Source organism: Streptomyces sp. NPDC015139 (assembly GCF_043079785.1).
Classification (GTDB): Bacteria; Actinomycetota; Actinomycetes; order Streptomycetales; family Streptomycetaceae; genus Streptomyces; species Streptomyces albidocamelliae.
This window is the reverse complement of the sequence record NZ_JBIBUW010000013.1, coordinates 1-57,671: the sequence shown is the minus strand read 5'-3', so window position 1 is coordinate 57,671 and position 57,671 is coordinate 1. Positions and strand designations below refer to the sequence as shown.

The window sequence follows — 57,671 nt, the reverse complement described above, 5'->3', positions numbered from 1 at the left end:
ATCTCCGGCGCGTCGCCGTGTTCCTCGGCCGCCGCCCGCAGGCGGCGGTGCACGAGGCGGACCTGCTCGGGGACGACGAACGGGAGCTCATCCTCGGCGCCTTCAACGACACCTCCCGGCCCTACCCCGACAGCGCCGGCATCCCGGCCCTCTTCGGCGAGCAGGCCCGCAGCAACCCGGACGCGACCGCCGTCACCGACAGCTCCGGCCGGCTGACCTACGGCGAGCTCGACGCGGCCGCCGACCGGCTGGCCCACGCCCTCCGAATGGCCGGCGCACGGCACGGCGAGCGGGTCGGCCTGCGCACCGGCCGCACCGCAGACCTCGTCGTCGGTGCGCTCGGCATCCTCAAGGCCGGCTGTGCCTACCTGCCGCTGGAGACCGGCCTCCCGGCCCGGCGCACCGAATGGCTGCTCGCCGACGCCTCGGTGCGTGTCCTGGTCGCCTCGCCCGAGGTGTCCGTGGACTTCGCGTTCGACGGGACGGTGCTCCACCCCACGGGCCACCCTTCCCCGCACCCCGCGGAACACCTCACCGCGCAGTCCGGGGAGGACCCGTCCGCGCAGCCCGCGGACCACCTCACAGGGCCTGCCTCGGCGGCCGACCTCGCGTACGTCTGCTACACCTCCGGAACCACCGGACAGCCCAAGGGCGTCGAGGTCACCCACCGCAACGTGGTGCGGCTGGTCAAGGGCACCGACTACGTACGGTTCAGGCGGCCCCTACGGGTCCTGCCCACCGGCTCCATCGCCTTCGACGCCAGTACCTTCGAGCTGTGGGGGCCGCTGCTGAACGGCGGCAGCGTGCACCTGGTGGACTCCGACGTCATCCTCGACGCACGCGCGCTCGGGCGTGAGCTGGCCGCTCACGACATCACCACCCTGTGGCTGACCTCACCGCTGTTCAACCAGCTCGTGGAACAGGACGCCACCGCGTTCCGCGGGCTGCGCGAACTCGTCGTCGGCGGCGACGCCCTGTCGTCCGTGCACGTCGCGAAGGCCATGACGGCGTGCCCCGGGGTCACCCTGGTCAACGGGTACGGCCCCACGGAGAACACCACCTTCTCGCTCACCCACCGCATCACCCGGGACGACCTCGGCCGGATACCGATCGGGCGCCCCATTGCGCAATCGACCGCCTACGTGCTGGACGACCGGGGGCGGCTGTGCCCCGTCGGCGTGCCCGGAGAGCTGTGCCTGGGCGGGGACGGTGTGGCGCGCGGCTATCTGGGCCGGCCAGAGCTGACCGCCGAACGCTTCGTGCCCGACGTGTTCTCCCCGGGCGGCGGACGCCTCTACCGCAGCGGCGACCTGGCGCGCTGGCGGCCCGACGGCATCGTGGAGTTCCTCGGCCGGCGCGACCACCAGGTCAAGGTGCGCGGGTTCCGAATCGAACCGGCCGAGGTGGAGAAGGCCATGCTCGGCCACCCGGACGTGGCGGAGGCCATCGTGGTCGCCCGCTCCCGCCCGGGCCCGGGGGAGAAGTACCTGTGCGGCTACTACGCCGGGCCGCGCCCGCCGGCGCCGGAGGTCCTGCGGGCCCACCTCGCGCAGGCGCTCGCGCCCCACATGGTCCCCGCCCACCTCGTCCCGCTCGAGGCGCTGCCGTTGAACCACACCGGCAAGGTCGACCGCGCCGCGCTGCCCGACCCCGGCGGCGCCGACCTGCCGCCCGGCACCACCGCCGTCCCTGCGTCGGACGACATCGAGCGGGCCCTGGTGGACCTGGCCGAACGGGCCCTGGGCATCAAGGGCCTCGGCGTCGCCCATGATCTGCGCGACCTCGGCGCCGACTCCCTCACCGCCACCCTGATCGCGGCGGGCGTCCGCGAGAGACTCGGGCGTGAGTGCCCCGTCAGCGCCGTGCTGCGATCGGGCACCCTGGGCGGGCTCGCCGCGTTACTTCGGGGGAGCGCCCCCGTCACCGAACCGGCGATCCGGCCCGCGCCGCCCCGCCCCTCGTATCCGGTCACCCCGCAGCAGCGCCGGCTGTACTTCGAGCAGCTCAAGGACGAACGGGCCGTGCACTACAACGTGCCGGTCACCCTCGAACTCCCCGCCGGCACCGATTCCTTGCGGTTGACCGACGCCCTGCGCCGGCTGACCCGGCGCCATGACGCGCTGCGCACCCGGTTCGCCGTCACCGACGACGGCCAGGTCGTGCAGCACATCGACGCAGACGTAGAACCGTCGATCCGGGTGCACGACGGCGAACCCGCGCCGCTCGCCGCATTCGTCCGGCCCTTCGACCTGTCCGAGGCACCCCTGTGGCGCGCGGAGGTGCACCGCACACCGGCCGCCGTCACCCTGCGCCTGGACCTGCACCACATCGTGGTCGACGGCTATTCGCTGACACCGCTGTTCGAGGATCTCGCCACCCTGTACGCGGGCGACGAACCGCCGCCCCCCACGCTCCGCTACCGCGACTACGCCGTGTGGCTGGCCGGACCCGACGGGTTGAGGCAGCGGAAATCCCAGGAGGCCTACTGGCGAGAGGAGTTCGCCTCCCCGATCGACCCCGGCGACCTGCCCACGGACCGGCCGCGGCCGCCCCTGCGCGAACTCGCCGGCGATGTCGTCACCTTCGACCTGGGCCCGGACCGCACGGCACGGCTCAGGGAACTGGCCAGGCAGCGGGACGTCACCCTGTTCGCGGTGCTCGCCTCGGCCCACGGCATCCTGCTCGGCCGGCTCAAGGGCACGGCCCACGTCACGTTCGGCACACCCGTCTCGGGCCGCACCGCCCCCGGACTGCACCGCACGGTCGGCATGTTCGCCCAGACGGTATGTCTGCGCGGCGACGCGGATCCCGCGCTGCCCTACGAGACCTACCTGCGGCGTACCGCCCGCACCGCCGAGGAGGCCTTCGCCCACCAGGACTTCCCGTTCGACGACGTCGTCGCCCTGGCCGCGCCCGTACGCGACTACAGCCGCACCCCGCTGTTCGACGCCCTCATCGCCCTGCACAGCGGCCGTTACACGGCGGTCGACTTCCAGGGCGCCCGGGTGCCGCTGCGCCTGGAACCCACCGGGCAGGCCGTCTTCGACCTCAACCTGCAGATCCACGAGGACGCCGGCACCCTGCGGGCCGCCTGGCAGTACGCGTCCGGACTGTTCCGCCGGGACACGGTGGAGGGCTGGCGCGACGACTTCGTGGCCCTGCTGGACGCCCTCAACGCCGACCCGACAGCGCCACTCGGCGCCCTGTGTCCGGACCGCCCCGAGCGCCCGACCCGGGCCGCCGCGGACGCCTTCACCGCCGAACTCGACTTCGACCTCTGATCCGCCGGGCGCCCGGCGCCCGAGCACCTGACACCGTCGCCCCCACCATTCGAGGGTGACGCACCGTGGCCGCTCGGCCACTCCGCGCACATGTCTGACCCCACGTCGCTTCAGCGCAGGAGACATCGCATGCAATCGCTCGACCACGAGGCAGCACTCTTTGCACCGCACGCGCGGGACGGTCACTGGCGATCCCAGCTGGCCGCGCTCGCGCAGCCCGCCGGCTTCCTCGCCGACTTCCGGCCGCGCGAGGGCCGACGCGAACCGGAGACCGGCACCCACGTCCGCCGCCTCGGTACGGCCCTCACCGAACGGCTCGACCGGATCAGTCGCGGCAAGCCCGACATGCTCCACATCGTCCTGGCCTCCGCGCTGGTCGCCCTGCTGGGCCGCCACACGGGCCAGGACGAGGTGACCGTCGCCCAGCCGACGCGCGGGGCCGCGCCCGAGTTCGCGGGCGGTCCGCTGCTGGTGCGCGCCCGGCCCGACGGCACCCTGCGCGAACTGCTCTCCCGGGTCTCGGCCGCCGTACGCGAGGCCGAACAGCACCAGGACTTCCCGCTGGCCGACCTCGCCGCCCAGCTGGGCCGCTCCGACGTCTTCGAGACCGCGCTGGAACTGACGGACTTCCACGACCCTGGCCCGCGCACCCCGGGCGGCACCCGCTTCGTCGTCGCCCGTGAGGACGACGAACTGGTGGTGAGTCTCCACTACGACCGTCACCGCTTCGCCGAGGACTCCATGCGGTACGCCGCCGCCCAGTACGCGTTGCTGCTGGAGCGCGCCACGGCCGAGCCGGACCTGCCGGTGCACCGGATCGACCTGCGCACCGCCGAGGACGACGCCGTCCTCGCGGCGAGCAACGACACCCGGCAGCCCTTCGACGAGGACGCCACCCTGCACGGCCTGTTCACCGCCCAGGCGGCCCGCACCCCCGACGCACCGGCCCTCCTGACGGACGACACCACCGTCAGCTTCGCCGAACTCGACGCCCGCTCCGACCGGTTGGCGTGCACCCTGCGCGAGCGCGGGATCGGCCCGGGTGCGATCGTCGCCCTGATCGCCGACCGTGCCCCGGAGCTGATCGCGGGCATCCTCGCCGTTCTGAAAGCGGGCGCGGCCTATCTGCCGGTCGACCCCGCCTACCCCCGCTCGCGCATCGACTACCTGCTCGACGACAGCTCCGCCCGCCTCGTCCTGCACCAGGCCCGCTTCGCCGGTGCCGCCGGCGCCACGCCCGGGATCGACCTGGACGACGAGGCGTCCTACGCGGAAGACGCCGGCCCCGTCGAACCGTCCGCCGCGGCCGGGGACGTCGCCTACGTCATCTACACCTCCGGTTCGACCGGGCGCCCCAAGGGTGTCCTGGTGGAACACCGCAGTGCCGTCAACCGGTTGACCTGGATGCAGCGCGCCTACCCGGTGGGCCCCGGTGACGTCCTGCTGCAGAAGACCTCCGTCTCCTTCGACGTCTCCGTCTGGGAGCTGTTCTGGTGGTCCTTCACCGGGGCCGCCCTCGCGCTGCCCGCCCCCGGTGCCGAGAAGGACCCCGCCGCGCTGCTCGCCGCGATCGAGAAGCACCGCGTCACCACCGTGCACTTCGTGCCCTCGATGCTCACCATGTTCCTCGGACATCTCGCCCGGTTCGGCGACGGCACCGAACTCGGCACGCTGCGCCAGGTCTTCACCAGCGGTGAGGCACTGAACCCCACCCAGAGCGAGAAGTTCGCCGAACTCGTCCCCGGCGCCCGGCTCGTCAACCTCTACGGACCCACCGAGGCGACGGTGGACGTCACCCATCAGCCGGTGGCCGGCCTCGGCCACCTCGCCCGGCTGCCCATCGGCCGGCCCATCGACAACATCCGGCTGTACGTACTCGACGCCGAAGGCCGCCGGAGCGCGGTGGGTGTTCCCGGCGAACTGCACATCGGGGGCGTCGGCGTGGCCCGCGGCTACCTCGGGCGGCCCGAGCTGACCGCGGAGAAGTTCGTCACCGGCGCGGCCGTACACGCCGCCACCGGCGAGGAGCGGCTGTACCGCACCGGGGACCGGGCCCGCCTGCTGCCCGACGGCACGCTCGACTACCTGGGCCGCGTCGACCTCCAGGTGAAGGTGCGCGGCTTCCGCGTCGAGCCGGGCGAGATCGAGGAGCGACTGCGCGCCCACGACCAGGTGCGCGACGCGGCGGTGGTCGCCGTCGACGACGGCTGGCAGACCTCGCTGCGCGGCTTCGTCGTCCTGGACGGCGAGGCGAGCGAGGCGGCGCTGAAGGAGCACATCCGCCAGGAGCTGCCGGAGTACATGATCCCCGGCCGCGTCCTGGAGCTGGAGCAGCTCCCGCTCACGCCCAACGGCAAACTGGACCGGGCGTACCTGCGCACTCCCGAAGCCCTGAGCAGGAAAGCACCCGCCCATGTGGCGCCGCGGGACGACCGGGAGGAGACCCTCGCCGGCATCTGGCGGGACGTCCTCGGTGTCGCACGGGTCGGCGTGCACGACAACTTCTTCGCCCTGGGCGGCAACTCGATCCATTTCGTGTCCGTGCTCGCCAAGTCCCGTGCGAAGGGCCTCGACTTCACCTTCCAGCAACTGTTCCGGCACCAGACCATCGCCCAACTCGTCGAGTCCATCGACGGTGACGCCACGGCCGGTGACGTGGTCGCGGACGTGGCGGCACGCGGCGCCTTCCAGCCGTTCGAGCTGATCTCCGAGGCCGATCGGGCCCTGCTGCCAGAGGACGCGGAGGACGCCTACCCGCTGTCCATGCTCCAGGCGGGCCTGATCTTCCAGACCGAGATCACCGGCGGCCTCGGCCAGTACCACGACGTGCTGAGCTACTCGATCACCGGCGCCTTCGACACCGAGGCGTTCACCGAGGCCGTCCGGCAACTGACCGGCCGGCACCCGATCCTGCGCACCACCTACCACCTCACCGGCTACAGCGAGTTCCTCCAGATCGTCCACCGCGACGTGCCGCCGCCCCTGACCGTCGACGACCTGCGCCACCTCGACGAGGCCGGACAGGAGGCCTGGCACGAGGCGTGGCTGGCCCGCGAGAAGTCCCGCGCGTTCGTGTGGGAGGCGGGCGGCCTGGTCACCCTCCATGTGCAGGTGCTCGGCGACGACCACTACCGCTACACGGTCAGCCAGCACAACTCGGCACTGGACGGCTGGTCCATCTCCCTGCTGCACACCCAGCTGTTCGAGCTGTACCACCAGATCCGTGAGGGCCGCGACACCTCCCGCCCCCCGGTCGACAACCACCTGCGCAACTTCGTCGGCCTGGAGCAACAAGCCCTGCGCTCTCCGGAGTCGAAGGACTTCTGGCGCTCGGTGCTGGCGGACCCGCGTCCCGCGAGCGTGCCGCCGCGGCCCGGCTGCGAGCACACCGACGACTTCACCGTCGTCCTGCGCGACGTCCCGCTGCCCGCGGGCCTCGCGCGGCGCGTCGAGGCCATCGCCGACGCCCTGTCCGTGCCGTTCAAGGACGTACTGCTCGCCGCCCACATGAAGGTCCTCGGCCTGGTCACGGGCCAGGACACGGTGATGACCGGTTACGAGCACAGCGGCCGGCCCGAGCTGCCCGGCGCGGAGACCACGCTCGGCCTGCACCTGAACACCGTCCCCTTCCAGGTGGACGTGGCGAGCGGCACCTGGGCGGACCTCGTCCGCCGCGTCTACCAGGCCGAGCTGGACCTGCTGCCCCACCGCCGCTACCCCATGGCCAGGATGAAGCAGGACCTCGCCACCCAGCGCACCCTGTTCGAGACCACCTTCAACTTCACGCACTTCTATCTGCTGAAGAACCTCAGGCGACTGCCCGAGTTCTCCCTGCTGGGCATGCGCGTGGACTCGGAGACGGAGTTCCCCTTCCGGACGGAGTTCTCCCGCAACTTCTTCACCGACGAGGTCGAACTCTGCTTGCATTACCACACCCATCTCTACGACGAGGGCCAGATCGACCGGATCGGCGGCTACTTCGTCCGCGTACTGGAGTCGATGACGAGTGAGCCGGACGCCCCGCACGAGGCGCGCCGGCTGCTCGCCGACGAGGACGCGGCACTGCTGGGCCTCGCCCCCGCCGAGCCACGCGCCGAGTCGGGCACGAGCGGTCCGGCCGACGGCACGGCCTCCGCGGCCACCCTCGCCCGCATCCGTACGGCCTGGGCCGGCGTCCTCGGCCTGCCGGAGCAGGAGATCGGCGCCGACGCCGACTTCTTCGCCCTGGGCGGCAACTCGCTCTCCGCGCTCCGCGTGGTCCTGGAGCTCGACGGGCTGGTCACGCTCTCCGACCTGACCCGCGTGCCCCGCCTGACCGGCCTCGCCGCCCTCGTCGACACCCGCGAACAGGACGACGAGGAGGAACTGCTGCACCTGCTGTCGTCCACCGCCGACGGAGCCCGGGCCGCGGTCGTCTGCGTGCCCTACCCCTGCGGCCACCCGGTCAACTTCAAACCGCTCGCCGACGCCATCGGCGAACTCACCGACGAACTGGTGGTGTACGGACTCGAACCGCCCGGGCACAACCCGAGCCGCCCGGGAGACTTCACCGACGTCACCGAGACGGTCGAGCGGACGGTGGCGCGGATCGAGGAGTCGGCCGACCTGCCCCTGATCCTGTGGGGCCACTGCGGCGGCGCCGCCGTCACCGTCGAGCTGGCCCGGGTGCTGGAGGAACGCGGATTCGACCTGCGGCACGTCTTCCTCGGCTCCAAGCTGCTGCCGCCCGCGTCGGAGATGCGGGAGTCCATCGAGATGATCGAGAGCTGGACCGACGACGAGATCATCCGTTACATGGTCGACGAGACCGGCTACAGCGAGCTGGACGGACTCGACACCCGGTACACCTCGTTCACCGGGAGTCTGTTCCGGCACGACGTGTGCGGCGGCTACCGCTACTTCATCGGCCTGACCGACGGCGGGCCCGACTGGCGGATCCAGGCGCCGGTCACGATCGTCGTCGCCGACGACGACAAGGGGCTGACCCACGCCGCCGACACGTTCCGCTGCTGGGAACGCGTGGCCGACCACGTCGACTTCCAGCGGCTGTCCTCGGGCGGCCACTACTTCGTGCGGGGCAACCCCGCCGAGACCGGCGAACTCATCCGACGGGCCTGGGCGTCCGCGGCCGAACTGGAGAACTGACATGCGGATTCCCGTCCTGTGCTTCCCCTTCGCGGGCGCCGGCGCCTCGGCGTTCCGCCGCTGCCAGGAGTACGGCAGCGACACCGTCCTCCTCACCCCCGTCCAACTGCCCGGCCGCGAGGAGCGGTTCGGCGAGGAGCCGTACACCGACGTGGTCGCGGCGGTGGACGACCTGCTGCCGGTCGTGCTGGACCAGGTCGCGGGCAGCCCGGCCGTGGCCCTTTTCGGACACAGTCTCGGCGCGGTCCTCGCCTACGAGATGGCACACCGCATCACCGCGCTCGGCCGGCCCGAGGTGGTCAAGCTGTTCGTCTCCGGTTCTCCCGGCCCCTGGACCCGGCGCGAGACCCGGGCCACCGGCCTGAGCGACGACGAATTCCTGCGGCAGGTCAGGGACTTCGCCGGCTACTCCCATCCCGCTCTCGAACACCCGGACCTGCGGGAACTGCTGCTGCCGCCGTTGCGCGCCGACGTCGAGATGCACGAGAACTACCTGGCGCCCTCCCAGAAGCCGCTGACGGTCCCGGTGGTCTCGGTGCGCGGGGAGACCGACGAACTGGTCTCCAGGGAGCAGGCAGCCGAGTGGGAGGCGTCCACCACGGCCGGCTGCCGCCAGGTCGAACTGCCCGGCGGACACATGTACCTGGTGGACTCTCCCGTCGGCCTGGTCCGGCTCCTGGACGCCGAACTCGCCGCGCCGGGGGTGCTCCGATGAGCCCGGTGCTCACCACCGGCGCCCTCGCCGGCAAGGCCGCGATCGTCACGGGCGCGGCCCGGGGCATCGGCCGGGCGTGCGCGCTGGCGTACGCCCGGGCCGGGGCCGACCTGCTGCTCACCGACATCGGCCACGACCTGGACGGAGTGCCCTACCCCCTGGGCACCCCCGGGCAGCTCGCCCACACCGCACGGCTCTGCCGTGAGCAGGGCCCCGGGATCACGGTGATCACCGCGGAGGCGGACGTCCGGGACCTGGACGCCGTGCGCACGGTGGCCGACACCGCGCTGGACCGGTTCGGCCGGATCGACGTCCTGCTGAACAACGCGGGTATCGCCGCCCCCTCGGGCAAGACGGTGCACGACATCGCGCCCGACGAGTGGGGCCTGATGCTCGACATCGACGTCTCGGGCGCCTGGCGCATGATCCGGTCCGTGGGCGCCGCCATGACCGGTCGCCGCTCCGGCAGCGTCATCAACGTCGCCTCCACCGCCGGCCTGGTCGGCTACCGCCACTTCGCCGGCTACGTCACGGCCAAGCACGCCCTCGTCGGTCTGACCAAGGCGGCCGCCCTGGACCTCGCGCCGTACGGGGTGCGGGTCAACGCCCTGTGCCCGGGTTCGGTGCGCGACGACGACGCGGCCGAGGGCCGCATGCTCACGGAGATCGCCCGGTCCCTGGAGGTGCCGGTCGAGGAACACGAGGAGACCTTCGTGGCGGCTCAGCCCATGAACCGGCTGATCGAGCCGGAGGACGTGGCGGGGGCGGCCGTATGGCTCGGCTCCGACGACGCACGCCAGGTGACGGGTACGACCGTGACGGTCGACGGCGGATTCACCAGCCGATGACGGGGGAGGGAACACGATGACCAACACCGACACGGACCGGCTGTGCCGGTCGATGGCACTGCGCGTGCACACCGGGGCCGACCCGCGCCGGCTCGGCCGCGCACTGGCACACGCCGTGAGCGGTGCCCGGCTGTGGGTGGAGGACGTACCGGGCGGCGCGGACAGCGAGGTCGCCGCCCTGCACCGGGAACGCGAACTGTCCCGCTCCGCCGACCCGCACACCGGACCCGGTCTGCGCGTGGTCCTGCTGCGGTACACGGACCAGGTGGCCGACCTGGTCGTGGTCGCCCACCGTGCGGTCCTGGCGGACCCGTACGACCTGGCCCGGGCGGTGCTCGGCGAAGCCGCCGCGCCGGACGACACGGACGACACGGACGCGGCGGAGCACGGCGAGCGGCTGCGGGCGGCACTGAACGCCCTCGACCGGACGGCGCCCCCCGAGTGGGGACTAGGCACGGCCGGCGACCCGGCCACCGGCGAGCACGCCTTCACGGTGCCCGCCGACGGCGCCCTGGCCGCCCAGCTCACCCTGCGGGCCGCACTCGGCCTGGTGCTGGCACGCTGCACCGGACGCGACGAGGTGGTGCTCGGCGTGGACCCGGAGCACGCCCTCACCCTCAGCACCGCAGGGGAACCCACGGTCGACCAGTACCTCGAACGTGTAAGGCGGGCCGTCCCGGCAGCCGGACCCGCCCCCGCCATCGGTCTGTTCACCACCGACGCCCCCGATCCGCTCACCGGTGAGGGCGTCAAGGCCGAGACCACCGTCGTCCGGCCCTTCCTCGCACCCCCGCACCACCTGTCACTGCACCTCGCCGACGACGGTTCCACGGTCCTCGCCGGAACCTGCCACTACCGCCGCTCCGCCTTCGGCGCCGAGACGGTGCGCTGGCTCACCGGCATGCTCGCCACCGCCCACCGGTCCCTCGTCGCGGCCGGCCCCGACACCCCTCTCGCGAGCCTCGACCTGCTCGACACGCCGCAGCGGCACGCCCTGGCCCGGCTCGGCGGCCTTCAGCCCCCGGCTCAGGTGCCCGACGAGCGAGTCGAGCGGATCGAGCAGACCGTGAGCGGCTGGGCACGGCGCACCCCCGACGAGCCCGCCGTCACCTTCGAGGACCGCACCCTGACCTACCGGCAGCTCGACCAGGAGGCGGCCAGAGGCGCCGCCGGACTGCGGCGGCTGGGCGTGCGCCCCGGCGACCGGGTCGGCGTCTGCCTCGACCGCTCCCTCGACCTCGTCGTGGTGCTGCTCGCCGTACTCAAGGCGGGTGCCGCCTACGTCCCGATGGACCCGGCCTATCCGGGCGAACGGCTCGCCTTCACCACCGAGGACGCAGCACTGCGCCTGGTGGTCACCGAATCCGAGGCGTTCCCCCGCACCGACGACGTACGGCTCGTACCGCCCGCCGCCCTCGCCGCCGACGCGGAACCGGACGAAGCCGCGGAGCCGCCGGTCGACGCGCCCGCCTACGTCATCTACACCTCGGGATCCACCGGCCGCCCCAAGGGCGTCGTCGTACCGCACCGCAACGTCGCCGCACTGCTCGCCGCCACCAAGGACGACTTCGGGCTCGGCACCGACGACGTGTGGACGCTCTTCCACTCCAGCGCGTTCGACTTCTCCGTGTGGGAGATCTGGGGCTGTCTGATGACCGGCGGCCGGCTGGTCGTCGTACCGTACTGGGCGTCCCGGGACCCGGCGCAGTTCGCCGCGCTGCTCGCCGCCGAGCGGGTCACCGTGCTCAGCCAGACCCCCAGTGCCTTCGCACAGCTGATGCAGGTGGACCGGGACGAGCAGATCTCCGGCTCCGTGCGCCTGGTCGTCTTCGGCGGCGAACCCCTGGACACCCGCCCCCTCAGGTTCTGGCAGGACCGTCATCCCGAGGAGGAGTGCCGGCTCGTCAACATGTTCGGCATCACCGAGACCACCGTGCACGTCACCGCACAGACCGTCACCCGACACGAGGCGATCACCGGCTCCCGTTCCGTGGGCCGCCCCCTGCCCGGCTGGCACGTCTACGTCCTCGATCCCGAGGGCCGCGAACTGCCGCCCGGCGTACCCGGCGAGATCTACGTCGGCGGCCGCGGCGTGGCAGGCCGGTACCTCAACCGCCCCGAACTGACCGAGCAGCGGTTCCTGCCCGACCCGCACGCGCCCGGACTCATGTACCGCAGCGGCGACCGCGGGCGGCTGCTGCCCGACGGCCGGCTGGAACACCTCGGCCGACTCGACAACCAGGTGAAGCTGCGCGGCTTCCGCATAGAACTGGACGAGATCCGCAGCCGGTTGCTGGACGCGCCGGCGGTCGACGCGGCGGCCGTCGTGCTGCGCGAGGGCACCGACGGCGACACGGCGGGGGCCCGGCTGGACGGCTACGTCGTCTTCCGCGCCGACGGCGCCCTCACCGGCGACCTCCAGGACGTACGGCGGCACGCGGCCCGCTTCCTGCCGGACCACATGGTGCCGTCCACCCTCACCGCGCTGTCGGCACTGCCGCTGACTCCCAACGGCAAGGTCGACACCGCCCGGCTGCCCCTGCCGCTCGCGGACCAGGACACCGCCGTGCCCGAGACAGCGGGCGACGACCTCGCCTCACGGCTGCGCGCGGTGTGGGAGAAGCTCTTCGGTTTCCGCGTCGGGCCCGACGACGACTTCTTCACCCTCGGCGGCAACTCCCTGCTCGGAGTACGGCTGTTGGCGGCGATGCGGGAACAGGGCCTGCCCACGTTCCCGTTGCCCCAGCTGTATCTGCACCGCACCGTGAGCGCCCTCACCGCGGTCCTCGAAGGGGCGGGAGCCCGCACATGACCCTGCTGCTGATCGGCGCCGGATCCCAGGCCTACCGCGCCTACCTGCTGCGCTCCGTGGCCGAGGAGTACGACATCCATCTGCTCGCCGACCGGGAGCCGACCTGGGAGACGCCGTACCTGAGCGGGCACACGGTGGTGGACACCACGGACGCCGCGGCGATGCGGGAAGCGGCCCGCGCGCTTCCCTGCGAAGGTGTGTTGACCTGGGACGACACCCGGGTCGTGCAGACAGCCCGGCTGGCCGCCGCCCTCGGCCTGCCGGGCACCCCGCCCGAGGCGGCCCTGCGCTGCCGCGACAAACGGGCCACCCGCGAGGCCCTGGACCGTGCCGGGGTGCCGCAGGCCGAGTCGATCCTGGTGACGTCGCTGCCGCAGGCGCGCGCCGCCGCGGCCCGGGTCGGCTATCCGCTGGTGCTCAAACCCCGTGCGCTGAACGCCAGTACCGGCGTGGTGAAGGTCGGGTCGGCCGACGCGCTGGCCCGCTCCTTCCGCCTCGCACGAGCGGCCACCGCCCCCGGGGCGGTGGAGGTGACCCCCGGAGACGTCCTGGTGGAGGAATACCTGGACGGACCCGAGATCAGCGTGGACGCGGCCTGGCAAGAGGGCCGTATGACACCGGCGTTCGTCGCCCGCAAGGAATGCGGATTCGCGCCCTACTTCGAGGAGACCGGCCACCTGGTCGACGGCTGGGACCCGTTGTTGTCGGACCCCCGCCTGCTGGAGGTGGTCCAGGCGGCGCACACCGCCGTGGGCTTCACCACCGGCTGGACCCACACCGAGCTGCGACTCACCTCGCGCGGCCCCAGGATCGTCGAGATCAACGCCCGCATCGGCGGCGACCGCATCCCCGACATCGGCCGGCTCGCACTCGGCGTCGACGCCGCACGGACCGCCGCCCAGGTGGCCTGCGGGCGGCCACCGGAGCTGACGGCGCGAGACCGCCGGGTCGCTGCCGTGCGGTTCCTGTACCCGGAGGCGGACTGCATCGCGCGCGAAGTGCGGGTCGAGCCGGGCGCGCTGCCCGGCTCGGTGGACTCGGCGGAGGCGATCGCTCTGCCGGGCCAGGAGCTCAGACTGCCCCCGAACGGGCATGTGTCCGGCCGCTACGCGCTGATCACCGTGGCAGGGGAGAGCGCACAGCAGTGCCGTGCCGATCTCGACAAGGCGGCCGAAGCCGTCGCCCTGGAGGTGCTGCGGACGTTGTGAGGTCCGGAGCGGGGAGCAGCGAGGTGATCTGAACCGGCTGGTCGGCGACGGGTCCGGGCACAGGGCCCGGCCCCGGGGCCGCTGGCCGTCGGGGGTTCACCGAGGGAGTCCGTGACAGGGCCGAGGATCGCATCGGACTCGCCACGTATGTGTCGCGGAGCCCCTGCCCGGCATCATCCGTTCGGCTGGGCAGTGGTCCAGAATGCCTGGGCGGTGCCGCCTTCGGTCTGCTCGGAGGTGGGGCTGTCGACGAAGCTGTACGGCGGCAGCGGGCCGTTGACCCGCAGGTCTAGGTGCGGATGCCGTTGGCGGAATTCCTCGATACCGGCCACGAACCGTTCCGCTGACCGGCGGTCCACCAGGAAGGAGAGATTGGCCAGCCAGCCGGTGCTCTGCGCTCCGGCGCTGACGTGCCCGGCCAGTGGTGCGAGTGCCTGGTGCAGCAGCTCGGCGTCGGTCACTTCGCGTTCTTGCACGGCAGCGGCGATCATCTGCCCGAGCCGCATCCTCTGCTCCTGCGTGCCACCGCCGGCCTTCCGGTTCGCGTCCGCCAGGGACCGGATGACCTCCCGCTGAGCCATGATCATGCGGAGGACGGCTTCCTCGTCATGGTTGGCCTTGACGTTGTACTCCGCCGTGCCGTCCAGCGCCCGCAGTCGCTCGAGGAAGTGTTCCGCCCGTTCGGCGAGGACCGCGGTCACCGTGTCGTCGTCCACGGAGACGCTGCCGAACCGCATCGGCAGTACCGTGCCCTGCGCTGCGGCTTCGTCCAGCACACGTAGGTGGGCGAGCAGATCCCGGCGCTTGGGCCGCAGCTCCTCGGGGGCGTCACTGACGATCGCGGCGAGCTCGCCCTGACGCATGACGCGTACCGGCCGCGCGGGCTCCCCGACGCCTTCAAGATCTTGGCGGAAGGGGGAGTGGGAAGCGCGGGCGATCCCGTAGACATAGGTGCCCACGTCTCATTCCCCTCTCCTGCGCGCGGCCCGCTCGCCCTGGCGCTCCCGGCCCTCGTCACGTGCCTGATTGAAGGCACCGGAGATCGTCTCGGCGGCGCCGGAGAGTGCTCCCTTGGTCTTGCCGCTGGCGCCGGACTCGGTGAGTTTTCCGGTGAGCTCGGTGAGGCCGGCCGGTTTGCGGGGCCCCGCTTCGAGGTCGAGGCGGTTGCACGCCTCGGCGAAGCGGAGGTAGGTGTCGACACTGGCGACCACGACCCTGACGTCGATCTTGAGTATCTCGATGCCGACGAGAGACACCCGGACGAACGCGTCGATCACCAGGCCACGGTCGAGAACGAGCTCCAGCACGTCGTAGAGGCCGCTGGAGCCGCCCCCGCCGCCCTGCTGCGTCACCATGGTCATCGCGACCAACCCCTTGTCATCTGCCTCTGCGGGGTCCCGCCGACGGACACCGTCGGCAGCAGCGCGTCGATCTCGCTGTCCCTCGCTGTGACGACGCTTACGCAGGCGAGTAGCCCCACCGCCTTTGATCAAACGCCGGTCCGAGATGGCCGAAGACGGTCAGGCACAACGCGTGCCGGGCCGCCTCGGGCCACGGTCCTTCCGGCGATCGATCACAGAGCGTGACCCATCCTTCCCGCGCCAGATCTGCCCGCTCGGGTCAGGGGGGAGACGGCATGCAGCACCTTGAGCCGGCCCTGGCGGCACGCTCGAAACGGCGTCTAAAGCCCCAGCACCTCGCCGTACTTGATGGCCCCGTGGGGCAGCGCGAAGCCGAACGGGGTCAGCGACTTGCCCAGCGGGTACGTCTCGTCGGTGCTGCTCGGCACGAACCAGACGCCACCCGACCTGGGCTCACCGGCGTTCTCCCCGGGCGCGCTCACCGCGGTGTCCCACAGACCGTCGCGGTTGTAATCGCCGACGGCCACCTGGGCGCCGAAGCGGTCGCCGGCCTCGGCCGTGCCGGGCATGTTCGGGGTGCTCTGGCTGCGGGCCAGACCGCCGTAGAGGCCGTGCTCCGTGCCGTTCAGGGTGACGTACCCGCCCGCGTCCTTGACGGTGCCCACGTCCTCGCCGGGCACGCCGACCACCAGTTCCGGACGGCCGTCGCCGTTCAGGTCGCCCGCGGCCAGCGCGGCGCCGAAGTCGTCGCCCTCCTCGGCGGCGCCGCCGACCTCGGGGTTCGACTGCGTGATGCATGCGCTCCCGGTGCCGAAGCCCGCGGTCTTCGAGCCTTTGAGCAGGAGCACCGCACCACCGAGTCGGTCCTCGCAATGCGTGGTGTCCGACTCGGGGTTGGGCTGTACGAGGCCGACCGCGAGGTCGTCCGTGCCGTCCCGGTCGAAGTCGGCGGCGGCGAGCGAGCTTCCCCGGTCGGCGTCGGCGAACCACTGAGCCGGCTTGGCCTGGTGGTCCCACCGCGTGATGAAGGTGCCGGAGTCCTCCATGCCCTGCCAGGTGGCGGCGAGGTCGTCCCGGCCGTCGCCGTCGAAGTCGCCGGTGACCAGGTCGCGAGTGGCGCCGCCCATGCTGTAGCGGCGCAGGGTGGTGGCGGTCACGCGGTCCGCGGTGAGCGGGCCCGGGCGGAACCGGAGCGAACCGCTCTCCTCGCCGTTCTCGCCGTACGCCAGGTCGGTGTCGCCATCGCCGTCGTAGTCGCCCGTGGCGATGGTGCGGCCGATGCTGCTGAACGCGCCCGCGCCCCTGGCCACGACGGTGCCCTTGACGTTCCACCCCGAGCCGTCCAGGACGGTGATGGTGCCCTCGTCCTTGCCCTGGTCGGAGGTGAGTGACTCGCCGCTCGCCCCGACGGCGAGTTCGAAGACGCCGTCGCCGTCCACGTCGACGGGTGCCACGGAGGACCCGAAGCGGTCGCCCGCCTCCGGCGTGCCGGGTATGCCGGCCTCAGCCTGGCTGATGACACCGGTGGACTGGCTCGGGCTCTGCGGGCCGCCATAGATCACGCTGACGTAGCCGGCCTTGGCCTTGCCGTCCACCGTGGCGTCGGGCATGCCGACGGCGATGTCCGTGTATCCGTCGCCGTTGAAGTCGAACCGCGCAGTCGTCGCGGCCGCGGCGCTCCCGGCGAGCGGCAGGGTCAGACCGGCAGCGGTGAGGGCCGCTGCGGCGGCAGTGGCGGCCAGGGTGCGTGCACGCACGGGGGAACTCCTGTGGTCGAAGGGGGCAATGAGGGCGAAGGTTCGCGCAGTTGTGACTCCCGAGGTGTACGAAGGGTTGCGTGAAGGTGGTCGTACGTCCGCAGGATGGTGACCGGCGTCGATCGGGCACGACTGCCGCGAGCTCAAACACGCCCTGGTCGCTCCTCGCGGCCTGGACCGGCGCTTGCCCCATCTGACACCGCGACAGGCCGGAGCGTCGAACGGAACCTGTGAGGTCACTGTGATGATCGTCGAGGCTGCTGCGCTCCTCTAGTGAGGCTCGATCGCCTCACTGTATCCACGCTACGTGCGACTTGGTTCGGGCAGCGCACGAGCCTGCCCGATCGGCCAAGATCGACATACTCCTTGGGGCAACCTTGACGAGAAGTGCAATGCCGAAGCGCCTGCTGGTCCGGACAGGGAGTGCTGTCGCGGCCATGACGCTTGCGCTCATGGCCGCGCCACTGGCGGACACCGCGCACGCCTACGGCGCGACGTCGGGAACGCTGAGCTTCAACGGCGAGCCGGGCGAGCCCATTTCGGGAGGCCGGTCGTACGAGTACACGTCCGGAGCAGTCCAGATGTTCGACGTCCAGGGCAGCACGGACGAGAACAGCCTCACCGTCGCCGTGGACGCGGAACAAGGCACGCTCTGGCGTCTCAACATCGCCGCCCCCGACGGCGAGAAGCTGACGGAGGGCACCACCTACACCGGGACGAAGCAATGGCCCGACGCCCAACCGGCCGATCCGGAGCTCACGTTCAGCGGGACCGACGACGGAACCGAGAAATGGTGCAGTACCAGCTCCGGCTCGTTCACCATCGAGCACATCGCGTTTGGCCCCTACGGCTACGTCCATGAGCTGGACGCCACCTTCGAGCAGTACTGCAACGGATCAACGGTGCCTCTGCGCGGTGCGGTTCACGCGGTCATGCCCGAGCCTCCGGCCGAACTCGCCATGGGGATGAACGTCGCCACCGAAGGCACGGTGGCCGTGCCCGAGGGCCGAATCACCGTCGGTGGCACCGTGAACTGCAACAAGCCCGCGTCCGTCTCAGTCGTCGGCCAGGTCTTCCAGATCCAGAAGAAGGGCACGCCGAGCGCAACATACGAGACAACCGTGGCCTGTACCCCGGGCTCGCCCATCCCCTGGTCTGTCAGCCTCACCAGCCAGGATCCTGGCGCCTCCTTCCAGCCCGGCCCCGCGACCATGCGCAGCAGGGCCCGGGCGAACGACAGGGACTATCCGGTGACCGCCGACACCGGACAGCAGGAGTCGGAGGTCAGACTCTCCAAGTCCTGACTCCAGCGCCATCGGCTGACTGCACTGATTCGTATCCCGCCCCTTGACTCGCCCGCCGTGACACGCGTCCGGCGGGCGCGTCCTTTGCACCTATTCCGCCGATGGCAGCGGAATGGCACCTGGCACCGGATCCTCACCGGTCTCCAGTCCACGGCCGACGCGGAAGGTGCGCTCACATGGGACCTCAGCGTCGACTCCACGGTGTGCCGAGCTCATCAGCATGCGGCCGGGGCCCGCAAGCAGGGTGACCGGCAGAAGAACCATCGGATGGCGTGTTGACCGAGCCCGGCGATCACGGGCTGGGACGTTCGCGCGGCGGGTTCACCACCAAGCTGCACCTGGCTGTCGAGCGCGGTCAGAAGCCCGTGGCGATCGTGGTCACGGCCGGTCAGCGCGGCGACTCGCCTCTGTTCGCGCCCGTGCTGGGGAAGATCCGCGTGCCTCGCGTCGGGCCGGGCCGGTCACGCCTCCGCCCCCACCGGGTGCGGGCCGACAAGGTGTACGCCTCCCGCTAGAACCGCGCCTACCTGCGCCGACGCGGGATCCGCTGCACCATCCCAGACAAGGCCGACCAGGGCGCAACCGCCGGAAGCTCGGCTCCCGCGGCGGCCGGCCATCGCGATTCGCCCCGGCCGACCACCGCGAGCGCCACGCGGTCGAGTGCGGGATCAACCGCCTCAAGAGACATCGCGCTGTCGCCACGCGATACGACCGGCTCGCCGTCCGCTACGAGGCTGCGACAGCCCCTGGGCCTGAACTCCGCCCATGCATGTCCTGGCCCGTGTCGCCCGACTACGCCGTAGCCTCGGCCCCTGCGCTGGGGGCGAACCCGCTCCCCTGCTCGGCGAACACCTTGATCGCGGCGCCCAGGAACTCCACCATCCCGGGGTGGTAGGAATCGTGGAACGCCCTCATGGCCTCGTCCTCGGCGTAGAAGAGCGACATGCCGACGTACGCCTCCCTGGAGGGGGTGTAGAACCGGCTGACGATGTCGAAGTGCCTGCGGACGAGCTCCTGGATCTGCTGGTCCCCTGGCAGGGAGCCGCCGTCCAGGAAAGCCGTGATCTCCCGGTACAGGACGTCCCAGTCCTGGTGGACCCGCTCCCTGTCCACATGCTCCCAGTTGTTGGTCCCGGCAAGGCTCTTCGCCTGCTCCTCGGCCAACGACCGGCGACACTCGTCCTCGTAACTGTTCCCCACGGCACCGGTTCCCCTCGTTTCGTCACCTCTCCGGTGGATCCCCGAGAGGCCGCCGACATGTCGACATCGCGGCCGCCGATGATCAACTGCCGGTCCAGGCACGAACGGTGACACACAGCCACCGGGTCGGCAAACCATTTCTTGGCCCCTTCGGCGCTCCGTCCCGGTCAGCCGGCGGCGGAAAGGCGCAGGTCGAACGGCGAGCCGTCGGAGCGGGGCGTCCGGCCGCTCGACCGCGCGGCCCGGCTTCTCGCGGCGACCTCGCGCGGCAGGACGAGCTCGGCCGGCACCGGGTCCGGTTCATGACGGCCGGACGACCGGTCTCCATGACGAGTGTCGTCCCGGGGTGGGCCGCGTCCGCACGTGGGCGCCGGGCGGTACGTGGCGAAAGCGGAGGGCGACATCGAGTGGCTCGTGCCGGTCGGCTTCACCGTCGATGGCGCCATGGGGTCGCGTACAAGGCGGGACCGCTGGCGACCCTCTCTGCGGGCGGGTAGGAGCGCCCGGTCGCGTTCCCCGTTCCTCAGCAGCTGGCGGCCCTGGGCCGCCCACCGGGCACGGCGTGCACCTCGGTATGACTGTGCGCAGCCGCCCTGTTACCGAATGCGGACATACCTGGGGGAACAACCCCCGCCCGAGCGTCATCTCATGGGGTGCAGTGAAACAGTCGACGCGGTCGGCTCCTTGCGGGAGCAGGGGGAGGTGCCGCGTCCTGGCAGACCATGGGGGAGCTTCATCATGAACACGCATCGTGCCCGTCGTACCGCCCGTTCCGCCGCTCTGGCCGCCGCCACCGCCGCGATCGCGCTGGGCCTGACCGCCTGCGGCGGCGCCGGCGACGACTCGAAGGCTGCGGGCGGCGACCACGCCGCTGGTACCGCGCAGAGCCGGTCCGCGCTTCACGGAGACGGCAAGGGCAGCGCGGAGCAGGCCGGCAGCCGTGGCGCCACCAAGGAGGGCGCGCGCTCGTCGACCACCTCGACGGACCAGATCGTGAGCAAGAGCACGACGGCCGGCGCCCAGCAGTGCCGAGGAGACGAGATGCTGGTCACCGCGGTGCACCGGTTCGCCGGACAGCCGGGCGACCACCTGCTGGTCACCGCGTCGAACGAGGGCACCAAGCCCTGCTGGGTCACCTCGTACCCGGCCGTGAAGCTCGGCGACGACGTCGACGGCCCCGCACTGCCGCACTCGAAGAAGGACAACCCGGGCGGCGACAAGCACATCACGCTCCTGCCCGGAGGCAAGGTGTACAGCGCGGTGAACCTCTTCGACTACGGCTCGAACCACCACACGGCGCAGTCGTTCGCCATCGCGCTGCGTGGCGCGGACGGCCGCACCGGCCCCTTCTACTCCGTCAACTCCAAGGGTCAGAAGCCGCAGTTCAGCTGGAACGAGGCCGATGTGCTGAACTGGAACACCGTGAAGCCGTACAACTTCTGACGGCTGGTCGGTGGATGGTGCGACACCATCTCCAGCACATCGACTGACTGCGCAGATACGGGGACACAGCACTGCCCGCATGGTTCCTGTACCGATGGGTGGGCAGTGCTGTGACGTGTGTAGTCCGGCCCGTGGTCGAGGGTCCAGCAGCGGTGACGGTCGACGCACCGGTGCCGCCGCCTGGCGCGACTCAGCTCGACGGGCTGTCGGAGCAGCAGCACCTGTCACGTTTCTGGGCGATCTTCGGCGCCGCTGTGGCGTACGGACGATCGGACTCGCCGTCCGTTCGTGGAGCGCCGCAGCGGCGCCGGACGCGCCGTGGGTCGAGACCGCAACGAAGATCACGGGACGACGGACCGACGCCCGCGACTTGAACTCCGGTGACACCCTCCGTGCCCCCGACGGCACAGGCCTGCGGATCGACAAGGTCACGCACTGGCAGGCACCTCAGGAGTCGCCGGACCGGCTCTCACCGGTGGGGAGACGCGGCGCTGGTGGGGGGCGTCCTCTCCTCCATGGCCTGATGTGACAGATCCTGGTCATTGCGGCCATGTCCAGCCGGGCGGAATGATCAGGCCATGCCCCCACCGCACCGCGTTGTGATCGTCGCCTTCCCCGGGACCGAGCTACTGGATGTCACCGGCCCGGCCGAGGTTTTCTCCGTCGCCTCCCGGGTCACTGGAGCCGACCGGCCCACCTACCTCGTGCAGATCGCGACGGCCGACGGCGGCCCGGTGGTCACGTCCAGCGGCGTCCGGTTGATGGCTGATCTGACCCTCGACGACGTGGCCGGTCCGGTGGACACCCTGCTGGTGGCGGGGGCGATCGAGTTGGCCGACGACGGCGGTGTGGAACCGGTGATCGACCGCACGGTCACGCACTGGCTTCGCCACGGGGCTTTCCGGGCCCGGCGGATCGGATCGATCTGCGCGGGAGCGCACCTGCTGGCCGCCGCCGGGCTGCTGGAGGGCCGGCCCGCCACGACGCACTGGCTCACCGCGGCGAGACTGGCCGCCGAGCACCCCGGTGTGCGGGTCGACCCCGATCCGATCTTCATCCGGGCCGGGCAGGTATGGACATGCGCCGGTGTCACCTCGGGAATGGACATGGCGCTGGCCATGGTCGCCGAGGACCACGGCCAGGACCTGGCGCTCGCGACCGCCCGGATGATGGTGATGTACGTCAAACGCTCAGGCGGCCAGAGCCAGTTCAGCGTGCCACTGTCCGTCCAGAGCTCAGAGGACGACCGGATCGACGAACTGCGAATGTGGATCGCCGAACACCTCACCGACGACCTCTCCCTCGAAGCGCTGGCGGCGCGCACGCATCTGAGCGTGCGCCACTTCACCCGGCTGTTCCAGCAGCGGACCTCGACGACACCGGCCGCATACGTGGAAGCGGTCAGGTTGGAGGCCGCCCGCCGACTGCTGGAGGACAGCGACCGGAGCCTGCCGGAGGTCGCCGCCGCCAGCGGCCTCGGCTCCGTGGAGACGCTGCACCGCGTCTTCCGACGCCGGCTGGGCACCACCCCGGCCGAGTACCGCCGCCGCTTCTGATCCACCCCCACACCACCCACCTGCCGACCGGGGCCTCGTCAGCGCACCGGCCGAGCTTCGTCATGCCCGTACGGCAGGGCATCGACCAGCCCACTTCGGAGGAAAGCCATGTCCCGCACGAAGGTCGTCCCCATCCCGGTCATGGGCCGCCACAACGTCAACGCCTACCTGCTGCTCGGCCGCAGGCCCGTCATCGTCGACGCCGGCACTCCCGGCAGTGGCCGGAGGATCCTGGACCAGATCACCGCTCACGGCGTCGATCCCGCCGACGTCGCGCTGATCGTCATCACCCACGGCCACATCGACCACTTCGGCTCCGCCGCCGAACTGCACCGGCTCACCGGCGCACCCGTCGCCGGACATGTCGCCGACCTCGGGCCGTACCGCTCCGGCAGGGCCCGCGAACCCTACCTGCCCACCGGCCCGATGGGCCGCCTCATGGCACGCAACCGGAAGCTCCACGTTCGGGCCGAGCCCGTCGACCCCGCTGTGCTCATCCGCGGCGAGACGGATCTGGAGGACGTCGGGCTCGCGGCGCGCATCATGCCCACCCCCGGCCACACCGCCGGATCGGTCTCCGTCCTCACCGACGACGGAGACCTCGTCGCCGGTGACCTGATCGCAGGCTCCTTCATGGGTCTCATCCCCGGCAGACCCGCCAACCCGCCCTTCCACGACGACCCCCGGCAGAACCTCGCCAGCCTCCACGAGATGCTCGCCCTCAACCCCATCAGCCTGCACGTCGGCCACGGCACCCCACTCGACCCCGGCCGGGTCCGGCGGTGGGCCGAGAAGGAACGCGGCCGCCTCGCACGACTCGACGCCGCAGAACGCCTCCCTACCCGCGGCGAGTAACGCCCCCCTTGTGGCCCTGCACTCGGACGGACTTCCGGCGGCCGAAAACCGCGCAAGCCGCCCCTAGGGAGCCCATATGGAGAGGGGAGAGGCGGAGGTCGTGCCGGTCGTCAGCCTCGGGCGTGAGGGTCCATGTCCGGGCTCCGTCGCCCTGGCATCAGCCGATGTGATGCACACCACACACTTGTGGTGTGCATTTCAGACAACCATCTTCGGCCATGGCTGGTCGTCCATGCGTACTCTTTCAGCCACTCACGTTCATGAGGTTCGTATGAAGCTTCGCCGGTCTCTGGCTCTCGCCGCCGCGACAGCCGCTCTGGCTCCGGCTGTCCTCTTGACGGCCTCGGCCGCCTATGCCGCGGACGACGACACCGCTTCCCCGACCGTCAGTGAGACGGCTCCCACGGAAGAGCAGTCCACGCCCGCCGCCGAGGACACCACCCCGGCTGCGGAGGACACCACTGCGGCCGGCGAGGAGACGACTCCCGCTTCCGAGGACACCCCGCCGACGGCCGACGAAAACCTTCCTGCTGCCGCGCAGTCCTCTTCCAGCGCACCCGCATCCGAGTCCGCTTCCGTGTCCGCCACTCCCTCTGCGTCCGCGTCGAGTGGCCCGTTCGAGTGCAACGAGGGCGAGGACAAGGTCCAGGTCGACAAGGATCTGCACACCGGTCTCTCCGGCCTGCCGTCGAAGATCGTCGCGGGCAGCGGCTTCCATGCATTCCAGCTGAACGTGAACAACACCGGTGGTCGCGCCTACCAGCGCGTCGACCTGGGCGTGTTCGCCGCCCAGATGAACGAGAAGGACTACTTCATCGACACCAGCCACCTCACCCTGCAGTACAAGGACCCGTCCTCGGGCACCTGGGTCGGCATCTCCCTGGACGAGAACGACGAGGGCGCCGGCTACCTCGGCTACACCGACGTGAAGGCCCACGAGTCCTTCTCCATCGACATGCGCCTGGCCGTCGACGCCAAAGCGCCGGCCGGCCTGGGCTACGCGATCAGCATCGGTATGTACGCCGACGACGAGGGCAACTGCGTCTTCTCCGGCGACGACAGCTTCTACGAGTTCGACATCCTCAAGGCCGGCGCGACGCCTGGCGACCCCGGTGACGCCAAGCCGCAGGGCGGCAAGAAGCCGCTGCCCAAGCACCAGCCTTCCGGCAACACCAAGATCGAGCCCCAGGGACACCTTGCCCAGACCGGCTCCAACTCGGTACTGCCCGTGATCGCTCTGGCCGGAGGCGCCGCCGTCGTCCTCGGAGGTGGCGCGGTGTTCGCCGTGCGCCGACGCAAGTCCGCAGACCAGGGCGCCGTAGCCTGACATGGAGTGGCTCACCGGCTGAACGCGTAGGTCGTGTTCGCCGCCAACAGGCCGCGCGGACTCGGCGCCGTGCTGTGTCTGAGTGAGGCTTGTTACTCACCGTTGGGTGAACACCTCTGCGGTGGTGGGATGGCGGGTCCTGGCGGCTGGTTGCCCCAGGCCCGTGATCCCGCTGCGGTCGAGCGGTCGAGCCTGATAGGCCGTCAACCAGGCGCGCTGGCCGCATAGATGGTCGTCGCGGGTGTGAGCCGTGGAGATCGTCGGGCGTCTCCCGGTCCACGTCCACACCGGCATCGGCTGGGGCCCCGCACCGATGTGTTCCAGAATCGGCGTGTGGCGCCGGCCGGTGAGCCGCCTTCCACTGGGCCTTGGTGCGCCACGCACCCGCACGGACACGGCACTCCTGCTGCTCACCGCGATTGGTGTGCATGGCGCGCGGCGCTCGCGCATATGCCCCGTTCCCCGCGGAAGTAACTCCCACCTTGTGGGCTTGTCAGCCAGAGGTGAGGGCACCTGGTGACCAGGAGGTTGATAGCTATGGTTCCCCTGCTTCTGGTTCTTCTGCTGGCTCTGATCCTGTTCGGTGCGGGTTTCGCGTTGAAGGCGTTGTGGTGGATCGCGGTGATCGTGCTGGTCGTGTGGCTGCTGGGCTTCGTCGTCCGTTCCGCGGACAGTGGCGGCCGTAAGGGCCGCTGGTACCGCTGGTAGGCGACGGACACACCCGGCGCCAGGAACGCGCCACGCGCGAGCAGTGATTGGGGCTCGGCCGGACACGGTCGGGCCCCCGCTCGCGTAACAGGACTCTCTGCGCGGGCGGTTGGGAGGGGGCGGCGGGCTCTTCGGGCGCGTCGTAGGGTATGTGGGTGATGCACCGGCCGCCTCACCCGTGGCGGCCGCATCCGGAGAGACGACGAACGGCTCATCCAGCACTCCGAGACACTGATCACCTGGGCCGCGATCACCCTCATGACCCGCCGCCTCACTACCACCGCCCCCAGCAAGTGCTGCACCGGGAACAACTCCGGCGCCACCTGAGCCCGAGGGCCAATCGCTCGAGGCCTCATCGGGCCCTGGTCCCGCAGGCACCACGTCGCTGCGCCTCCTGGGCCTGTCCGGTGGCGCCGGCGGCCATCCGGTACCAGCGCTGGCCACGCCGCCGGCCTACGCGAGGTCCTTCCGCATCAATGTGCACATGGTTTCGTAGCGGCGCAACGTTCCACCGGGGGTCTGCTCGTCCCATGAGTCCGGCTGACGGTCGTACGCGACATATCCCAGTCGTTCGTACAGGGCACGTGCCCGGGGGTTGTTCTCCTCTACGGCCAGCTCGGCATGCCGCAGACCTCGCTTCCTGATCCGCAGTTCTGCGGCTTCGACAAGGAAGGTGCCGATTCCGCACGATTGCAGCGCGGGGTGAACTGCCAGCTGCCACAACGTGCCGACATCCTGCTTGACTTGGTAGTCGACGCCGCCCTTCGCCAGAGGGATGTCGGTTGCAGCGCAGACCGCGAGGTAGTCGACCTCACCGATCAGGGCGCGTTCCAACTGCTCGGCGACGTTGGCAAGGTGGTGGTCAGAACCTGCCCAGCCGCACGACGCCAGGTCCGCATGCACCAAGTCACGGGCTGACAGCTTCAACACAACGTTGATCACCTTCGGCACCTCCGGCGAGCCAGCATGCACGCCGGTCACACGAGTGACAAAACTGTTTCTCCAGCCCGCGCTCCGGGCCGCCGAGGCCACCGCCCTCAGCTCCGATCGGCCGGTACGAGACGATGGTGCGAACCACAAGCATGCTTCACGTGAGGAGAGTTGGCATGGCGGGGGAGCTGTGGGTGTCGGCCTTCTCGCTCGGGGGTGTGGTGCTCGGCGGTGTGCTGACGGCGTTCACCGAGCGTGCTGCCCAGCGGTCGGCGGATCGAGCCGAGGAGCGGCGCCGGTTGTCGGCGACCACCGAGTTGCGCAGGGCCGAGCAGGTGCAGCCGATCAAGGATTTCCTTTCGTGTGCCCAAGACGCCGAGCGGGCCGCCTACACCCGCCCGGAACCGTGGAGTGCCGATGAGGACGGCTGGATGACTAGGACACAGGCCGTCATGACCAAGCTCTGGACGGCGGATCGTGGTGTCGCCCTCCTCTGTGACGCGGCCCTCGAGGCCCCTGCCCGCGCCTACGGACGTGCTCTCAACCAAGCGGTCTGGCGAGAGATCGGTGACCTGGAAGTCAACGAGCACCTGGAAGAACACAAGAACGCCTTCTTGATCGCCGCCCGGGCGAGCCTCGCCCGCACGTGACGTGCACCGTGTGGCGGCCTTCCGGCGGGCCGGGATCGAGGCCGTGCGGGGTCACTCGCCCGGCACCGAGGACCGGTTCACCGCCCTCGGCCGTCTGGCCGACTCCAGCGGGCCGCCGAGTCACGGCACTGGTGCAGCCGTCTGTGCTGATTTGGACGATCCGATTCCGGCGCCCCCTGATCGGCCGCCGTTCACCGGGCGCAGGCGTACGGCGGCGTCCAGGCCGGTGCCGGGGGCCGGGCGCAGGGTGATGTCGCCGCCAGAGGCGTGGACGACGTGGCGGGCGATGGCCAGACCGAGGCCGGTCCCGCCGTCGTCGCGACTGCGTGCCTCGTCGAGGCGGACGGACTGTTCGAAGATCCGCTCGCGGTCTTCTCGGGCGATGCCGTGGCCGTCGTCTGCGGCACCAGGGATTACAGCGTCCGCGGTTCCACGCACATACACGGTGATCTCGGCGGCTGCGGGCCAGCTGCCCGAACACCGAACACCAGCAAAGTGCTGCGGATGAGGCACTCGCGCAGCGGACCAAGTAAAGAGCAGAGTCCAGCCGGAAGCGGAAGGGTGCTTACCCGGTAAGCACTGCTGCGACGATCGCTCCCAGGAGCCCGGACGGCGAGCTCGCCTCCGTTTCCGGCGGGCACGAGCACGCGACGAGGGCCACACGTCGGTTGTGGCGTCTGCGGCGACTCCATACAGCCATTCTCCACCGGTACACGGAAGGCCGTGGGCGATGAGGGTGCTCCTGTCGCCCCCTCGCGGCGGTCGCTCGGACGGCACGGCTGGTAGATCGGCATAGGTCAAGGTTGCGAGGGTACTCCGCGTGACGTCAGCTCATATCTGGCTGGCGACGCACGGGGGGATGATGGGGAGGGAAGCTTCATGGCGACAATGACTGCTGCCGGTACCGACACGCGGATGGGGAGTCTGCCGGAGGTTGCCGATCCTTCCCGGGTGTCCCCGAAGGATGCTCGTGGGTTGTCGCGGCTGTTCTTCGACCGGCTGGCTGTGCTGGAGGAGGGTACGCCCGAGTACAGCGATGCCCGCAACACACTGATCGAGATGAACATGTCCCTGGTCCGCTACGCGGCCGGCCGGTTCCGCAGCCGGGGCGCGGAGGAGATGGAGGACATCGTCCAGGTCGGCATGATCGGCCTGATCAAGGCGATCGACCGGTTCGAGCTGACCCGGGAAGTGGAGTTCACCTCGTTCGCCATCCCCTACATCGTGGGCGAGATCAAGCGGTTCTTCCGCGACACCACCTGGGCCGTGCACGTGCCGCGCCGGCTGCAGGAGGCCCGCGTCCAACTCGCCCGCGCCGGTGAAGAGCTGCGCAGCCGGCTCGGCAGGACGCCGACGGACAAGGAGCTGGCGGAGCTGATGAGCCTGTCCGAGGACGAGGTGCGCGAAGCCCGCCTCGCGGCGAACGGCTACAACTCCGCCTCCCTCGACGCCGCGTTGAACAGCAGCGAGGACGGTGAGTCGGCGCTCGCGGACTTCATCGGCACCGACGACCCCGCCCTGGAACTCGTCGAGGACTTCCATGCCCTGGCCCCGATGATCGCCGCGCTCGACGAACGCGATCGGAGGATCATCCACATGCGGTTCGTCGACGAGCTCACCCAGGCCCAGATCGGTGAGCATCTCGGGGTCTCCCAGATGCACGTCTCCCGGCTGCTGTCCCGCTGCCTGACGCGACTGCGCGAGGGCATGCTGACCACTCGCTGACATGTCCGCGGGCGCGCGCGTGGCGTCGGGAAGGGCGGCAGCAGCCCCGTACGAACGACTGCCGGGAGGCGGCCCAGGTCGAAGAATCGGCACGTGGGCGGGCTAGCCGATCCTCGGCCCGGACGGCGAGGTACTGGGCAGCATGATGGAACCAGGCCGTGGGCGAGGGCGTAGCGGCGTCGCACGAGCAGCCGCTGTAGATGACGGTCGCGCCGGGCGGGGCGGCGCGTGCATTGCTCAAGCACGGCACGCGGCCGCTGATTTTCCCGCTCAGGTGTCCGTCTCCCCGTGCGCCATGGAGGTGACCCGGCTGGTCGTCAGCGAGCAGGTGACCAACGCCGGCAAGTACGCGCCGGGGCCGGCGCTGATGGATGTGCGGATCGACGGTGACGCGGTCGAGGTCGTCGTGCGGGACTCCGACCCGGTGCTGCGGGCTGCGCGAGCGGCCGATGCCGGGCGGGTGGGTCACCACGGCCTGGAGATCGTCATGGCCGTCGCTCAGGCTCTGGAAGCCGAGCCCTGGGTGGATGGCGGCCGTGCCTAGCCGCATGCCGGACGCCATGGGGCCCGCACCTCGACGCCCCGGGCCCGGCACGCCCGACCCCACATGACGGAGCAATACCGTCCTCCAGCGGCGCCGCGGCGGTCACCGGCAGGCAACAGCCCCGCGCTGCACGACACGGCCGACCGAGGGACCCTGGAATTGGAACGAGTGTCACCGTGGGACACGGCGACGAGACGGACGTGCCGTGCGCCGAAACGTCCCGGAGTCCCACCCCGGACCAACGGCAGCGGGCCCGCCCGAGTCTCCCGGGCCCGCTGTCGTTGCGTCCGAAACCAAGGTGCGCCGGCTGGCGCGCACGAGGGCAGGACGGCGCGAGAGCAGCCCCGCACATGCCATCCCTGCGGCACGCCCTCAGCGCCCCGGACCGACTTCCAGCGTGGCGTTGCGGGCTCATCGTCCTGTCCCCGGTCATGGCCGCCGGGGCGCTGATCGTTTGTGTCGTATTGGCTGTCGAGTTCCGGCCGGAAACGCCTGCCCGGGGGCAGTCTCGCCCTCGACCCCGAGGGCCGGATCACCTTCGTGACCTCAGGTGCCGCCCGCCTACTGGATGATGCGGGAGACGTGCATCTGGGAGATACCGAAGTGTTCGGCTATGCGGGACTGCGTCATGTCCTCGAAGAAGCGCATGTAGAGGATGGCGCGTTCGCGGTCGGTTAGGCGGCGCAAGCCGTTCTTGGCGGCCTCGCGGTCGACGACGACGTCGTAGGAGGTGTCCGGGGCGGCCAGGGGGTCGGCGACAGTGGGGCTGTCGGCTGTCGGCTGTCGCGAAGACGGCGGGACGCCATTGCGTAACCCACAGGCCGGTGAGGCGTTGCTCCAGCGAGGCTTCCCGCCCCTACCCTCGCGCACAGACACTCAGCGACAAGCAGGCGTGGGCCTTTCTGCCGCTAGCAGGCGGGCGAGGAAGGCGTAGCGTCGTGGATTGAGGCGAGACCCGCACTCTCTTCGCCAGGTAGCGCGGGTCTTCCACGGCCCGGATGGAACTCCGCCACGGCCCGGCCAGCTGCATGCTGCTCCCGCATGATGCCCGCGTGGTTGGGCCCGGCGCTGTCCGCCAAGGGCTCGCGCCTGAGGCGGGGCATGCGGGAGCGGCAACCGGGGCCAAGCAGCTCGGCTAGGCCGTTTCCTTCGGATCATCGGATCGTTTGGTGATGTGTGTCGTTGACTGACGCCCAGTGGGCACGCATCGAGCCGTTGCTGCCGGATCGGACTCCGAGGCGGGGTGGGCGGTGGCGGGATCACCGGCGGGTGATCGACGCGATCGCGTTCAAGAACCGCACCGGGACACCGTGGATGGACCTGCCCGAGCACTTCGGGTCTTGGAAGGGCGCCCACAACCGGTTGCGGGAGTGGGCCGCCGACGGCACCTGGGAGAAAGTCTTCACCGCATTACTCGCTCAGGCCGACGCCGAATGCGACCTCGACTGGGTCGTCGCGGTCGACTCCACCGTGGTCCGTGCCCATCAGCACGCCGCCGGGGCCCGTCAAAAGGGGCACCGGCCGCCGAGCCGGCCGACCATGCCCTCGGACGCTCCCGCGGCGGACTGACCACCAAGATCCACCTCGCCGCCGACGGCCAATGCCGCCCGCTAGCCTTTGTCATCACGCCCGGCCAGGCAGGTGACGCACCCGCCTTCACCAGAGTCATGGCCCGATTACAAGTGCCCAGGCCGACCGGCCGCCCCAGAATCACACCGGACGCGGTCCTGGCCGACAAGGCCTACTCGTCCCGCGCGATCCGTTGTCATCTCCGCCGGCGCGGGATCCGGGCAGTAATCCCGCAGCCCGCCGACCAGGCCGCCCACCGCAAACGCCTCGGCAGCCGCGGCGGAAGGCCACCCGCCTTCGACCGCGACGCCTACAAGCAACGCAACACGGTCGAGCGCTGCATCAACAAACTCAAGCAATGGCGCGGCCTGGCCACCCGATACGACAAGACAGCCACCATCTACCTGGCCGGACTCCACCTCGCCGCCATCTTCATCTGGTCAGCAAGGTGATCCGAAAGAAACGGCCTAGGGCGCGGGGAACGGCACTGGCGCAACTTCTGCCTGTCAGGAGCCACCGAACTGCGCGAGGATAGGGACACCCGCCGTCGCGGCCGCGACGGACATCATCGCTCAGCTCACACCCACGATGCCGTTCGACGCCCTCGCCATCCAGATCGACGAAACCCAGGCATGGGACGAACAGCTCAGCCTCGACGTCCACCTCACGTGCCCCGGCTGCGCCTGTCCAACGGCGTGCTCTTTTGCAGCGCGGCCGCGCGGACGTCACGCTCGCGACGACGGTTGCTGCACCTCCCTCGCTGGGCGAGTGCCGGCCTGACGCCGGGCGGGCGTCCGGGTCGAAGGCCGCTGTCGGTGCGCCAGCGCCTGCCTGCCGTGCTCGACCGGGTTAAGTAGAACGTCCCGATCGCCACCCCGTGAGGCCGGTCCCGACCACCTCCGGCGGAAAGATGGCCACGCACGGCGACGTGACACGGTCCTTGATCGGGCCGCCCTGCTGAGGGAAGTGGACCTCCATGCCTGATTGACGCGATGGCGGTTTCCTTCGACCTCAGAGTGGCGAAGTGGTCGTGCCGGTGCGGGCACGAGCGGCAGTGGCAGCCGAAGGTGACCGGAATCTGTAGATTTACCCATGAAGGGCCGCGACTGTCGGGTGCGCGGCGATGGCGTCCGTGCTCACGAACCTCGCAAGCGAGGCAGTATGTCCGATCTGAGTGCGCCGATCGTAGCCACGTTCCTCGTGTACCTGGCCTTCATGATCGGGACAGGTATCTGGGCGTACCGCCGTACGCACACCCTGGCCGACTTCGCTCTGGGCGGCCGCAGGCTGCCCGCGTTCGTCGCCGCTCTGTCCGCAGGGGCCAGTGACATGTCCGGCTGGCTGTTCCTTGCCTTCCCCGGAGCGGTTTACGCCGCCGGTGTCGGCGCCGGCTGGATCGCTGTCGGCCTGGTGCTCGGTACGTACCTCAACTGGCTGTTCGTCGCGCCGCGGCTGCGCACCTACACCGAGCGCGCCGGGAATGCCGTGAGCCTGGCGGCTTACCTGGAGGAACGGTTCGAGGACCGCACACGGATGCTTCGCATGGTCTCAGCGGCGGTCACCCTCGTGTTCTTCACCGTCTACGTCGCCAGCGGGCTGGTGGCCGGCGGGCTGCTGTTCGGGCACATCTTCGGTGCCGGTTTCAGACTCGGGGTCGCCTTGACCGCCCTGGCGATCGTCGTCTACTCCTGCCTGGGCGGCTTCCTGGCCGTGAGCCTGACGCACGTCATGCAGGCCACGCTGATGTTCTTCGCCCTGTTGGTGCTCCCGGTCGTAGGCATTATGACTTTCGGTGGCTTCTCAGCGCTTCGTGACTCCCTCGACAGCAAGACGCCCAGCCTGCTGGACATGGGTGCCAAGGTCGACTTCACCGATGGCCGGTGGTCGGGCGGCGGCGGGTCGCTCGGCGCCGTCGCGATCATCTCGTTGCTCTCGTGGGGTCTCGGCTACTTCGGGCAGCCACACATCCTGGCTCGCTTCATGGGCATCCGTAGCACCGGTGCCGTGCCCGCTGCCCGCCGTCTCGAGACTGGCTGGGTGGTCGTCGTGCTGGCCGGCGCCACGCTCGTCGGCCTGCTGGGCGTCGTGCAGTTCGGAACACCGCTCCGCGACCCGCAGACGGTGTATATCACCCTGAGCCGGACCCTGTTCAGTCCGTGGGGTGCCGGTGTGTTGCTGATCGCGGTGCTCGCCGCGATCATCTCGACTGCGGACAGTCAGCTCCTTGTGTCATCCGTCGCCCTCACCGAGGACTTCTACCGTGCCTTCCTCAACCGGCGCGCCTCGGATCGGGCCCTGGTGTGGGTAGGCCGCGCCGCCGTTGTCGTCGTAACGCTGGTGGCCTCCCTGATCGCGCTCAGGGGCGGCGGGCTGCTGGGCATCGTGGGCTATGCCTGGGCGGGCTTCGGGGCGGCCTTCGGCCCGGTTGTCCTGCTGTCGCTGTACTGGCCGCGCATGACCTGGGCGGGGGCCATGGCAGGGATCGTGTCCGGCGCAGTCACGGTGCTCCTGTGGCGTGTGGTCAAGCCGCTGCACGGCCCCTTCTGGTCAGGCATCTACGAGACGATTCCGGGCGTCCTGGTCGCCACGGGCGCTGCACTGATCTTTGGCAGGTTCGTCGGCCGGCCTCCGAAACAGGCCTTCTGGCGGATGCCGGGCGGCGGGGTGAGCCAGCTGATGCTTACACCATTCCTCAGTCACGCGCCGGTCGGCATTGCGGTCCTCGACACGGATCTACGCTACGTCTGGGTGAACGAGCCACTCGACCGCCAGATCCCCTTGAGGCGACGGCTGGGGCGACGGATGGCAGAGATCCTGCCGCAAGCCGAGGCCGACGCCTTCGAGGAGAAGATGCACGAGGTTCTCCGGACCGGCGCGCCGGTGATGGACGTCGAGTATCGCGGAGCCGACCACACGGTGCATGATCGGAGTCGCGCGATCTCTGCCTCCTTCTTCGTGATGAAGGACCGCCACGGCCGGAATGTCGGCATCTGGTACATGATCATCGACGTGACTGAGCGCTGGCGGGCGCAGGAACGCCTGGCCCTGCTCAATGATGCCGCCGCGCGTATCGGTAGCACCCTGGACGTGACAAGGACCGCTCAGGAACTGACCGACGATGCGGTGCCGGCCGTCGCCGACTTCGTGGCCGTCGACTTGCTGGACTCGGTCATCAGGGGTGAGGAGCCGACGCCCGGGCCGATCGGCATGGCGCCCGTCCTTCGCAGAGCGGCCCAGCAGTCGGTCCGCGAGGGCTGCCCCGAGGCGTCACTGGCTGTGGGGGAGACAGTCCGACGTGCGCCCGCGACGCCCGTCACCCGGTGTCTGCTCGAGAGCAGGACGTTGGTCGAGCGGGTCTTTGACCGCATGAACAGTCCGTGGGTGACCGTGGACGAGACGCTGGGCGCCTCGTTCCTGGACTACGACTTCCGTTCGGTGATGGTGGTCCCCGTGCGGGCGCGCGGCGTTACTCTGGGGGTCGCGACGTTCGCCCGATCACGGCGGCTGGGCCCCTTCGAGGACGATGACGTACGCCTCGCCGAGGAACTCGTCTCGCGCGCGGCGGTGTGCATCGACAACGCACGCCGCTTCACCCGCGAGCGCACTGCCGCCCGATCCATGCAGCGTTACCTGATGCCGCAAGACCTTTCCGGAGGGTCCGCTCTCGCGGTGGCCTCGTGGTACCTGCCCGCTGATGCCCCGAGCGGTGTGGGCGGCGACTGGTTCGACGTCATTCCGCTCTCCGGTGCACGCGTCGCCCTGGTAGTCGGGGACGTGGCGGGGCACGGTATCAACGCGGCGGCGACCATGGGACGCCTGCGCGTCGCGGTACGCACGCTCGCCATTCTCGACCTGTCCCCGGACGAATTGCTGGCACATTTGGACGACCTGGTCATCGGCCTTATGGGAGCGCACGACACTGACGCTCCGATGGAGGCCGAGGGCGAGGCGACGGGCACCGCGTTCCTGGGCGCCACCTGCTTGTATGCCGTCTACGACCCGGTCAGCAGGTTGTGCACGATGGCTCGGGCCGGTCACCTTCCTCCGGTGATCGTCGCTCCCGACGGCGCCGCCCGGGTCCTGGACCTGCCCGCCGGACCCCCACTCGGCCTCGGATACCTTCCCTTCGAGGCCATCGAGACCGAGCTTAAAGACGGCAGCCTCATCGCTCTCTATACCGATGGCCTCATCGAGTCCGTCGACCGGGACATCGACGACGGGCTTGCCCGGCTAGGCGATGCTCTGGCAGCACCCCTGCCCACCCTGGCGGAGACCGGTCAACGAGTGATCGACAGTCTTCTGGCGGGCCCACCCGCTGACGACGCGGCCTTGCTCCTCGCCCGGACCCGCATCCTGGCCCCGGACCGCGTCGCCTCATGGGACCTTCCCACCGACCCGGCTGCCGTCGCGCATGCCCGCGACCTCGCGGTGCAGAAGCTGACCGAGTGGGGCATCCCCGATCTGAGGTTCACCACAGAACTCATCGTCAGTGAGCTAGTAACCAACGCGATCCGCCACGCGGCTGGACCGGTCGGCCTGCGCTTGATCAGGGACCGCGGCCTGATCTGCGAAGTCTCCGACGCCAGCAGCACCGCGCCACGGCTGCGTCATGCACGGACCACCGACGAGGGGGGACGGGGCCTGCTGATCGTCGCCCAGATGGCCCGCCGGTGGGGCACTCGGTACACGAAGACCGGGAAGATCATTTGGACGGAACAGCTCATTGCAACTGGATCGCCGAACTAGCGAGGCGGGCGGATCGGCCAACGACGCGCAACGTGGATCTGATGGCTCCAGCAGGCGGGGCAGCGGGGCGACTGCCTGCCGTCAAGGTGATAGACGGGGGCGATCCTGTCATGTATGTCCACGATCATGTCGATGTCGTACGTGCCGTCCCAGCCGTGTCTGCAGTCGAGGCAGAGAAATGAGCAAGGGATGCATCGGGCGTGTTCCGCGTCCATGGCTGACCTTCTGAACATGGCACTGTGGAGCCGATCACGGGGCTCGCTCTGACTCGCCTGCCTCCCGTCATCGGCTGTGGCAGGTGGCATCCGAGCTGCTGGCTACGTATGGCACGCCAGTGGCCTCCTATTCGCGCGCAGGGGTGCGAGCCCGGCGGGCGGGGGGCGCATGAATAGATGTCGTAATAGCGGCGAATCAGGAGAATATGCGGCAGCGCAAAGTGACGGCAACCGTGTCGTCGCTTGTATGCCCGCCCGGGGGAACTCCGCAGCGCAGAATCGGCCACCTGATGCGTCGAGCGGGCGATCGACCCGGTCGATCCCCAGCGCTCCTCCGTCGTCTGAGCGCGAGAGCGGCTGCGCTGATGGCGAGCCGGATGAGGGCCGCGGTCTTCGCACTGGCGGTAGGGACCGGCCCGCAGGACCCATCTCGCGCCCTGTCGGGTACGGCGCATGTGCGCGATTGGATGCGCGAAACGTTGCAGTGGCGCCAGGCGCCGCCCTCGGGCACGGTGGCGCGGCTACAGGCTGACCGGGTCGAGGAGGTGGGGGCCGTTGTTGCGGACGTTGTTGACGGCCGTGGAGACGGGGCGGGCGTCGAGGTGCCCGTCGGCGGGCTGGCCGAGGAGGGCACGGAGCTCGTCGGCGTCGTGGTGGGTGGGGTCGAGCCAGGCGTCGTAGTGGTCCTCGGTGAGCGCCAGGGGCACGCGGGGGTGGACGTGGCCGGCTGCGTCGGTGGCTTCGGTGGTGATGATGGTGCAGGTCATCAGCCAGGCGGCCGGGTCGTCGTCGTGAACGATGGCCGGGTCGCGCCAGTACTCGTACAGCCCGGCGAGCGCCATCACCTGCTCGTCCTCGGGGTGGATGAAGTACGGCTGCTTGCGCCTTGCCGGTGGCCGGGTCCGTGCCCGGCACCCACTCAAAGTGGCCGTCCGCGGGGAGCAGGCAGCGGCGCTTGAGGAATGCGCGGCGGAAGGCCGGCTTCTCGTGCACGGTCTCCACCCGGGCGTTGATCATCCGCGCGCCGATCTTCGCCTCCTTCGCCCAGGACGGCACCAGGCCCCAGCGCAACGGTCGCAACTCCCTTGCGGGCGCTGCCCCGTCGTCGCCGCGCGGGGTGCGCTCCAGGACCGCCCACACGTCATCGGTGGGGGCGACGTTCCAGTTCGGTGCGAGCGCCTCGGTGGCCGGCCACTCGGCGGCATGGAACAGCTGCGCCAAATCCTGCGGGCGCCGGGTGGAGACGTATCGGCCGCACATGCGCCCACTGTCTCGCCGCCTGGTTGCTCGACGAGGTATCGGCCGGTGGTGGAGGGGCGGGTCAGCCGGTGGGTGGGCCGGTCGGGGGACGTACGGGGGCGGCCGGAGGGGCTGAACTGGAGACACGAAGGGCCGACCGGCCCAGTCCCCGAACAGCTTCCGAAGGATCTTTCCCATGCTGAACGCCCGACGTCACCTGGCCGCCCGCCTCGCCGGCATCTCCTGCATCGCCGCCGTGGCCGCCGGAACCCTCGGTGTCGCCAGCGCAGAGGCTGCGCCGATGCACCACAGCGCCTCGCACGCCAGCAGCCACCACCAGCAGCACCAGCAGCACCACGGCAAGAACAACAGCAACAGCAAGAACAGCACGTCGAAGAGCAGCGCATCGAAGAACGCTGCCATGCCGAAGGGCGGGAACACGCAGGGCGGTACGCAGGGTGGCGGCTCCGGGAACACGCAGGGCGGTACGCAGGGTGGCGGCTCCGGGAACACGCAGGGCGGTACGCAGGGTGGTGGCTCCGGGAACACGCAGGGCGGTACGCAGGGTGGTGGCTCCGGGAACACGCAGGGCGGTACGCAGGGTGGCGGCTCCGGGAACACGCAGGGCGGTACGCAGGGTGGCGGCTCCGGCAACACCCAGGGCGGAACCCAGGGCTGATCACTGACAGGTCGGTGCCCCGCGGAGCGAAGTATCCGCGGGGCCCCGGCACGCTCTCTTCGGTGATCGCGGCCTGTGGACCTGCCGGATCTTGCTCTTGCCGGATCTTCCTCTGTACCGCTTCCGCAACCGCTGGGCCCACGGAGGGCCTAACACTGCGTAGAGCACCACCGGCCGCCGGGCTGCAGAGCCGGGCGGTGAAGCTGCACAGGTCCTGCGGGGGCTGCGGCTGCCGGTGCGGGGTGCCGAGGGTCGGGTACCGGACCTCGGCTGACCGCCGTCGTCGTTCTCAGTCGCCGAGGCCCTTTTCGAGGATGGTGCTGGGGTCCACCGGCTCGTCCGAATGCTCGTCGGGCTCGGTATATTCCCAGGTAACCAATGGCGGAGCCACCGGGGGCGGGTCCGCCGGGAAGGGGCCGAGCGGGGGGTCCACCGGGTCCACCGGCGAGGCGGTGGGCATCTCGGCCGCCGGGGCCGCCATCGCCGTGGTGGCCGGGAGGACAACGCCTCCCGTGACCGCCGCGGCCGCCGCCGCGATCGTCGCGAACCTCAGGCGGACGGAGTTGTTGCGGATCTTGCGAGCCATGGAAGTCTCCCGCTGGTAGTGAAGGGCGCCCATCTGGCGTCCTCGGCCTCGGTTCCAGTAGGCCGGAGGCACCCTGGCGGGTCATGCGCCGGGTTTTCGGGCTTGACACCGCCGTCGACGCCGCCGCGTTGTCCACGGCTTGTCGACCTGCCGTCGCGCCGGCCGGCGGCTTGCTCGCCGACGGATCGGCTCGGGGGCCGCTTCCAGGGCCAAACCGTCTGGATCTGCGCCCCCCGGGGAGTGCAGGTCTCTGCTGCACCGGCCGCTGAACTGCCGCCGAGGGCGAGCCCGCACATCAGAAGGAGGCCCGGTTCCAGCTCGAATCGAGGCCGTGGGCGCGGGCGGTGCGTGGGCGGGGGCAGGGCGACGGTGAGGTGCGTACGCGGGCGTCGTCGGGGCCGCCGGGCGAGGCGGTGCAGCCGCACCGAGCGGGCCAGACGGACAGATGGCGCACATCTATCGTGCATTTTGCGCACAGTACGGGAGTCTGTCGCGTGGCTTCGGCATCGTTCATTCGTGCCCGCGGCTTGATGGACGATCTGGCTGTGCTCTCCGACGGTCCTGGACTACCGGCTGCGCATACACGCCCTCGGCCGTGACACCGCCACCGACCTCGCCCTCATCCGCGTCTGGCCGGCACCGGTAGTGGACGCGGCGGCCCTTTGGCAGACCGACAGCTACGGAGCCGCCCTCCGCGCCACCTGACCGGCTCAGCCGTCTCTCCGCGTCGCTCAGGACGGGCCCGGGCAATGATCCTACGTCCGGCTGCTCCTCGTTCCTTGGGTACCGTTTTGCCGGAGCGGCAACGGGAGTGGCGCGTGGCCGGGCCACGATGGTGACGTTGGGCCCGTGACCGACAACATCGCAGCGGGATCGCCCGCGTCTGACACTTCCTTGCCTGGCGACGGATACGTCGGGGACCCCGCGGTGCGGGCTGAGTGGGACAACCGATACGCCGACCGACAACAGTTGTGGAGCGGCCGGCCCAACGGTGCGCTCGTGGCCGAGGTCGCCGGGCTCACGCCCGGGCGGGTGCTCGACGTCGGCTGCGGCGAGGGCGCGGACGCCGTCTGGCTCGCGCGCGGCGGCTGGGACGTTACCGCGCTCGAGGTCTCGGGCGTGGCGCTGGAGCGGGCCGCCGGGCACGCGCGGGACGCAGGCGTCGCCGTTCGCTGGGTACACGCCACGCTGACGGAAGCGGCGCTCCCGCCGGCCTCATTCGACCTGGTCTCCGCGCAGTATCCAGCCCTGCTGCGCACCTCCGACGCCGCAGCCGAGCGAGCGCTGCTCGCTGCCGTCGCGCCCGGCGGCGTGCTGCTGCTCGTGCACCACGCGGGGATGGACACCCAGCAGGCGCACGACAGCGGCTTCGACCCGGCTGACTACGTCTGGCCCTCGATGGTCGCCGCCCTGCTCACCGACGACTGGAAGGTGGAGGTGAACGAGCAGCGACCACGCGTGGCACCCGACGGCGGCGCCGGCGCGCACCATACCGACGACCTGGTGCTGCGTGCGCGACGGCTGCGCTGAGCCCCTCCGCTCACAGCAGGCCTGGCATCTGGGCAGACTGGGTGACCGAGCCACCGAAAACGAGCATGCCTTCGTTGTAATGATGTGGAGGTGAACGCTCGGCCCAGCAATGCCGATGGCGGACAGCCGCTCCTCGTCTCGGCGTTCTCGCAGTGCTCGAAGCAGGGATCGCTGATGGATAACCGAATCGCGGGCCCAGGTCCTCACGCCGACCGCCAGGCCGGCTTCTGACGTCGTCGCGTCGAGGACACCCTCACCGGACGGTGGTCGGCCGCTGGCGGCCGACACACAGCGCGGTGACTTGACGGTCAGTGGGTCCAACCCGCGGTGGGTCGGCGGCGCTCGTGGGGGACACCGCCGGACTCGGCGGGCTAGTGGCGGCAACGGGCCTCTACCATGCGCTGCTCAGGTCACGCCGCGCGGGAGCAAGCTCCGCTGCAGGGTTACCCGGTGCGTAGGGGGGCTCGGCCGTCTGCCTGTGCAGGATGGGGATCAACGCTTGGAGGCGGGCATCCACACCCCCCGCCTCGTCGGTGTGGCGCGGCTGGCACTTCGCGTACCGGCACTCGCCGAGTTCTAATCGCCCGCCACTAGCCATATGCAAAGCCGCACGTTGCCAGACGGAGACGGCCGGCTTTTGCCAGATTGACGCGCCTGTCACCGGTTCAGAGCACCCGGACGGCGAGCGCGCGAGCTCGAACCACGGCCCATCGGAGCCGCTGCCGGAGTTGCCCGCCGACCTTCGGACGCTCGCCGTCGGCGCCCTGGACCGAGTAGTCGAGGAGCGGTCTGAATCGCCGAGCTGCGGGATGAGGCCACGGACGGGCCGAGATGGCGATCACCCACCACCGGGATGTCCTCGCCCCTCCGATCCCGCCACAAGACGAAGCCCTCTTCGGGATATAGCCCCCACAGCCATGGACCACCGGCCGGACCGCTGGTCAGCAGTTGACGGGGGGATTCCCCGAGGCGACTTGGCAGAAGTCCGTCCCGGCTCCGCCGTCGACGATGCCGGCGTTGGGGCCGACGAGGATCGAGTCGCCGTCTGGGCCGCCGAGGATCCTGCCGGGCACCGAGGTACCGGCGTTGGCCATGAGGAAGTCGTTGCCGGCGCCACCGTCGACGGTGCCGGCGACGATGCCGTTGACGACGATGTAGTCGCTCCCGCCCGAGCCGTTGACACTGTCGCCCTGGGCCAGGGCGCCGCAGCTGATGTAGTCGGAGCCGGCAGTACCGTTGACGGTGGTACCGGACACGGGCCGGCCATTGACCGTACAGGAGGTCAGTGCCTGTGCGGGCGTCACGGTCAGGGCGAGGGGAACGGCCACGAAGGTAGCGGCGCACAGCGTGCGCATCACATGTCTGATCATGTGATGAGTGATTCATGGCAACTTCATGATCGCAATTCTGCTCGGTCGGTGACTCTTCCGTCCGGGCGGTGTACAGCCCGGACGGACCACCGCTACAGCAGACCGAGCAGCTCCAGCGTGGCGCCGTTCGCCCAGCGCCGGAGCAGACGGCCGTCGACGAGGTGGACATCGCCGCCACGGACGTCTGGTGGGGGTACGGCATGGTGGAGTCCGGGACCCGCACCGGGCGCCGCGGGTGGGTAGCCGGCGCCCAATTCGCCACCGGCTACAAGCACCCCTGACCACCACCGTGCGCCCTACGATCACCCACACCTCGAAGGACGGGATGCACGACCAGGACGCGGCCAGCGAGCATGCCTTAGCCGTCACCGTAGGACTGCTGCTGCTCCTCGGCACCGCGCGCTGCTCATTTCCTGCTGGACGGGTCCTGTCGCCGCGTTCGTCGCCGCGCCCGTCCTCGGCGCCTATGCCCTGCCCTGCCTCTGCCGCGCCCTGGCTCTGCGTCGGGCCGTCCGCCGACTGCTGCGCTGAGGAACACCCGCAGCGCCCCTTGCCCGTGGCGTCGGCGCGCACCGGATTGCCCAGCCCGGGCGACGACTGCCCTATCTCTGCACAGTGCCGGCTGTGGGCTTCCGTCTCGCCCTGGCTGCCAGATACCTCCGTGCGCAGGCGCTGGCAGGTGCGGCTTGATATGGGCTGCTCTTCGCACTGCACCTGATGTGTTGTCAGTGCTGGCGTCTACCGTCGTTTGTGTCGGTGTTTGCGGTGGGAAGGGCGGTTCTGGGTGGCCAACATCGTCTGGCATGCGAAGTTTCGGATCTACCTGGATCTGACCCAGGACGATCTCGGCCATGAAGAGCACGAGGGCCTGTGGGACATGGTCTACGGCATGGACCGTATGTACGCCGCCCGCGAGGTGCCCGTACGGGAGCGTGACCTGCAGTGCGGGGGCGTCTGCCAGGAGGCCGGCGTGGAGGCTGCGATGTTCCTGCGCGTACGCAACGGCAAGCGAGAAGCCGTTCACGAGCGCGCGGAGGACGAGGAACGCCACACCGCTCCCGTAAGCGACGAGCACAAGGCCTACCAGGAGCGCATCCTCAGGGCCGCTCACGAGGGAGGATGGTGCGGGGACAGCGAGGTCCGTACCCGGGTGGGGCGCAGTTGGATCCAGACCGACACCCTCATCGAGGGCGCCGACGGACGGCGCATCGGCTGGGAGATCCAGCTCTCCTCCGTCGGTACCGACGGCCCCCGCAGCGTCCGCGCCCGCGCCGCCAAGGCAGAGAAGAACGGGATCACCCCCGCCTGGCACACCGACCGCGCCGACTACGCCCACCGCCACGACAGCCACTGGATTCGCAGCAACAACCTCCCCGCCTACGTCATCGCCAAGACCGGCGACCTCCGCGTCGTCTCCGGCTTCCGCGCCCTGGACTTCTGGCGTTGCGACACCCGCGCCGTGCACCCCTGCCCTGAGGGCGTGCGACGCTGCGGGAAGGCTCACGCCACCCCCACACCCCGCGACATCCTCTTCGACGACCTCGTCCGCAGTACCGCCGCCGGCCTTATCGTGCCCATCCAGTTCCGCACCGCCACGAAGCAGCACCGCTTCTGGGTCACCGACGCCGACCGCGACCGCCTGGACGACCTCTACGCCGACGACAGCCAGCTGCACCGGTGCCCGGCACGGTCTCCGCGGACAGGGCAAGCTACAACCGCCCCACCTGCAAACCGATCCAGGAGGTGGGCTCCTCCCCGCTGCCGGCGCCGACGCCAATCACCGCCGCGATTGCGCTGCCCCATATCCCCGCTCAGCCGGCCGCGCCGGCGAGCGAAACCGCGCCTGCACCCGCGAGCCCCGTCACCGGCACCCCTGCTCATTCCGAGGACGATGCTGCCTTCCCTCAAGCACTGATTGCAGCTCAGCAGGGGCCGACGATGCCCGCGGGAAGCTGGAACAGCTGACCGGCGACGACGAACGGCGCCATCAGCGGACGGTCTGGTTCGCAGCGGCAGCACAGGCACAAGCCGCAGTGACGCGGTACGCGCAGGCCAAGCGACTCAACCAATTCGAGGTCGAGCAGCGCGTACGCCTAGCTGCCCGCAATGCGGTCGGACGGGGGCACTGAGGTACTGGAGCGTCTCCCGGGCTGGCGTACGCGGCGATACCGTGGCCCTGAGACGCCTGGAGGAGTCATGAGCGCCCAGCCCGACCACGCCGCCCCGCCGTCGGCCCCAGCGCCTGCAGCGGCGGCGCAGTTGCTCGCCGAACTCCGTGCCAGCAACCGGGCCGAAAGCTGGGTGCCGGCTTTCGAGCGTGACTGGGCGGCCGCCCTGGACGACGCCCGGCACAGCTACAGCCTTGCCCCCTCCACACCGTGGTCGCCACCTGGACGGCCCGTCTTGCCGCCCTGCCCGCTGTGACCGCGTTCCTGGACAGCGGCATGGACGACTCCGACGGCATAGACGCCCAGGACATCCTCGGGACTCACACGTGAGTGACGCCTTCACCGCACGCCTCTCCCCGAAAGCCCACGACGTCCTGACCGCACTGCCCGACCACGCGCGGCAGATCGTGCGCGACGCGCTCGACATCGCCGGCCGCGACCCATGGGCCTTCCCGCCGTTCGACAGCCGCGACCCCGAAGGCGAAGACGTCCGCTCCGCCTCAGTCGGCCAGCTCACGTCCCCGACCTTGTCTGGCTCGGCTAGGTCTTGTGACCACCTCGCCACCGGCACTGGCGGCACGCACTCTGGCGGTGTTATCCACGGGCAGCCCTGCATCTGGGTCGAGGAGACCGGCGGTCCGTCGCTGCCGTACAGCCGCACGACTTCCGGAGAATCTTCGTGACCGATGCCCTCCGCTCCGGCCTGCCGCCTCACATGTCCGTCGTTCATTGATCTGGTCGAGTTTGATTACTCAACTCATATGGTGGTCAGCGAACATGAGGTGAGGCGTCGGAAAGAAACTGATCAAGCGCAAGACGGGCCTTCTCTCCCCGCCGCGTGCGTTCTTCTTCGTCCTGCGCCGCAGGAATCTGGGTCGTGGCATCGAGAGCGTCCTGGGCTCGCTGACCAAGGACAGGGTCGCCGCAGATGAGGCGGACTCGACATAGTGCTGCTGTGGCGTCGGCCCGCCTCTGATAGGACTCGTCACGAGCGCTGATGAACTGAGGACCATTCAAGTCATCCTGCTCCAAATGCCAGCGGTCATTCTGACTCCGGCGGAAGTCGGTGAGGGCAGCTGCGAAGGCACTGTAGGCGGCGACCCGTTCGTGCCAGAGCTGTTGGTTTCGGGTGAACTGTTCGGCCTGCCGGGCGGTGTGCCGTTGGAAGATGAAGGTGAGGGTGGAGCCAGCTAGTGTTGCGAAGACGGCGACGAGGCTTGTGAGCGCAGTATTCATATCCTCAGATTTTCCCTCCTTGTCGGCGCGCGACTACCGCTCCCTGTCTGTTTGTGAGCGAACGCTCCCAGTCGGCGCCCGCGAGAGTGGCTCGATTTGGTTCGCGGCCGGGTGAGCACCCGGAGCGTCACGCCCCTGGACGGCCGCGACGGCGCTAGCCTGCAGCCCTGGCACAACACCCTCTCGGGGTGCCAGGACGCGGGCCCATGGCGTCGTCACCCTGCCTGTGTCGCCGCTGAGGCGCACAGCGTATTGGGGGGCGGTAGCGGGATTCCAGATCCGCACCGGTTCGTATTCGCCGCCACGGACCAGGCGTGGGGTGCCGTCGGATGCGGGGAACACGGCGAGCACGTTCACCCCGCCGGTGCCTGTCAGGGCCGGGCCGTCCTGGGTGCCGGTGGCGGGAGCCCAAACCCGCACTGTCCCATCGTCGCCGCCGATGGCGTGGCGTGGGGTGCCGTCTGGTGCGGTGAACGCGGCCACCGCGGTCACTTTGCCGGTGTGGCCGGTGAAGGATTCACCGACCTGGGTGCGGCATGATCGCCAGGACAGTACGCGGATGAGGTGACGGATCATGCGTTGTGGCCCACTGTGCCTAGGCTCCTCGCCCGTCTACGAAGTCTTCGGCGGCCGCTACCTTGTTCCGACTCAGCCAGCATCCCGTGAACTACACGGCAGATGAGGACGTCCGCGCACCGCGTCGTGGCTATTCGCCCAGCAGAAGGATCTCCAAGAACTCCTGCGGGGCATCCCTGCAGATATCGTGGCCGCAGTCCAGGGTGTGGACGCGCCAGGTTGGATCGTTGGCCAGCCGGTCGCGGACGGCGGTGAAGGGCGTGCCGTCCCACCCGGACAGATAGACGTAGTCCCGGGTCTTGATGTCACGCAGGCCGGCCGCGTCCAGCCGGATCCGCTGGAGGAAAGGGGCCAGTGGATGTGCGGTCACGCGCGGGTCGCTGCCGGACGGCGGCTGGACCGCGTATCCGTCCGCCGCCGCGCCGTCCAGGAACCGGCTGCGGTAGGCATCGGTGGTCAGGTCCCAACAGGACTGGCCGTCCTCGGGTACATAGGCGTCGCAGTAGACCAGGCGGCGCACCACGCCGGAAGGGGCGCGGTCGGCGGCACCGGTGATCACCATGCCGCCGTAGCTGTGCCCGACGAGAACGGCGTCGCTGACCTCCTCGATTGCGAATACGGCGAGCACGTCGTCGATGTGGGTGTCGAGATTGACGCTGGCAGAGTTCAGGTGGGCGCGGTTGCCGACACCGGTGAGGGTGACGGTCAGCGCCCGATGTCCGGCGGTGCGCAGCCGGTCGGCCAAGCCGGAGAAATACCAGCCGCCGCGCCAGCCGCCGGGAACGAGAACGAAGGTCGTCATGCAGGCATGAACGATGCCCACATGACGCTGATTCCGCGTGACCCCTGGAAGAAACCAGCGGCTTCGGGATCTGGGTCGCTTCGGTAGCTGCATACTCCGTTGCCTCGTCTGCCCGCCCGCCTCCGGCAAAGCGTCAGTTGCGCCGCTTATCCGCACCTCGCGCAAGGTCCGTTCCGCCGCCCCACGCATCGGGGCCGCACTCGCCAAGCACCTGGCTCGGCGAAGTTCTCAACTCGTGAAGGACCCGGCGTGTTCACCGCACACGACATCCACCAGACACTCACCGCCACCGGCACCTTGAACGGCGTCTACGCCGCGCTCATGGACTCGACACCGCCCCTGTCCGTGCGCCGGCACGAAGACCAGACCGCCGGCCTGGTGTTCTTCGAACAGAGCCCCCGCATGCGCAACAGCCCGATCAAGGGCACCATCATCTTCGACGCCGACTCCGGCGCCATCCTCGTGCATGCCAGCGGCTACCCCGGCCCTCGCTGGCACACCGCCTTGGAGCGCCTCGCCACCACGACCGCCGCCTGGTCGTGGAAGCCCACGCCCGACCGCAAGCTGGGCACGCTCAAGGGTGCCCTTCAGCTCGGTGCAAACATCACCGCAGAAACCGCGGAAGGACGTCCCGGGAACCTGCATCTCCGGCCTGTTCCGGCATGACACGCCCGGCCACGGCCTCCCCGCCCGGGAGATGCCACCTCCGTCCCAGGCCCGACCGGCCCTCCGCCCCACGTGCGGGGTGCAGTGTCGAGTGCGGCGGTTGGTAACGCCATTGATGGGCGTCAGGTGCAGGGACAGACAAGGCGTTCACCGCCGACACCTCCGGGGTCGCGTCGGTTGATCGTCGCGGCTCGGGGTAGCGAAGCGCCATGGCAACCGAGAACAGCTCAGGCCCCGCCAGCGGCCGGCTCCAGCCCGAGATCGACGTCCCGGCCCTCACCGCCGTCCTCGACGGCGAGTACGCCGGGATCCGGGACCTCGTCCGGACCAACCTGGTCACCCATGCCGCCGTCCTCGACGAGGCCGACGCGCTCGGCATCGACGCGTTCCGTGAGAGGGTCCGCGATGTCGTCGTCCAGTTGGCCGCGACCGGCCAGACCGGCATGGGCTTCCCCGGCGCGTACGGCGGCGGTGATGACGTCGGCGCGTCGATCGCCGCCTTCGAGACCCTGGCATTCGGCGACCTCTCCGTCCTCGTGAAGGTCGGCGTCCAGTTCGGGCTCTTCGGCGGAGCCATCCTGCATCTCGGCACCGACCATCACCACAAGACCTACCTGCCCCGCCTGGTCACCGGAGAGCTGATGGGCTGCTTCGCCATGACCGAGGTGGGGCACGGTTCCAACGTCCAGGCGCTCGGCACCATCGCCCGCTACGACCCCGAGAACCGGGAGTTCGTCCTCACCACTCCCGACGAGCAAGCTCGCAAGGACTACATAGGCAACGCCGCCCGCCACGCCGAACTCGCCGTCGTCTTCGCCCAGCTGGAGGTGGACGGCCGGACCGAGGGAGTCCATGCCTTCGTCGTTCCCCTACGGTAGGACGGCCGGGTCCTGCCGGGTGTCGCCATCGAGGACGACGGCCGGAAGATGGGCCTCAACGGCGTCGACAACGGACGCATCCGCTTCGACGGGGTACGCGTCCCCCGGGAGGCGCTCCTCGACCGCTTCGCCCAGGTCACCCCCGAAGGTCGCTATGAGAGCGCCATAGAGAACCCCGACCGACGCTTCTTCACCATGCTCGGCACCCTCGTGCAGGGCCGAGTCAGCGTTGCCGGAGCCGGAGTCAGCGTCGCCAAGGTCGCACTGGCGGTCGCCACCAAGTATGCCGACCGGCGGCGCCAGTTCACATCGTCCCGGGACACCGAGGAACAGGTACTCCTCGACTACGGCCTCCACCAGCGCCGGCTGCTCCCCCTCCTCGCCCGCACCTACGCGCTGCACTTCGCCCAGGACGTCGTACGAGCCCAGCTGCACGAGGTCTTCTCCAGCATCGAAAACGACCCGCAGGCACGGCGCCGCCTGGAGTCGCGAGCCGCCGGCATCAAGGCCCTCGCCACCTGGCACGCCACCCGCGTCGTCCAGGAGTGCCGCGAGGCGTGCGGCGGCGCGGGCTACCTTGCCCGGAACCGCTTCGCCGCCCTCAAACGGGACAGCGACGTCTTCACCACCTTCGAGGGCGACAACCACGTGCTCCTCCAGCTCGTGGCCAAGGGCCTGCTCACCGACCACGCGACCGAGTTCGAGGACCTCGACCAGCTCGGTATGGTCCGTTACGTCACCGGCCTCGCCGTCGAGACCGTCATCGAGCGGACCTCGGCCCACAAACTCCTCGAACGTGTCCGTGACCTGCTGCCCGGCGGTGACGCATGGGACCGGGAAGCTGGACTCCTCGACTCGGAGTACCACCTCGCCATGGTTCGCTTCCGCGAGGAGCACATGCTCGCCGGCCTCGCCCGCCGCATGAAGCGCGGCATCCAGCAGGACGAGCCCGGCGCGGTCTTCTCGCTGATCCAGGACCACGTCATCGCCCTCGCCCGGGCCCACGTCGAACGGCTGGTCACGGAAGCCTTCGTCGACAAGGTGCGGGCTCTTCCCGAAGGCACGGAGAAGGATGCCCTGGGCCTGCTGTGCGACCTGTTCGCACTCTCGACCATCGAAGCCGACCGCGCCTGGTTCATGGAACACGGCCGGCTGACCGTCCAGCGGTCCAAGGCGATCAGTCGCGAGGTGAACGACCTCTGCCGCAAGGTGCGCCCCCTCGCCGTCGACCTCGTCGACGCCTGGGGCGTCCCGGCTCCTGTCCTGCGAGCACCGGACCTGGTCGGCCCCGCCGACTGACGGCAGGGACGAGCAGCGCGACGACGACGGCTGCGGAGGCGGTGCGGACGAAGCGCACAGGACGGACACCTGTCGAAGATCACGAAAGGGTCGTGATCTTCGTAGCGTCACCAAGCCGCGCTAAGCCCGGTGACCGGCCCCGGCTCTACCCGATCGGGCGGTAAGTCGGATGGTCAACCGCGCTGTTCATGACCAGGTACCGTGCCCCGACCGGCACGCTCGCCGACGTGATGGCGGGGCCGGTGACGCCGCCAGCGGACAGGCCGCTGGTGTTCTCGCCGTTCGGCCCGGGAGTGCTGGACCTCGCCGTCGGCAGGTTCGTCTACGACGAGACCGTCCGCGCGGGCCGATTCCACGTGGTCGAGGACTTCTTCCACGACCTGAGCCGGCACGGCTGGCGATCCGTCCGATCCGGCGCAACTCCTCGCGACTGCGTTCGAACACCGCCGAGTCGGGGTGATTCGGCCGGTGTCTGTTGAAAGCGGAAACCTCGCAAGCGCTTGCTGACGTCATGATGTGATCGCCGGGTGGGGAGACGCGGCAGGCCTTGGGGGGCACATGGAATCTTTGCGCGCGCTGGGGGCGGGGGATCCGGATCGCGTCGGTCCGTACCGCGTGGTGGGTCGGTTGGGTGCCGGCGGTATGGGACGGGTCTACCGGGCCCGCTCCAAGGGCGGCCGAGCCGTCGCTGTCAAGATCGTGCGGCCCGAACTCGCCGAGGACCGCGAGTTCCGGCAGCGGTTCGCCCGGGAGGTCGCCGCGGCCCGGAGGGTCAACGGCGTCTTCACGGCGGGCGTGGTGGACGCCGACCCGGACGCGGACCCGCCGTGGCTGGCCACCGCCTATGTGCCCGGCATCTCGCTGGACACCGCCGTCGCCCGGCATGGCGCCTGGCAGGCCGGCCCGGTGACCACGCTTGCCGCCGGGCTCGCCGAGGCGCTGGAGGCGATCCACGCCGCGGGGCTCGTGCACCGCGACCTCAAGCCGTCCAACGTGCTGCTCGCCGCCGACGGTCCGCGCGTCATCGACTTCGGCATCTCGACGGCGACCGAGGCGAGCGCGATCACCCGCACCGGGGTGGTGATCGGGACGCCTGGCTTCATGTCTCCGGAACAGCTCACGGGGGAGCCGGTCGGCCCGGCGAGCGACGTGTTCGCGCTGGGCGCGGTCCTCGCGTTCACCGCTTCGGGCTCCGGCCCCTTCGGCACGGGCTCGGCCCAGGGGCTGATGTACCGCGTCGTCCACGGCGACCCCGATCTCGAAGAGGTGCCCGGCCCGATCCGCGGCCTGATCGGACGCTGTCTGGCCAAGCGGCCCGGCGACCGGCCGACCGTGGACGCGCTGCTGTCGGAACTGATCGACGCGGCGGGCGCGCCACGCACGGCGCTCCTGTTCACGAACGCGACATGGCTCCCCCCGATGGTGGCCGCGGAGGTGCGCGGCGCCCGGGACGGCGGCCCCGAAGCGACGGTGCCCGAGACGCCGCCCGGGGGCGGCCGTCCGCAGGGCGGCACGTCGCCGGCCCCGGACCCCGCCGGAAGGAATCACCAGGCGCCCACCGTGACCCGGCCGGTGCCGCCGACCCCGCCGCCCGCCTACACGCCGACCGCGGTGCTACCGACCCCCGTTCCGCGGCCGCCCGGGAAACCCTCCCGGGCGTTCACCGGCAGACGGCGAGCGGCCGTGATCGGCTCCGTTCTCGCCGGGGTGGTCGCGATCGGGCTCGTGGCGTGGCAGGCCGACGCCGTGCTCGGTGGCGGGTCCGGCTCCGGCTCGGGGGCCTCCTCGCCGGGGTCCTCGCCCTACGACAGCCCGACGCCGCTGGACGGTCCCTCCTCGCCCGCCGCCACGCCGGCGCCGCTGGACAGCCCGTACACTCCGGCCGGCACGCCCGATGACACCCCGACCCCGCCCGCGAGCACCCCGCCCGAGGACAGCCCGTCCGCCCGCGCCTCCAACGTGACCGACCTTTCCGGTCGGTGGAACGGTAGTTACGTCTGCAACCAGGGCATCACCGGGCTGGTGCTCACCATCGAGGACCACGGCGACGGCACCGTGGACGCCGTGTTCGCGTTCTACCCCGCGCCGTCCAACCCGCAGGTGCCGCGCGGCTCCTTCGCCATGGCGGGCACCCTCCAGAGCGGCGTGCTGACGCTGCGGGCCACACGGTGGATCGAGCAGCCGCCGAACTTCCTGGCCGTCAACCTCCAAGGCTCATATGACACCCAGACACCGGATCACCTGGACGGCCGGGTCTACGGCCCCAACTGCACGACGTTCTCGGCGGACCGTTCCTGACCCGTCGGGCCGGTCGACCGGGGCGAGCTCGCGGGGGGAGCTGGTGGCCGGCAACACCCGTGGCCCGCCCGTGTCTACGCGCACGAAGAGCCGGACGTCCCGCGGCAGGGCCTCCTGTCAGGGGACGTTTCCCGTACGGCGCGACCCAGCGGCGGTCCTGCGGCGCCAGGCAGTCCAGTAGATCCCATCGCGGCGGCTCCTCGCCCGGCGCGCTGCGTCGCACGTACGCCTGCTGCATCAGCGCCTCGCGCGGCAGCGTCAGCAGCGCGTCGCGCACCGGACCGGCCTCAGCCCGTGCCTCGCCTCCCGCTCGGCGACCATCGCCATGCGCGCGGCAGCCGGATCCACCGCGACCGAAAGCGGATCGGTATCGGCTGGCCGTGCCGCCGGTCCGGGCGCCCAGCCAGCCATGGGGGCGGCCGGGCTGGTGTCCAGGCGCGTCATTGCCTGTCCCACCCCCTCTGCGAGTACAGGCGGCCGGCGCGCACCCCGTCGATCGCCTGGCGGGTGTAGGGCACGACGTCGGCCGGGAGGTCCTTCGGGTTCCAGAACCGCCACTCGACGCACCGGTCGGGCTCCCGGACGGCCGGGGTGCCGGACCAGGTGCGGGCACGGAAGACGAGGCCGATTCTGGGGCGGGCGGACGGTGAGTCGACGAGGTGGACGAGGTGCACGAGCTCGACGTCGTCCGGCTCGATGACCAGCCCGGCCTCCTCCTGGGCTTCCCTGACCAGGCAGCTGACCGCCTCCTCGCGTTCGCAGTGCCCGGCCAGGAAGTGCCATGTGTTGCCTGCATACGCCGAGTCGGGGTGCCGCAGGCCGAGGAGGATCCGGCCGTGGGTGTCCTCCAGGTAGAGGTGGACACCGACGATGTGGCGCTCGGTGCCCTCCGGCGCCTCGCCTTGCAGCAGCCGGGTCGGGGGCGGCGGGCTGCCGGCGGGGGGATGCTCGGCGGCGTGCCGGCGGATGAGGTCACCGAGGCCCGGGCTCAGGTTCAGCCGCTCGAGCATGTCCGGGGTGAACCACCGCAGCAGCACGCCCTCTTGCAGGTCCACCGTCTCCGGGTTGCCGCTCCAGCGGGCCTGGAAGACCTGGATCGGCACCGCGAGGCCGTCAACGCTCGTCGCCTCCTCCAGCGCGTAGGGCGCCAGATGCTCCAGCTCCAGCCCTGGTGTCTCCTCGGCGAGTTCCCGCCGCAGGGTCGCCTCCAGGCTGACGTCGTCCCGGGTGCGGCCGCCACCCAGGAGCGCGAACGTGCCAGGGGCCCAGATGCCTTCACGCTGGTCGCGCAGGTGGAGGAGGTATCTGCCGTGGCCGTCGTGGATCAGCGCGGAGGCGTTGACGGGCTCCGGCCTCCCGTCGAGACCCTGGTCGAGGGCGTCCAGGAGCTTGGCTCGCAAAGTCCTGGAGCGGACGTCGGCGAAGTCGAGCCAGCGGGCGCCGGCAACCTCTCCGTCCTGCAAGGCGAGCTGGGGGTGCTGCTCGGGCACGAGGTAGAAGACGAAGCGGAAGTCGAAGTGCTGGTGTGCGCCCTCGCCCTTGGCCGGGTTGGCGTCGATGTCGTGGACGTCGATGTCGATCGGGGCGCCCAGGAACTGTGGGGTGAGGCACAGGTCGCTCGGACGCAGGCCGGTCTCCTCGCACACTTCCCGTAGCGCCGCGGCCAGAAGCGTGCGGTCCCCTTCGATGTGGCCGCCTGGGGCGAGGAGCAGCCCGGTGCCCCGGTGGCCGATGTGCAGTACGCGCCGTTCACGGTCGATGACGGCCGCGCTGCACGTGACGTGGCTGGGGAGCGTCGCACGGTCGGCCGGGTCGTCGTCGCCGTCCAGGAGGGACGTCAGTCCGGCGAGGGAGTCCCGCTCATGCGGATGCCGGGTCAGGTACGCCTCGGCGGTTTTGCGGATGTGGGCGCGGGCGAGCGGCACGTCATCACCTCGGGACGGCGGTAGAGGGGCGGGAAGGTCCTCCAGGGTGCGGGCGATCGCTTCAGCGGGGCGCGCGGAGGTGGCGCCGGGGCGGCTCACGCGGGGGCCTCGTGCTGGTCATCGTCCTGCTCGGACGTGATCTGGTAGGACAGCAACTTCTGGAAGAGACCGGGTTGTTGGCTGAGCTGGGCGTAGGTGCCCTCCTGGACGATCTTGCCTTCGTCGAGGACCACGATGCGGTCGGCGATGGCGACGTTGGTGATGCGGTGGGTCACCAGCAGTACCGCCCGGTCCCGGGCGAGGGTCCGCAGCCGCTGGAAGATGCGGAATTCGGCGCGGGGGTCGAGGTTGGCCGTCGGCTCGTCGAGGACCAGCAGACCGGCCGGGCGGAAGAAAGCCCTGGCCAGGGCGATGCGCTGCCACTGGCCGCCGCTGAGTTCCTCCCCGTTGAGCCACTCGCGGGCCAGGAGAGTGTCCAGTCCGGCTCCAAGCTTGGCGACGACCTCGTCGGCGTCGGCCGCCTCGCACGCCTGACGGACCGCCGCGTCGCCCCGGGCGGTGGGCTGGCCCTGGGTGACGTTCTCGCGCACAGTCAGCGGCCAGTGCGCGTAGTCCTGCGGCACGAGAGCGACCTGCCGCCACAGGGCCTGCGGGTCGCAGTCACCGGTGGGGACGCCGTCCCACAACACCTGCCCGTCGGTGGGCAGGTAGAGGCCGCTGACCAGCTTCGACAGCGTCGACTTGCCCGAGCCGTTGAAGCCGACCAGCGCGGTGACCTCGCCGCGGCGCAGGGTGAGGGAGACGCCGGACAGGGCGTCGCGATCCTTGCCGGCGTAGCGGTGGGTGGCCCCCCTGACTTCGATCGTCTGCGGCGGCGCGGGGTGGTGCGGGCCGCGGCGCATGCGGAAGCCGCCGGCCTTGTCGAGAAAGCCGGTCCAGTCGTCCATGTACAGCCCGGTCCGCACGGCCCGGGCGCCGACGGCCACCAAGCCGCGGACCGCCATGCCGACGGTCTGCAGGGCGAAGACCGCCGTGCCGGCATGTCCTACGGTGATCCGGCCGGTCGCCAGCAGCCACACGACCGCCGCCCACACCACCGCCGACCCCAGCCCTCCGCACATCGCGCCGACCAGGGACATCCGTGCGCCCTGGTCGGCTGCGGCCCGGTCCTCGCGGTTGATCCGGGCGACGGTGTCCCGATAGCGGCCGGAGAGGAAGTCGGCCATGGTGCCGGCGCGAATCTGGTCGGCGGCGTCCTTGGTGTAGATGTGCCAGCGCAGCACGGACAGCATCCGGTCGTCGCCGTTGCTGCGCAGGTTGGCCAGGTAGCGGACGCGGGCGGCGCTGACCTGGGCGAGGGCCTGCGGGAGGCTGGCGGCAACGAGAAGGGGGAGAAGGACCCAGTGCACGCCGGCCAGGACGATCGCCCCAGCGAGGAAGGCGGCGGCCGAGGCGATCAGATCCTGGCCTTCGTTGATCAGATCGCCGGTGACCTGGGCACCGCGGTCAGCGGCCTCGCGGTCGCGGTTGAAGCCGGGGTCGTCGTACGCGCACAACTCGACCTCGACACAACCGGTGAGCAGCATCTGCTCGGCCTCGCGGGACATCAGCGGGGCCAGCCGCAAGGAGAGCCAGTTGACGGTGATGCCCAGGAGTGCCCGCGCGCCCGCGGCCCCGGCGAGGAGGGCGACGGAGGGCCATGCCTGAAGGAGACGGTGGTAGACGTCGCCGTCGCGTAGCAGAGCGGTCAGGGTGCCGGCGATGGCGACCAGCCCCAAGGCCTGCATCACGCCGGCAACCATCTGGCACAGCAGGAGGCCGGCGGCCGCCCGCCGGTCGACGCGCCAGGCCAGGGCCAGCGAGCGGCGCACCAACTGCGGTAGGCGGCGGGCCATGTCGCGCATCCGGATCGAGCGGCCGGCCGCCTCGCGGCTGCCGGTCAGGTCGACGTACCGCATCTGTGTCTCGGGCGTAGGCGCGGTGACGGAGACGGCGGGGGACGGTGCGGTGGTGGTGCGCGGTCCCGGAACGGTGTCGGCTGATGCATTGATGGGCTCACTCATGCTGCCCACCCCGTATCCCGGCGTGCTGAGGTGCGCGTGCCGTCAACGCTGTGCGTGAGCAGGCGGGGCTGCCGTTCGATTCTGGGAGGCTGCTGCAAGGGGGCGGGGGCGGGGTGCATGGCGTCCTCCGTCTGGGCGTCGATGTGGCACTGATGCTCTAAGAACGCGGCGAATTGGGTCCCGTCACGGCCCAATGGAGGGCATTCGGCGAACGCGAGTTCTCATGCCAAGTTCAGGCCGTGTGGGCTCTGAGGTGGAGCCGCTCAAACTCGTTCGATCAGGTCGGGCCACTCTCTTGGGGGATTGCGGACAGCACAGACCGGCTCTGACCGTCGCCGAGACGCGAGCATTCGCGAGAGCTGGCCGACACCCCCCCGTGCACGTGGGCCGCCCGCAGCGGGGTGGCCCTCGTGCTCGCCTTGCCCGCGGCTGCTGCCCGACTCAAACGCCCTCCGCGTCACCTGCCGTCCTCACTCAGCACACCGCCGCCCGCGCCGCCGCGCCACCCGACGTTCGGCGTTCTGCCCGGGCCGCATCTGCGTGACCGCACCCAGCGGTCATGCAGGCGCTGATCTCCGCGCCGCTCGGCGCCGCCTCGTCCGTCGTCTCGCCCGCCCGGGTAGCGCGCGGGCCGCAGGGCCGTCTCCCGCCCGTCAGGCCGACGGCCCCGGCCAAGTGGTCATCCCCCTGCCGTGCTTGTAGTGGTTTGCGGCGCTTGGTGTGCGGACGGTCATGGTCACCGTGCCCGCCGTGCCCCCCGATTCAGGGGCGTGGTCGAGGCGGCCCACCGCCACCTTGCTGTTGAAGGAGACCAGCCCTGTGACCAGCCATGCCGTCCAAACCGCCGCTTCGCCGAAGACGCGTGCTGCACGGATAGACGTAGCGCCCCTTCAGCGAGCGGACCACGCCGACTACCTCGCTCTACTCGCCCTGACCACCTCCGGTGAGAGCCTGCCCCCGGGAGCCGAACAACTCCTCGTCCTGACGCCGTTCAGGCCGCCGTTCACACACGGGCCCGCACTGTGCCTGACTGCCCGGCCGCGCCGCAGCCCCAACCCGAAGCCGGTCGGCGCCGTCTTCGCGTCCTTCCCGGACTGGGCCCACGAACACCCCCTGACTCAAGACAATCCCGCACTGTCCGAGCTGCTCAGCCGCACCGCGATCCTCATCTACGGCCTGGCCGTCACCTCGCACCGCCGCAGGCAGGGCATCGCCCGCACTCTGCTCACCGCAGCGGAGGAGAAGGCGCGCACCACCGGCTACCGGCTGGCCACCCTCATCCACGAGCCCGAACTCGCCCCCTTCTACGAGCGCCTGGGCTATACCAGCGCGCACCACTTCACGATCCCCATGCCGCACGCCGCGCTGGGAATCACCCAGCCTCCGCCGTTCATGACCGCCGTCAAAGCCCTCCCCTCCGACGTGGAGCTCCGCACGGTGCTCGGCGCTCCCGGGCCGGTGGTGACCGGTCTCCTGCCAGGCTGGGACATACCGCCCACCGCCCACTTCGAAGACGGCGAACTCATCGCCTGACCCGCACACCCACGCCTCGACGGCCCGCCCCCAGCACCACACCAGGGGGCGGGCCGTCCCACACCGCCAACCTCCCCCTCGGCTTCTCGGTCCCACCCGGCGGCCTCGCGGCTCCGGCGCGCCCCACCCCTCCTGCAGCGCACTGCATTGCCGTTCCAACGGGGGAGTTGCCCGGCTTGGTCAGACCAAGGCCAGTGTGCGGGGGCGTCGAGAACGCGGCTCCCACCTCCGGCCACCCGCCGGGTTGCGGTCGAGCCGCTTGCGGCCCGACGGGCGATGGCCTCGGCCGGGCCCGATCCCGCCCCGTTTCTCTGCCACCTCTCTTCAGCAGTCGTCATGCCCGCGTCCACTCAGGTCGCTTTCACGCTGCCCCACTGATGGCGCAGGATGACTGGCGTGATGCTGACCTTCCCGTGCGTGTGCTGCGGCCATCTGACCCTGAGTGAGTCGCCCGGTTCCTATGAGATCTGCCCGGTGTGCTTCTGGGAGGACGATCGCGTGCAGCTGCGCTGGCCCGACTGGGCCGGCGGCGCCAACCGGCCTTCGCTGACCGAGGCTCAGGCTAATTTCAAGGAGTACGCGGCGTGCGAGGAACGGTTCGTGAGCAAGGTTCGACCTCCCCGGGAAGACGAGCCGCTGGATCCGCACTGGCGCCCCATCGATCCGGAGCAGGACCACTTCGAGCCCCAGGGCACGCAGGAGGCACCATGGCCCGACGACTGCACAGTGCTGTACTGGTGGCGATATCGCGACACCGGATCCTGGCGTCGTGGCGGTTGAGACAAACCGGCTTGCTCACCGAGACAGGTCCGCCTCAACCGCCGGCAGGTGTCGCGGGTTCTTGAAGACTGACCCCCAGGAGACTTCCGAAAGTTGACCCCCCTTGTCGATCATGGAGGGTGCTGAAGGTGGAGGACTGGGCCG

Annotated in this window: 40 protein-coding genes and 6 pseudogenes (1 of these 46 running past the window's edge); 32 read left to right on the top strand and 14 right to left on the bottom strand. The window is 70.4% G+C overall.

What is annotated here, in order from left to right:
• The 6 genes from ACF08B_RS30080 to ACF08B_RS30055 all read left to right on the top strand — a co-directional run.
• A protein-coding gene (locus ACF08B_RS30080; protein ID WP_392320291.1) for an amino acid adenylation domain-containing protein crosses the window boundary here: on the top strand, positions 1–3,281 show its 3' portion. 496 nt of this gene lie to the left of the window's left edge; 3,281 of the gene's 3,777 nt are visible here — the last part of the coding sequence; the start codon falls outside the window, past its left edge; it ends in the stop codon at positions 3,279–3,281.
• 129 nt (positions 3,282–3,410) lie between these two features.
• Complete coding sequence (locus ACF08B_RS30075) at positions 3,411–8,426, top strand: amino acid adenylation domain-containing protein (protein WP_392320290.1); 5,016 nt, start codon at positions 3,411–3,413, stop codon at positions 8,424–8,426.
• A 1-nt stretch (position 8,427) separates the two neighbouring features.
• Positions 8,428–9,141 carry a thioesterase II family protein gene (locus ACF08B_RS30070; protein WP_392320289.1) on the top strand — a complete coding sequence of 238 codons (714 nt, stop codon included), beginning with the start codon at positions 8,428–8,430 and terminating at the stop codon, positions 9,139–9,141.
• Positions 9,138–9,989, top strand: a complete 852-nt coding sequence (locus tag ACF08B_RS30065; RefSeq protein ID WP_093480347.1) for an SDR family oxidoreductase — start codon at positions 9,138–9,140, stop codon at positions 9,987–9,989. The genes ACF08B_RS30070 and ACF08B_RS30065 overlap by 4 nt, the downstream gene beginning before the upstream one ends.
• A 16-nt stretch (positions 9,990–10,005) precedes the next feature.
• Complete coding sequence (locus ACF08B_RS30060) at positions 10,006–12,801, top strand: amino acid adenylation domain-containing protein (RefSeq protein ID WP_392320288.1); 2,796 nt, start codon at positions 10,006–10,008, stop codon at positions 12,799–12,801.
• Positions 12,798–14,009 (top strand): acetyl-CoA carboxylase biotin carboxylase subunit family protein, encoded by a 1,212-nt coding sequence (locus ACF08B_RS30055; RefSeq protein ID WP_392320287.1) that lies wholly within the window; start codon positions 12,798–12,800, stop codon positions 14,007–14,009. The genes ACF08B_RS30060 and ACF08B_RS30055 overlap by 4 nt, the downstream gene beginning before the upstream one ends.
• Positions 14,010–14,182: 173 nt before the next feature.
• Here the strand turns inward: ACF08B_RS30055 and ACF08B_RS30050 are convergent, their stop codons facing one another.
• The 3 genes from ACF08B_RS30050 to ACF08B_RS30040 all read right to left on the bottom strand — a co-directional run bounded on the left by ACF08B_RS30050 (position 14,183) and on the right by ACF08B_RS30040 (position 17,127).
• On the bottom strand, positions 14,183–14,968 hold the full coding sequence (locus ACF08B_RS30050; protein ID WP_392320286.1) for a GvpL/GvpF family gas vesicle protein: 786 nt from the start codon (positions 14,966–14,968) through the stop codon (positions 14,183–14,185).
• A gap of 3 nt (positions 14,969–14,971) precedes the next feature.
• A complete protein-coding gene (locus tag ACF08B_RS30045) occupies positions 14,972–15,370 on the bottom strand; it encodes a gas vesicle structural protein GvpA (protein ID WP_392320285.1) in 399 nt (132 codons plus the stop codon).
• A gap of 320 nt (positions 15,371–15,690) precedes the next feature.
• Positions 15,691–17,127: an FG-GAP repeat protein gene (locus tag ACF08B_RS30040; RefSeq protein WP_392320284.1), complete on the bottom strand. Its 1,437-nt coding sequence runs from the start codon at positions 17,125–17,127 to the stop codon at positions 15,691–15,693.
• 437 nt (positions 17,128–17,564) lie between these two features.
• On the opposite strand from ACF08B_RS30040, the gene ACF08B_RS30035 reads away from it, so the two are divergent.
• Together ACF08B_RS30035 and ACF08B_RS30030 are read left to right on the top strand one after the other, a co-directional pair.
• A complete protein-coding gene (locus ACF08B_RS30035) occupies positions 17,565–18,431 on the top strand; it encodes a hypothetical protein (RefSeq protein ID WP_392320283.1) in 867 nt (288 codons plus the stop codon).
• A gap of 272 nt (positions 18,432–18,703) precedes the next feature.
• Positions 18,704–18,946: a transposase gene (locus ACF08B_RS30030; RefSeq protein WP_392320282.1), complete on the top strand. Its 243-nt coding sequence runs from the start codon at positions 18,704–18,706 to the stop codon at positions 18,944–18,946.
• A gap of 277 nt (positions 18,947–19,223) precedes the next feature.
• Here the strand turns inward: ACF08B_RS30030 and ACF08B_RS30025 are convergent, their stop codons facing one another.
• A complete protein-coding gene (locus tag ACF08B_RS30025; RefSeq protein ID WP_392320281.1) occupies positions 19,224–19,631 on the bottom strand; it encodes a TipAS antibiotic-recognition domain-containing protein in 408 nt (135 codons plus the stop codon).
• Between the two features lie 738 nt (positions 19,632–20,369).
• Here ACF08B_RS30025 and ACF08B_RS30020 point away from each other — a divergent pair.
• The 6 genes and pseudogenes from ACF08B_RS30020 to ACF08B_RS29995 form a co-directional block, all read left to right on the top strand.
• Positions 20,370–21,074, top strand: coding sequence for a DUF4232 domain-containing protein (locus ACF08B_RS30020; protein ID WP_392320280.1), 705 nt, complete (start codon positions 20,370–20,372; stop codon positions 21,072–21,074).
• Positions 21,075–21,652: 578 nt separating this feature from the next.
• Positions 21,653–22,630 carry a GlxA family transcriptional regulator gene (locus ACF08B_RS30015; protein ID WP_392320279.1) on the top strand — a complete coding sequence of 326 codons (978 nt, stop codon included), beginning with the start codon at positions 21,653–21,655 and terminating at the stop codon, positions 22,628–22,630.
• A gap of 108 nt (positions 22,631–22,738) precedes the next feature.
• Positions 22,739–23,485 carry an MBL fold metallo-hydrolase gene (locus ACF08B_RS30010; protein WP_392320278.1) on the top strand — a complete coding sequence of 249 codons (747 nt, stop codon included), beginning with the start codon at positions 22,739–22,741 and terminating at the stop codon, positions 23,483–23,485.
• Positions 23,486–23,756: 271 nt separating this feature from the next.
• Positions 23,757–24,812, top strand: a complete 1,056-nt coding sequence (locus tag ACF08B_RS30005; RefSeq protein ID WP_392320277.1) for an LAETG motif-containing sortase-dependent surface protein — start codon at positions 23,757–23,759, stop codon at positions 24,810–24,812.
• Between the two features lie 537 nt (positions 24,813–25,349).
• On the top strand, positions 25,350–25,520 hold the full coding sequence (locus ACF08B_RS30000; protein ID WP_059247750.1) for a DUF5670 family protein: 171 nt from the start codon (positions 25,350–25,352) through the stop codon (positions 25,518–25,520).
• 186 nt (positions 25,521–25,706) lie between these two features.
• Positions 25,707–25,811: pseudogene (locus ACF08B_RS29995) on the top strand (IS5/IS1182 family transposase); the annotation flags it as partial.
• Between the two features lie 162 nt (positions 25,812–25,973).
• Here the strand turns inward: ACF08B_RS29995 and ACF08B_RS29990 are convergent.
• Positions 25,974–26,492, bottom strand: a complete 519-nt coding sequence (locus tag ACF08B_RS29990) for a GNAT family N-acetyltransferase (protein ID WP_392320462.1) — start codon at positions 26,490–26,492, stop codon at positions 25,974–25,976.
• Positions 26,493–26,626: 134 nt separating this feature from the next.
• On the opposite strand from ACF08B_RS29990, the gene ACF08B_RS29985 reads away from it, so the two are divergent.
• Positions 26,627–27,100, top strand: coding sequence for a hypothetical protein (locus tag ACF08B_RS29985; RefSeq protein ID WP_392320276.1), 474 nt, complete (start codon positions 26,627–26,629; stop codon positions 27,098–27,100).
• A 120-nt stretch (positions 27,101–27,220) separates the two neighbouring features.
• On the opposite strand, the gene ACF08B_RS29980 is transcribed toward ACF08B_RS29985, so the two are convergent.
• Complete coding sequence (locus ACF08B_RS29980) at positions 27,221–27,613, bottom strand: ATP-binding protein (RefSeq protein WP_392320275.1); 393 nt, start codon at positions 27,611–27,613, stop codon at positions 27,221–27,223.
• A 366-nt stretch (positions 27,614–27,979) separates the two neighbouring features.
• On the opposite strand from ACF08B_RS29980, the gene ACF08B_RS29975 reads away from it, so the two are divergent.
• Entirely contained in the window at positions 27,980–28,825 is an 846-nt protein-coding gene (locus ACF08B_RS29975) for an RNA polymerase sigma factor SigF (protein ID WP_392320274.1), read from the top strand.
• Between the two features lie 274 nt (positions 28,826–29,099).
• Positions 29,100–29,369 (top strand): hypothetical protein, encoded by a 270-nt coding sequence (locus ACF08B_RS29970; protein ID WP_392320273.1) that lies wholly within the window; start codon positions 29,100–29,102, stop codon positions 29,367–29,369.
• 567 nt (positions 29,370–29,936) lie between these two features.
• On the opposite strand, the pseudogene ACF08B_RS29965 reads toward ACF08B_RS29970, so the two are convergent.
• A pseudogene (locus ACF08B_RS29965) lies at positions 29,937–30,125 on the bottom strand (sigma-70 family RNA polymerase sigma factor); the annotation flags it as partial.
• 420 nt (positions 30,126–30,545) lie between these two features.
• On the opposite strand from ACF08B_RS29965, the pseudogene ACF08B_RS29960 reads away from it, so the two are divergent.
• From ACF08B_RS29960 to putP, 3 genes and pseudogenes are all read left to right on the top strand, one after another.
• Positions 30,546–31,390 (top strand): annotated as a pseudogene (locus ACF08B_RS29960) (IS5 family transposase).
• Positions 31,391–31,469: 79 nt separating this feature from the next.
• Positions 31,470–31,718 carry an alkyl sulfatase C-terminal domain-containing protein gene (locus ACF08B_RS29955; protein ID WP_392320461.1) on the top strand — a complete coding sequence of 83 codons (249 nt, stop codon included), beginning with the start codon at positions 31,470–31,472 and terminating at the stop codon, positions 31,716–31,718.
• Positions 31,719–32,099: 381 nt separating this feature from the next.
• On the top strand, positions 32,100–35,684 hold the full coding sequence (putP, locus tag ACF08B_RS29950) for a sodium/proline symporter PutP (RefSeq protein WP_392320272.1): 3,585 nt from the start codon (positions 32,100–32,102) through the stop codon (positions 35,682–35,684).
• A gap of 736 nt (positions 35,685–36,420) precedes the next feature.
• Here the strand turns inward: putP and ACF08B_RS29945 are convergent.
• A pseudogene (locus ACF08B_RS29945) lies at positions 36,421–37,159 on the bottom strand (SOS response-associated peptidase).
• 175 nt (positions 37,160–37,334) lie between these two features.
• On the opposite strand from ACF08B_RS29945, the gene ACF08B_RS29940 reads away from it, so the two are divergent.
• The gene (locus ACF08B_RS29940; protein ID WP_392320271.1) at positions 37,335–37,817 is read left to right on the top strand and encodes a hypothetical protein; all 483 of its coding nucleotides are present in this window, start codon (positions 37,335–37,337) and stop codon (positions 37,815–37,817) included.
• 289 nt (positions 37,818–38,106) lie between these two features.
• On the opposite strand, the gene ACF08B_RS29935 is transcribed toward ACF08B_RS29940, so the two are convergent.
• A complete protein-coding gene (locus ACF08B_RS29935; protein ID WP_392320270.1) occupies positions 38,107–38,403 on the bottom strand; it encodes a hypothetical protein in 297 nt (98 codons plus the stop codon).
• A gap of 849 nt (positions 38,404–39,252) precedes the next feature.
• Between ACF08B_RS29935 and ACF08B_RS29930 the strand changes: the two genes are divergently transcribed.
• Positions 39,253–39,933 carry a class I SAM-dependent methyltransferase gene (locus tag ACF08B_RS29930; RefSeq protein ID WP_392320269.1) on the top strand — a complete coding sequence of 227 codons (681 nt, stop codon included), beginning with the start codon at positions 39,253–39,255 and terminating at the stop codon, positions 39,931–39,933.
• Positions 39,934–40,874: 941 nt separating this feature from the next.
• Here ACF08B_RS29930 and ACF08B_RS29925 read toward each other — a convergent pair.
• Positions 40,875–41,303, bottom strand: a complete 429-nt coding sequence (locus tag ACF08B_RS29925) for a hypothetical protein (RefSeq protein WP_392320268.1) — start codon at positions 41,301–41,303, stop codon at positions 40,875–40,877.
• Positions 41,304–41,371: 68 nt separating this feature from the next.
• Here ACF08B_RS29925 and ACF08B_RS29920 point away from each other — a divergent pair, with 68 nt between their 5' ends.
• The 4 genes from ACF08B_RS29920 (at position 41,372) to ACF08B_RS29905 (ending at position 44,154) form a co-directional block, all read left to right on the top strand.
• Entirely contained in the window at positions 41,372–41,584 is a 213-nt protein-coding gene (locus tag ACF08B_RS29920; protein ID WP_392320267.1) for a hypothetical protein, read from the top strand.
• 503 nt (positions 41,585–42,087) lie between these two features.
• Complete coding sequence (locus ACF08B_RS29915) at positions 42,088–43,218, top strand: hypothetical protein (RefSeq protein ID WP_392320266.1); 1,131 nt, start codon at positions 42,088–42,090, stop codon at positions 43,216–43,218.
• Between the two features lie 191 nt (positions 43,219–43,409).
• Complete coding sequence (locus ACF08B_RS29910; RefSeq protein ID WP_392320265.1) at positions 43,410–43,727, top strand: DUF6247 family protein; 318 nt, start codon at positions 43,410–43,412, stop codon at positions 43,725–43,727.
• A gap of 70 nt (positions 43,728–43,797) precedes the next feature.
• Complete coding sequence (locus ACF08B_RS29905; RefSeq protein WP_392320264.1) at positions 43,798–44,154, top strand: hypothetical protein; 357 nt, start codon at positions 43,798–43,800, stop codon at positions 44,152–44,154.
• Positions 44,155–44,239: 85 nt separating this feature from the next.
• On the opposite strand, the gene ACF08B_RS29900 is transcribed toward ACF08B_RS29905, so the two are convergent.
• Together ACF08B_RS29900 and ACF08B_RS29895 are read right to left on the bottom strand one after the other, a co-directional pair.
• Positions 44,240–44,707, bottom strand: a complete 468-nt coding sequence (locus tag ACF08B_RS29900; protein WP_392320263.1) for a hypothetical protein — start codon at positions 44,705–44,707, stop codon at positions 44,240–44,242.
• A 706-nt stretch (positions 44,708–45,413) separates the two neighbouring features.
• On the bottom strand, positions 45,414–46,085 hold the full coding sequence (locus ACF08B_RS29895) for an alpha/beta fold hydrolase (RefSeq protein ID WP_392320262.1): 672 nt from the start codon (positions 46,083–46,085) through the stop codon (positions 45,414–45,416).
• A gap of 249 nt (positions 46,086–46,334) precedes the next feature.
• Here ACF08B_RS29895 and ACF08B_RS29890 point away from each other — a divergent pair, with 249 nt between their 5' ends.
• The 4 genes and pseudogenes from ACF08B_RS29890 (at position 46,335) to ACF08B_RS29875 (ending at position 51,226) form a co-directional block, all read left to right on the top strand.
• On the top strand, positions 46,335–46,751 hold the full coding sequence (locus tag ACF08B_RS29890) for a hypothetical protein (RefSeq protein WP_392320261.1): 417 nt from the start codon (positions 46,335–46,337) through the stop codon (positions 46,749–46,751).
• A 209-nt stretch (positions 46,752–46,960) separates the two neighbouring features.
• Positions 46,961–48,928 (top strand): annotated as a pseudogene (locus ACF08B_RS29885) (acyl-CoA dehydrogenase).
• Positions 48,929–49,140: 212 nt separating this feature from the next.
• Positions 49,141–49,323 (top strand): annotated as a pseudogene (locus tag ACF08B_RS29880) (2,3-diaminopropionate biosynthesis protein SbnB); the annotation flags it as partial.
• 163 nt (positions 49,324–49,486) lie between these two features.
• Positions 49,487–51,226, top strand: a complete 1,740-nt coding sequence (locus ACF08B_RS29875) for a serine/threonine-protein kinase (protein WP_392320260.1) — start codon at positions 49,487–49,489, stop codon at positions 51,224–51,226.
• Between the two features lie 440 nt (positions 51,227–51,666).
• On the opposite strand, the gene ACF08B_RS29870 is transcribed toward ACF08B_RS29875, so the two are convergent.
• A complete protein-coding gene (locus ACF08B_RS29870) occupies positions 51,667–53,151 on the bottom strand; it encodes an NUDIX domain-containing protein (protein ID WP_392320259.1) in 1,485 nt (494 codons plus the stop codon).
• Between the two features lie 95 nt (positions 53,152–53,246).
• On the bottom strand, positions 53,247–55,109 hold the full coding sequence (locus tag ACF08B_RS29865) for an ABC transporter ATP-binding protein (RefSeq protein ID WP_392320460.1): 1,863 nt from the start codon (positions 55,107–55,109) through the stop codon (positions 53,247–53,249).
• Positions 55,110–56,033: 924 nt separating this feature from the next.
• Between ACF08B_RS29865 and ACF08B_RS29860 the strand changes: the two genes are divergently transcribed.
• Both ACF08B_RS29860 and ACF08B_RS29855 read left to right on the top strand, forming a co-directional pair.
• Complete coding sequence (locus ACF08B_RS29860) at positions 56,034–56,747, top strand: GNAT family N-acetyltransferase (protein ID WP_392320258.1); 714 nt, start codon at positions 56,034–56,036, stop codon at positions 56,745–56,747.
• Positions 56,748–57,146: 399 nt separating this feature from the next.
• Positions 57,147–57,527 (top strand): CPCC family cysteine-rich protein, encoded by a 381-nt coding sequence (locus ACF08B_RS29855; protein ID WP_392320459.1) that lies wholly within the window; start codon positions 57,147–57,149, stop codon positions 57,525–57,527.
• The last annotated feature ends 144 nt before the right edge of the window (positions 57,528–57,671 follow it).

What these genes read in the sequence shown, in the direction of transcription:
- ACF08B_RS29910 (WP_392320265.1), top strand. Translation starts at nt 43,410, where the DNA reads ATGCGGTCGGACGGGGGCACTGAGGTACTGGAGCGTCTCCCGGGCTGG.
- ACF08B_RS30070 (WP_392320289.1), top strand. Translation starts at nt 8,428, where the DNA reads ATGCGGATTCCCGTCCTGTGCTTCCCCTTCGCGGGCGCCGGCGCCTCG.
- ACF08B_RS30045 (WP_392320285.1), bottom strand. Translation starts at nt 15,370, where the DNA reads ATGACCATGGTGACGCAGCAGGGCGGCGGGGGCGGCTCCAGCGGCCTC.
- ACF08B_RS30065 (WP_093480347.1), top strand. Translation starts at nt 9,138, where the DNA reads ATGAGCCCGGTGCTCACCACCGGCGCCCTCGCCGGCAAGGCCGCGATC.
- ACF08B_RS30075 (WP_392320290.1), top strand. Translation starts at nt 3,411, where the DNA reads ATGCAATCGCTCGACCACGAGGCAGCACTCTTTGCACCGCACGCGCGG.
- ACF08B_RS29900 (WP_392320263.1), bottom strand. Translation starts at nt 44,707, where the DNA reads ATGAATACTGCGCTCACAAGCCTCGTCGCCGTCTTCGCAACACTAGCT.
- ACF08B_RS30055 (WP_392320287.1), top strand. Translation starts at nt 12,798, where the DNA reads ATGACCCTGCTGCTGATCGGCGCCGGATCCCAGGCCTACCGCGCCTAC.
- ACF08B_RS29925 (WP_392320268.1), bottom strand. Translation starts at nt 41,303, where the DNA reads ATGATCAGACATGTGATGCGCACGCTGTGCGCCGCTACCTTCGTGGCC.
- ACF08B_RS29875 (WP_392320260.1), top strand. Translation starts at nt 49,487, where the DNA reads ATGGAATCTTTGCGCGCGCTGGGGGCGGGGGATCCGGATCGCGTCGGT.
- ACF08B_RS30015 (WP_392320279.1), top strand. Translation starts at nt 21,653, where the DNA reads ATGCCCCCACCGCACCGCGTTGTGATCGTCGCCTTCCCCGGGACCGAG.
- ACF08B_RS30010 (WP_392320278.1), top strand. Translation starts at nt 22,739, where the DNA reads ATGTCCCGCACGAAGGTCGTCCCCATCCCGGTCATGGGCCGCCACAAC.
- ACF08B_RS29985 (WP_392320276.1), top strand. Translation starts at nt 26,627, where the DNA reads ATGGCGGGGGAGCTGTGGGTGTCGGCCTTCTCGCTCGGGGGTGTGGTG.
- ACF08B_RS30000 (WP_059247750.1), top strand. Translation starts at nt 25,350, where the DNA reads ATGGTTCCCCTGCTTCTGGTTCTTCTGCTGGCTCTGATCCTGTTCGGT.
- ACF08B_RS30035 (WP_392320283.1), top strand. Translation starts at nt 17,565, where the DNA reads ATGACGCTTGCGCTCATGGCCGCGCCACTGGCGGACACCGCGCACGCC.
- ACF08B_RS29940 (WP_392320271.1), top strand. Translation starts at nt 37,335, where the DNA reads ATGCTGAACGCCCGACGTCACCTGGCCGCCCGCCTCGCCGGCATCTCC.
- ACF08B_RS29895 (WP_392320262.1), bottom strand. Translation starts at nt 46,085, where the DNA reads ATGACGACCTTCGTTCTCGTTCCCGGCGGCTGGCGCGGCGGCTGGTAT.
- putP (WP_392320272.1), top strand. Translation starts at nt 32,100, where the DNA reads ATGTCCGATCTGAGTGCGCCGATCGTAGCCACGTTCCTCGTGTACCTG.
- ACF08B_RS30060 (WP_392320288.1), top strand. Translation starts at nt 10,006, where the DNA reads ATGACCAACACCGACACGGACCGGCTGTGCCGGTCGATGGCACTGCGC.
- ACF08B_RS29865 (WP_392320460.1), bottom strand. Translation starts at nt 55,109, where the DNA reads ATGCGGTACGTCGACCTGACCGGCAGCCGCGAGGCGGCCGGCCGCTCG.
- ACF08B_RS29855 (WP_392320459.1), top strand. Translation starts at nt 57,147, where the DNA reads ATGCTGACCTTCCCGTGCGTGTGCTGCGGCCATCTGACCCTGAGTGAG.
- ACF08B_RS29935 (WP_392320270.1), bottom strand. Translation starts at nt 38,403, where the DNA reads ATGGCTCGCAAGATCCGCAACAACTCCGTCCGCCTGAGGTTCGCGACG.
- ACF08B_RS30005 (WP_392320277.1), top strand. Translation starts at nt 23,757, where the DNA reads ATGAAGCTTCGCCGGTCTCTGGCTCTCGCCGCCGCGACAGCCGCTCTG.
- ACF08B_RS30020 (WP_392320280.1), top strand. Translation starts at nt 20,370, where the DNA reads ATGAACACGCATCGTGCCCGTCGTACCGCCCGTTCCGCCGCTCTGGCC.
- ACF08B_RS29975 (WP_392320274.1), top strand. Translation starts at nt 27,980, where the DNA reads ATGGCGACAATGACTGCTGCCGGTACCGACACGCGGATGGGGAGTCTG.